Below are 56,849 nucleotides of genomic sequence, written 5' to 3' on the forward strand. Positions count from 1 at the left end.
CTGGCCGGCGCAACTACGGGCGTATCGGGTTGCGCGGCCAGTGCTAAGGGCGCGGCGCTGATCCCCAGGGCTACAGCCCCGGCGGCGGCGAGGCGCTTGGCGGCGGCGGTCACCTGCTTGAGCGGCCCGCCCTCGCCCGCCTGAAGGCCCTGCTCGAGGCCGGCCATGGTGTCACCACCAAGCCCGGCGAACACGCGCGACGGGGAATGGATGCCGAGCAGGCTCTTGAAGGTGCTGACCACGCTGTCAGCGGCGCCGGATATGGCGGAGGTGAGCTTGGGAAACATGCCCGTGACGCCGCTGATCAGCCCCTGGATCATGTTGCTGCCGAACTCGCTGAATTTGTTCGGCAGGTCCACGCCGAAGTAGCTCATCACGCCGGCGAAGGCGCGGTAGAGCAAGCCCAGCGGGCTGAAATTGAGCAGCAACGCGCCGATGCCGGCCAGGCCACCGGACACGCCCTCGCGGATCTCCGACCAGATGCCGAGGAAAAACGTCTTGATCGGTTCCCAGTTGCGGTAGATCAGATAGGCGCCGCCAGCGATCGCGGTGATCGCCAGGCCGATGGGGTTCATCAGCAGCGCCCGACCGATGAACAAAAGCCCCTTACCCACCAACGGCAACGCGGTCTTGCCCAGGTTCATCAGCGTGGTGGTCATGCCCAGGCCCTTGATGCCGAACAGCGTCATGCCGTAACGCACCATGGCGAACGGGCCGAGGATGCTGGCGATCGCCAGGGTGAGCCCGCCCATGCCGGCCATGAGGATGGCCACGCCTGCTGCTGTTTTGACGATGTTGGCGGCGAGCTTGGGGTTCTCGGCGATCCAGCCCTTCACGCCGCCGATGATGCCGGTGAGCGTCTGGGTGATCTCGCGCATGGGGCCGTTCTGCTGTTCCTGCAGTTGGATGCCCAGGTCTTCCCAGGCGCTGCCCATGGCGGAGAGGTCGCCGCGCAGGTTGTCGGCCATGGTCTTGGCCGTGGCGCTGGCTTCGCCCTCGGTGGCTTTGAGGGTGCTGACGAACTCCTGCAGCGCGCCGCTGCCGGCTTGCTTGACCAGCACCTGCAGGCCCGCCACGGCCTCTTCGCCGGCGATGGCCTTGAGTAGGCCGGCGCGGTCGGCGTCGCCCATGTGCTTGGTTGTCTTGTAGATCTCCTGCAGCACGGTGGGCAGGTCACGCAGGTTGCCCTGGGCGTCCACGGCGCTGATGCCGAGCTGGTCCAGTGCTTCGGCCGCTGATTTCGGCGGTGCGCTCAGGCGGTTGAGGATCGACCGAAGCGCGGTGCCGCCCATGCTGCCCTGAATGCCCGCATCGCCCAGCTTGCCCGCCATGGCGGCGACGGTCTCGATGTCCTGCCCTACTGAGGCGGCAACGGGCGCGGCGTACTTCATCGTCTCACCGAGCATCTGCAGGTTGACGTTGGAGCGGGTAAAGGTGCCGACCAGGACGTCACCCAGGCGCGCGGTTTCGCTCGCTTCCAGATTGAAGCCGGTGAGGATGTTGGAGGCGATGTCCGCCGTTTCAGCCAAGCCACTGTCGCCGGCTTTGGCCAGATCCAGCATGCCGGGCATCGCCGCCTGGATGGATTGCGCCTTGAAGCCGGCCATGGCCAGGAAGCCCTGGGCCTCAGCCGCCTGCCCCGCGGTGAATTGGGTGTTGGCACCCAGCTGGCGGGCCTGCTCGCGCAGCGCCGCCATGTCTTCGGATGCGGCATCGAGGCGGGTCAGCGACTGGACCTTGCTCATGGCGGCGTCGAACTCGAGCCCAGGCGCCATCAACCGCGCACCGGCGTAGAGGATGCCGCTGCCTGTGGCCAGCCCACCGGCGCCGGTGGCGGCCATGCTGCCGGCCAGCTGCTGGGTGCGCTCGTACTGCGCCTTGGCCTGGCCGAGGCGTTTCTGCTGGGTGGTGAGCTGCTTTAACCGCTGCTCCTGCTGAGCCAGCGTCTTGTTGGTGCCCTCTACGCGCTGGCGCAGCTCGCGCTCATGCTGGCCGAGGTTGTGGGTGCTGATGCCCGCCTCGCCCAGCTTGCCGCGCAGGCCCTGGAGCTCGCGCTGTTGTTCGCTGTGCTTTTGCTTGAGGGCGTGGCCCTGGCGGACCGCGCTCTGAAATTCTCGCGTCAGCGCTCGGGTGGGCGTGGCAGTGCTGGCCATTTCGCGCGAGAGCGCCTTGACGCGCTCGCGGTTGGCCTGCATGGCGCTGCCGGTTTGGTCAGCAGCGCCCTTGAGGTTACGGAATGAACTGATGTCCTTCTGCAGGGCCTGCAGGCCCTTGAGCTCGCCGCGGGTGTCCTTGAGTGCACGGCCCAGGCTGGTGGCGCCGCTGGCAATGGTGCGCAGCGGCCGCGTGGCGTTGTCCAGCGCTTTCAGGTTGACCTTGAGGTTCAGATCACGCGCCATGCGTGCGCTCCCATCGTTCGATGGCGCGCTCGCGCCAGTCCATCAGTTCATCCAGCGGCATGGCGTTCATCTGCTCCGGCCCCCAGTGGAACACCAGGGCGATGTCGGCCATGGCCTCGTCTACGCTTCGAGGGAGCCGGCCGTCTTCTGCAAAAAACCCGCGATGGCATCCGCGCAGCCCAGCAGATCGGCCACGTCCAGGGCGGCGACTTCCTGCTCGGTAAGGGTCGGCTGGCTGATGCGCGGCACCAGGCGAATGGTGGCGTTGACGTCGCCGTTGATCAGGTCGGCCAGCTTGAGGCCGCGCAGCTCGCCGGCAGCCGGCTTGCGCAGGGTGATTTCGGTGATGCTGTTCTTCTCGCCGCGCTGGATCGGCTGCTCGAGGACGATGGGGTCGCTTTGGGTTGGCTTGCTCATGGGGTTGCTCCTTGGATTGAGTCAGGAGCGCCGGCGCGTGCGCCGGGCGCCGGGCTTACAGGCCGATGGCCTTGCGGTGTTCGGCGAGGCGGTCGTCGCCGTTGACGATGAAGACGTAGTTGAGCAGGTCGATTTCGATCTCGACGTTGCCGTCCACGCTGAGCTTGTAGTAGCTGCAGGTGGTGGTGAAGGAATGCTCGGTGTCTTCACCGGGCTCGGCATCGCCGAAGTCGATTTCTTCATGCCGGCCGCGGACCACTACTTCGACGGCGGTGACCGCGCCGGTGTCGTCCTGCTGCACGGAGCCGGCCCAGCGCAGCATCACGCCGTCCGCCTGCACGGCGCCGAACTGGCGCAGGACGGTCAGGTCCCAGCCGCCGAGGGTCCATTCGAGCTGGATGCCATCGTCGGAATGGCCCATGTCGACCTTGACGGGGCCGTCCATGCCGGCGCCGCGCCAGGCTTCCAGCTTGCGGCTGAGGATGGGCAGGGTGACGGACTTGCACTGGCCAACGTAGCTGTTGCCGTCGTTGAACAGGTTCATGTGCTTGAGTTTCTTGGGCAGGGCCATGGCTGGGCGCTCCTACGGCGCGGCCGGGGCCGCGCAGGTGTATGGGGTTAGGCGTTGACGCGGTTGGCGAAGTCGACCAGGTAGCGGTCGGTGATGCGCTGGCGCAGCATCAGATTTTCCAGCGGCGGCACGGGCGTGTAGTCGTAGTCGAGATACAGCTTGCCGGCCTTGAGGGTGTCCTTGTCGTTGGCGGCCTCGTCGTACCAGCACTCGCCGCCGATCAGGTAGCCGTTGCGGATCAGCTCGCGGAACTTGGCGTTGATGCCTTCGACGATGTCGCGCACGAGGCTCGCGTGCATCGGTTTGTCCACCGCCCAGAAGTGCGCCTCGGCCATGGTGTCGGCCAGTACCTGGGCGGTGCGGGTGTAGTTCTCGAAGGCGAACAGCGGGTCGGCGCTGGTGGTGCGACTGCCCCAGAAGCGGAAGCCGTCACGGCGGATCAGGGTGGTGACCTCGTCGGCGTTGAGCAGGCCGGCATCGGTGGCCGGATTCTGCAGGTCGAAGTAGATGTCTTTCGAGAGGCCGGTGACGCCGTTGACCGGCACGTTGGAGAGCGTCTTGTGCCAGCCGATCTGCTCGTCCAGCTTGGCGCGCAGGCCCAGGGCGCGGGCGATGGCGCTGGCCGGCGCGTTGGCGTTCGCCACGGTGTCCCAGGAGACGAAGTCCGGCCAGATGAGCATCAGCTCACGGGCGCCGAAACCGGCGCGGTAGGCCAGGGCCTCGGATACGGTCTCGCAGCCGTAGGCGTTGGCGTAGGCGAAGCCGCGCAGCTGCTCGGCAATGCTGACCAGCTCGGCGGTGACCGGCAGCGAGTCGAGCCCCGGCACGCCGAGAATGCGCGGGCGCACGCCCAGCTGGGCCTCGGCGGCGAGCAGCGCCTTCATGCCCAGGTATTCGCCGGCGGGGCTTACGCCGCCGATGAGGTTGCTGGTTGTGGCGGCTTCGTCGATGCCTTCTTCCACGCGCACCACGACGGTGACGGGCGAGGCCTGGTCGGCGATGGCATCGAGGCTGCGGGCCAGGGTGCCCTGCTCGCCGGCGGAACCGGAGGCGGTGAGCACGTCAGTGAGCAGCACGGGTTTGTTCAGCGGGAACGTGACCGCATCGGCATCGGATGCGGTGCAGACCATGCCGACCACGGCGGTGGCCACGGTGCGGATCGGGCGCGTGCCCTCGTTGATTTCGACGACGCGCACGCCGTGATGGTAATCGGTGGCCATGGGTAAAAGGCTCCTGGGGCAAGTGCCAGATCAGTGAGCCTTGATCGTGACGCGCGCGCGGCGCGACCGCACCGTGCGGGCCGTGTAAGGGGTGGCGCTACAGCACGCCGAAGCCCGCCGCGGCGATGGCCGCTGCCGGGCGGGCGGTCAGGCATGGCCGGCGCCCTTCGAAAAGCGGAACTCGGACAAGATCTTCTCGCGCAGGCCAAGGGTGTCCGCATGGCTGGCATGGGCAATCCAGCTATGCACGACCGGGCGTATATGTTCGTGATCTATGCGGCCTTCAGCGTAATGGCGCTGTAGTCGTTTCAAGCTGGTCTTTATCCGCTTGATGCTGTCGCGACGAAGGCGGCGATGGGTCGGGTATATGCGATAACCCACGAAGTCGAGCGCCAGTCCGTTTTTGTTTGCGACTGGTGTTACTTGCGTCTTGTGGTTTGTTCGTAGCTGCAGGTTCTCTTGCAGCCAGTCTTCTATATGTGCGCGCGCAGAGTGCAGGTAGTTCTTGTCGTGGTGGATGATGCAAAAGTCATCCATGTAGCGAATGTACTGCTTGACCTGCATGTTCTGCTTAACTTCGACGTCCAGTTGGTGCAGGTAGATATTGGCCATCAACTGGCTTGTCAGGTTGCCAATCGGAATACCGTAATCAGTATCGGCGCCATCGGCGTAAATAACGGTGCGGATCAGATCAAGCGTGCGCGCGCAGGCGATGTTGCGCGCGAGGATATGCAGGATGGTGGGCCGGTGAATGCTGGCGAAGTATTTCGCGATATCGGCCTTCAGCGCGTAGACGCGGCCGTGGCCGCGCTGGGTCGCGCGCAGGTAGTGCTCAACACGATCGGCGCAGGCATGGGTGCCGCGCCCCGCCCTGCAGGCGTAGCTGTCGGCGATGAAGCGTGCCTCGAAAATGGGCTCGATGATGTTGTTGATGGCATGCTGCAGCACGCGGTCGCGGAACGGCAGCGCGGCGATTTGCCGGGGCTTGGGTGACAGAACGGTGAAGTAGCGGTAGGCGCCGGGGCTGTAGCACTGCCAGATCAGTTCGTTCTGCAGCGCGATCAGGTTGCCTTCCAGGTCCATTTCGAAACGCAGCACTTCGCGGTTGAGGCGCTTGCCTTTGCGTGCCTTTGTCCAGGCGTCGTACAGGTTCGCGAAGCTGTAAATCTGTTCGTACAAACCGCCATAGCTGGTAGGCATGGCTGTTCCTTAGCCGGTCGGCAGTAGTTCCACTCTGAGAGATAGTGCGGTCGGCCCAGCGTTCAATTCCGTTACTGGCTGGGGCCGGCCTGTTGATGTTTCGGTTTTCACCGAGGCTAGTGCGTCCTTTTGTGTGTGTACTGCCCAGCAGCCCGTAAGCGACTGGTTTCGGACTTAACACAAGAGCGGGACGGGCGCCGATGTTGCTGTTCGCGTTCGAGCGAGGGTTGTTCAAGTTGAGATAGCGCAACCCGGCATTGGCACCGTTGTTCCAATTGCCACCACGAAACGGCAGGCGAGTTAACGCATTAGCCCTGTTGCGATTTCATCCAGCCGCCGATCATTCGCCCCAGCTCATCATTCATTCTGGCCCAATGCTCATATTTCTTAAGGTCAATATATTGCAGGCTGAAAGCCGTGCGTACTTGTGACCGAAGAACATCAAGCTCTGCGTCAAGATCGGTGAGAGTGGTTTTCTTGTGATAGCGCTTGTTGCAGATGATGATCATGCGGAGCAACTTCCACACGGTTTCCCGTATTTCCGCTCCTAGCACATGCCGTTCGAACTTTGGGAAGTGTCGAATGGTGACATAGGCGTACTGGATCATTTCTTCACAGCGCTGGCGAATCAGTAGATCGGCATGCGACACAGAAGCTCCTTAAAGGCAGAGCGCGCTATCGCGCGCCCCGCAGATTGCCATTAGGCAGATTGTCAGAGCACAAAAGCGGGCCGGGCGCCGAAGTTGCTGCCGACGCTCGAGCGCGGGTTGAACAGGCCGAGATAGCGCAACCCGGCACCGGAGCCGCTGTCCCAGCCGCCACCACGGAGCGGCAGGCGCTCGCCGTAGTTGCGCATATAGATGGTGTCGCTGTCGGCGATATCGGCATGCCGGAACAGCCCCAGGGCACGCAGGATGGACGGCACGGTGACGCCAGCCGCAGTTGTGAGGGAGTTGAATACCCCGCTCATGCTGCCCGCGGCGTTGCTGCTATCACCGGCGGTGCCGTTGCGGTTGACGATGGTGTCGCTCAGGATCGGCGTGCCGCCGTTGCCGGTGGTGGTCGCGGTCGGCGAGTCGAACTTCGCTGTGCCGGCGGTACCAGGTGCAACCAGGGCGCCGTCGCTCAGGCGAATCGCCTTCCAAGCGGTGGAGCCGGAGGACAGATCAGCGAATGCCGCATCGTTGTTCGGGATGATCTGGATTTCGCCGTCAACCAGGCGCAGACCGCCCTGCCATTCCCACACGTTGCCAACCAGATCGGACACGCCGGCCGAGCTGTTGTCATGGCGCCACGATGCCGGGCCGGAGCCAGTCAGCACGCAGCCATCGCCGGATGACGCGCCAGGGCTGCCGCCATCGACGCGGCGGGCGGTCTCGAAGGTTGAATCGGAGCTGAGGCCGTAGTTGGTGTTGCCGCGCGGCGTGAAGCCGTTTTTGTGGCACCACAGCTGCAGCGCGGCCCATTCGGCGTTGGTCATAATGTGCCAGCCGGCGCCGTTGGCGCGGACGGTGCTGTTGAAGCTGTCGAAGTTTGTGCTGCGCGCAGGATCAACGCCGGGCAGGCTCAGCAGCTCGCCATTTTTGATGATGCCGGCGTAGCTGCCGAGGAACAGTTCGCTCTTCTGCGCGCCGTTGACGATGAATGCCGGGTGAATGCCGGTACCCAGGTCAGCAGAGGCGTCGGCGACGTCCTGCAGGTTGAACGCGGGGATGACGTTCATATAGGTCGGCTGACCCTTGGCGGTGCGCAGCACGGTCTGGCGGCCACCGGAGGCGGCCTCGACGGAGGCGCGCAGGTCGTCTTTGATGTGAATAGTTGGCATGTGCAGGCTTCCTTTCGGTTAGGCGGTGGGCCACAGGGTGATGACGAGGGTGTTGGGGTCCAGCGGCAGGCGCTCGGCGGGCATCAGCTCGTCGCCGGTTTCATCGTCTACCAGCGGCGCGCTGTACTGCGCGGGCGGGATGGCGATGTGGGCCAGGTACGCGCCGGCACCGCCGATCTGCGCGGTTGCGCCGTTCTGGCGGATTTCGACGGTCTCGGTCGAGTCGCCCTGGTGCGCGACGGCATCGACGACCACGCCGGCGACGGTGATGGACGTGCCGCTGACGGCGAAGTCCGCGACCGGCTGGCCGGGCTGAATCAGGTTGATCTGAGGCATGGGTGCGGCTCCTTAGTTGTTCAGTTTGCTGACGCGGTAGCGCAGGCGGATGTCATCGGCGGCGGACGCCAGTTCGAGGGTGAAACCGTTGGTGGCGCGGCTGGTGATGTTGACCGCCTCGTTGTCGCACGGCGCGCCAACCGCGCTGACCACGTCGAGATCGAGGCGGTAGTCGTTGGCCGACAGCGTGTTGATCGGCACGAAACGGGTCGCCGGGCTGTCCAGATAGATCGGGAAACCCGCCTCGACGCGGCGCACGCTGGTCAGCGTCACATTGGTCAGGTTGGGGTCGGTGGCGTCGGTGTTACCTGCCGGAATGGTGATGCTGTACAGGCGGATCGCACCGGCCGGCAGCGCTTCCCCGATGGCGGTAATGGCCATGCGCCAGCCCGCGGCGGAGTTGAACAGGTAGGCCTGCACGGTGGCGCTGCCGCTGCCGATGTTGCTCGGCACCGAGGCGACGTTCTCGCCGCTGTTGACGGAGAAGGCCCGACCCCTGGCAAAACACACGCCCGCCGCGAGGTTCAGGTTGCGCGCCGCGACGGTGGATTTGGTGGCCGTGCAACCGCGGACGATGCCGCGGTTCTCCAGCAGCAACTCCCCCTCCTGCTGGATCTGCTGCTTGAGCGCACGCACCGAGCGGTTAGCGACAGCCGCCTGCTCCAGCGCGTACATGGTCGAGACGGCCAGGGTGTCCTGGGAGTCGACGTCCACCTGCGCCAGGTCGCTCTCTATTTTCACCAGCCGGGCCGGCAGGCTCGGCGTGGCGCCTTTGGCCTGGTCCACCAGATCGGCGCGCGCCTTGAGGTAGGCGGTGCGGTTGGCCAGTTGCCGGGCCTGCACGTTGGCGATGCCGTTGGCGCCGCCGAGCACGGGGTCTGTCGTTTCGATCTGGTAAACGCCAGATTCCCACTGCGATGTTTCGTTTACGTTGGCCATAAGGGCTCCTCTTTTCAGAACAGGATGGTCCACGAGCCCGTCAGCGACAGGTCGGCATCTTTTTCAATGGGTGCGCGCGACTTGCGGGCGAACAGCGTGCCGTCCGCGCAGATCAGCCCGAACTCGGTGATGGCCCGGCCGTTGGCTTCGCCCGCGGACAGCGACCAGTCGAAGCGCACATGCCCCGGCTGCGGGTACGCGGTGGCGCTCAGCGGCTTGATGTGGGCGCCGGTCAGGGCGCTGTCTTGCGGTGAGGCCGGCGAGAGGCCTACGCCGAAACCGATGCGGTTGATGTGCCGATTCGCCGGGTCGCCGCCGATCAGCCGAGCCAGCTGGCTCTTGGCGCCGTTCACGATCATGTTTCGCTCGTCGATTTGCTCAATGAGCTGCGGGCCGTGCGGCGTGTTGCGCCAGACCTGCAGGCAGAAGTCGCCGCGTAGCGGCTGGGTGTCGGTGAGATTCATGCGGCCTCCGTTTGGTAATGGGTGTCGCCGGCATAGGTGGCGGCGCCGAGGTAGTGCTCGGCACCCGCGAAGCGCTGAGCGCCGTCGTAGGTGCGGTGCGCGGCAAACGGCCGCCGGCCGTTATAGCGGCGCAGACGGGTGATGGTGATCGGCATCGGCAGATCCTCGGCGACTGGGGCGCTGTGGCCATGGTCGAGGTGGCCGTCGTAACGGGCGCCGGCATCGTAGAGGGGGCCGCGCGATTGGCGGTCTGCCCAGGCGATGCTGCCGGCTATGGGGCAGCGCTCGATCTCGGCGTCATAACGTGCGCCCGAGGCGATGCTGCCGGCGTAGGCGAGGCTGGCGTCATGCGCGGCAGTGCCGTCGTAGCGGGCCGCGCGGCCCTGGTCATAGGCGAGGGCGCCGTCATGGCGATGGCGACCCCAGGGGTAGGCGTCGGCCTGCTGCACGGCGGCCGAAGCGACTGCATCGTCGGCGCTGGCGATGCGGTCGGTAGCGACATGCGCCGCCAGCATGGCGAGCGGCAGATCCTCGGCGACGGGGGCGCTGTGGCCATGGTCGAGGTGGCTGTCGTAACGGGCGCCGGCATCGTAGAGGGGGCCGCGCGATTGGCGGTCGCTGATCGTTAGGGTGCCCGACGCGCGGGCATCCTCGCGCGCCGAGTCGTAGCGGATGCCGGCCGCCGAGTAGCCGCGGTGATTGGCCGTGCCGTCATGGCGCAACGCGCCGTCATGGTGATGCAGCGTGCCTTGGTCGTGCCGCACGCTGCCGTCGTAGCGATAACGGCCCCAGGCTAGCGTGTCATCTGCGGTCAATTGCCCGGCGGTCAGCGGACGATCGGCGCTGGCCACCTGATCAGAGGTGCTCGCGCGGTACTGCAGGCCCACCAGGTGACTGCGCTGCGGTTTGAACTCTTCGATGATGTCGATGATTCGCCGGGTCTGCGCCCCGCTGATGCCCTGCGAGTCGCCAACATCGGCGACCGCCCGGAACTGCGCCCAGCCGTACGCGCTGTAGGTGTCGGCGCCGGTGTAGGCGATGGCCGCGTCGTAGCGGGCAACAGGCAGGCGCTCGTGCAGCTCCAGGTCGTTGAAGCCGCCCATCTTCATGGCCTCACGGATGCTCCAGGGGGTGCCTTTGCGGCGATGCAGGGCAATTGACCGGGCGATCAGTGCGCGCTGCTGGTCCGTGCTGACGGCCAGCGCCCAGCCCTCGGTCTCGCCCAGGTGCAGCGCCCAGGCCAGGTAGGGCAGCAGGTGCTCTGGGCAGCGCCATGGATTCCAGAGGCGGCCCAGCTCGACAGGCAGATCTGGGCGCACTGCATCGCTGATGGCGCGCTCCAGTGGCGTGCCGTTTGGCGGTAGCAGGCTCATGTATCCACCTCCCCCAGTTGCACATCGATACCTGTGCACAGCGCCGCCTGTTGCGGGCCGATCACGAGCGAGGCGGCAGGCTGCAGCAGGTCCACGCGCATGACGCCGGGCTGATGCAGCGCGGCATGGAGCCCGGAAACGGTTATGTCGTGGCCGAGTCGAAATTGGCTCGCAACGTACTGCTGGCAGGCGGCGAGCGCGGCGGCACGCACTAGCGCTCTGTCCGGCCCGGGCAACGTGGCGAGGCTGGCCTGGACGCTGAAGGTGACGACGGTGGCGGGCGCCGCGGTGACGTCGTCGCAGATGGGCCGGACGTGATCGGCGTTGAGTGCCTCGGCGACGGCGGCCAGCAGGGCCATCGAGGGCACGCCTGAGGGGTGCGCGGCTGACGGTTCAGCCAGCAGGGTGACGCGGACCGTTCCTGGGACGGGGCTATCGATGTACACGTCGCGGACGTCGACCGAGGCGCCGAGCGCGTGGTAGCGGTAGGCCAGCCGGGGCCCGGCGCCGGTGGTGCCTTCCGGCGCCAGTTGGGCGCGCGCGCGCAGGCGCGAATCCGACTCACCAGGCAGGCGCGCCGTCTCGAGGTTGGCGGCCAGGTTGTCCAGGTCCGCCCCTGTTGCATACGCCAGCATGCAGGCGCGCGCGGCGTCGTTGATGCGTTGACGCAGGATCAGTTCGCGGTAGGCATTTTCCTGCAGCAGTTTGGTGAGCGGCTCTGATTCCAGTTCGAGCAGTGCGGCCATGGCGGCCTGCTCGGCCTCTGGATAAAGGCTCAGCAGCCGCGCCTTGCGCTCGGCGAGGATCTGTTCGTAATCCAGTGGCTCGATGATGTCTGGCGGCGGCAGCAGGGAGAGGTCGATGGCGGTGGTCATGTGGCGGCTCCCAGTTGCAGCGGCACGCGCAGGCTCAGCGGTTCGTTGCGGTCGACGCGGGTGCCGTCGACGTCGAGCACGGCGCTGCCGCCTTTTTCAATGGCGAGGCTCACGCGGCTCAGGCGGATGCGCGGTTCCCAGCGCATGAGGGCGATGGCGACGGCGGCGTAGGCCTGCAGGCGGGTGGTGTCGTTGAGTGGGGCGTCGATCAGGTCGGGCAGCAGGCTGCCGTATTCGCGGCGCATGACGCGCGAGCCGAGCGGGGTGGTGAGGATGTCGCCGATCGATTGGGCCAGGTGCGCGGTGTCGCTCAGGGCGCGGCCGGTGGTGCGCGACATGCCGATCATTGCGGCGCTCCGGTGCTGCCCGGGCCCGTGTCTACGCCGCCGTGGGTGTGGTTGACCAGGCTGATGCCGGATGCGACCACGTCTTCGCTGACGGTCACGGTGCCGGTGATATCGACATCGCCGAGGACGCTGAGGCCGCCGGGCGCGTTGATCTGCGCCTTGCCTCCACTTGGCAGGGTGGCGGTGAGCGTGTGGCTGGCGTGGTCGTAATCGATCACAGCGCCGTCCGGGTAGGTCCGGCGGCGCACGGTGGCGCTGTTCGCCGGGGCCGGACGTTGCTGCGAGTAGAGCCCGACCAGGGCGACGCCCTGCGCCGGTTCGCCGCTAGGCGCGACGAGAATGCATTGTTCGCCGACGGTGGGCGGATCCCAGTCGAGGCTTGCGCCGGCGCGCAAGGCGAGCCAGGGCAGATTTGGGACGCTGAGGCCGCCGGTGGTGACCGTGCAGCGCGCAGCCTGATGGTCCACCGCGGCGATGGTGCCGAGGCGGATCAGGTTGTCGAGGCGGCGGATGAGGTCGGTAATGTTCATGGCCCCATGCTGGCGGTCGCGCGCGCGCTGCGCATTCGCTGGGCCGTGTAGCGGCTGCCGTTACAGGGTCAGCGCACCAGGTGCTCAACGAGCCGGTCGCGGATCAGTTCCAGGTCCGCTGCGCTGAAGCCCAATAGTTCGCGGCGGGCATATTGGGTATCCGGCGTTTGGCGACCGGGTTTGTCGCGTAGGCCGTACTGGTGAATGCGGGCAATGCGTGACACGCGGCCGGCGAAGCCGAGGGCGATGTTCGAGGCATCGCTCTGCAGGCGCAGGTAACGGGCGGTGCGCAGCTTGGCGAACATCTTGCGCTGCTTGATGCGCCCGGCCTTGGCACGTAGCGGCTGGCGGGGTTTGCGCGGGGCGTAGGCGGTGCCGTCCGGGTTTTTCTGGGTGGCGATGCGCTGCTGCTGGCTGCGGCGCAGGTCGCGGGCGATGGCACTGGTGACTTTGCGGCGCTCGGCGGGCTGCAGCTGGTTGAGCAGCGCGCCGGCCCAGTCCTCGAGGGCGCTCAGGTCGTCAGCCATTGCTGGGGCCTGGGTGCGGGCTGGCGATGTCGGTGCCCATGCCCTGGGTGCTGTCCCATTCGGCCAGCAGTTCGCCGTTGCCGAACAATTGCCATGGCCCGGCCGGGGAGAACTCGTCGAGCGGGGGCTCTGGCGGGTGGTCGACCTGCAGGGTGCCGTCATCCAGCCGCGTGACGATCACGCGCTCGGTGAGCGGCAGGGTGACGGCCAGGTCCACTTTGCTGTTGTCGAGGATGTCGGCCTCGAATTTTATGGCGTCCCTGCCCTTCTCAAGGTTCTCCATCAGTTCGCGCTGGTTGACCAGCACCCAGGCAAACAGCGGGATGGCGATGGCGTCCGGATGGCCGGCGTAGTCGGTGAGGATGAGGTTGAGCGTGTAGCTGTATTCGAAGGACAGGCCCGGCGCGGCGGTGCTGCGCAGGCTGCCGTTGTCGATGAAGGTGAGCAGCCGGTCGGGGTTGCGTTTGAGTTCGGGGATGGCGGCCACCAGGTGGGCGCGCAGGGATTCGGGTTTGTTCATGGCTGGGCGCTGCGCTGGTTGTGGTCCACCACCAGGTCGACCCGGGCGGCGCATTCGGCCCAGGCGCTCATGAGGTAGTCGCTGTCGTCGCTGAGCTCGCCGTTACTGGCCGGGGCTGCCGGGCTGAGCGTGCAGCGCGGCACGACTGGACAGCCACTGACGATAACCTGCGGCTCCGGTGATGGCGGGGCGGTGGTGCAGGCGGCGAGCAGCATCAGGCAGAGGCTGAGCAGCCCAAGTCGCATGGGTTGGGTCTTCACGGCGGCGTTCCTTCTTGTTGAGCTGGTCGATGGCGCGGGCCTGGTGCAGGTCGCTGAGCGTTTTTTGCAGGGCCTGCTGGTCGAGACGCTGGGTGGCGACCTCGCCGGTGAGGCGGGTGATGGTGGCGGCCTGCCGCTCGTTGCGCTGGTCGGCTTGCTGCTGGCGTTCGGTGGCCAGATCCGCGCGGGCGGTTTCGGCATCGATGCGTTGGGCCTGGTAGTTGAGGGCAACCGCCATGGCGATGAATGCGGCCGCGACAACGAGCCAGGCCTTGACGCTGGTCATCGGCGGTACCAGCCGGCGAGGTTCATGGCCTTTTCGTTCAGCTGGCGCACCTCGCCGATCAGCACCAGGCAGCGCACGCCCGGTACCGCGACGTGCAGGGCCTCGGCGAACTGCTCGGCCAGCGCTGGCGGCGTGTCCGCCGGCAGCTCGAACACGTCGCCATCCTGGGGGCGGTGCTGGCGGATCTGTGCGAGGTCGATCATGCGGCCTGCTCCTGGGCGTGCTCGGCGGCGAACTGGGCATAGGCGCGGGCGAGCTTGACGTCGTAGAGGTTTTTGGCGTAGGCCGGGCCGTTGTAGCCCTTGGCGAAGGCCTTCCAGTGGCGGGCCTTGAGGGCTTTGTGCAAGGCCGGGTCGGTCTCGATGAAACAGACGAAGGCGTCGAGCTGGGCGGCCTCGCTGAGCTGCATGCAGTCGGCGAAGTGCTGTGCGTCCAGGTAGCCGAGGCGCGCCCAGTGGTAGCCCATGATCTGGAACAGGCCCCAGCTGGCCGATTCCAGCGCCGACGCGGTGTGGATCTGCTTGGCTTGGGCCAGGCGCTGATGCTCGACGGTGCCGCCGGCGTAGCCACCGGGGCGGCGGTTGACCAGGGCGGGAAACTTGGCGGCCAGCGCGTCGGCTTCGGCTTCGGTCAGGCCGTTGGCCTGCAGGCGCTCGAACATGACGTGCCGCTCGAAGAGGATCACCGGACGGCCGTTGCTGGCGAAGCCCGCGCCCCTGCTCTCGACCTGGTTGACGGCCATGACGCTGGCCAGCGGCACGCCGAGACGCTCGGCGGCCTCGCGCAGGTCTTTTTGCTTGAGCAGGCGGGAGGTGTCGGCGCCGGCCAGTGCGGCGAGGGTTTTAGCCCCCGCCACGCCATCGGCCACCAGGCCGACCTTGCGTTGGTAGGCGCGCACGGCGGCTTCGGTGGCGGCGCCGAAATCGCCATCCACGTACAGGCCGGCGCCGTGGCCGTTGAGCTGGGTTTGCAGTTGACGCACGGCCAGGCCGCGCGAGCCGTTACGGAGTACGGTCATAGCTGGTCCGCCTTGCGCTCGAACACGCGCTTGGCGCCGGCGCGCACGCCTTCGGCACCGACCAGGCCAATGATGCCGCCGAAAAACGGTGCGGCGGACAGTGGAATTCCGAACAGGCTGAGCCCGTGGCTGGCGGCGAGCGTGATCAGCCCACATACCAGCGACTCGCAGCAGATGCGCCGCAGCGAGCCGCCGCCGAGCATGAGGCGAGACCCTGAGATAGCCGCGGCCAGGCCTGCGGCGTACAGGATCGGGTAGTTTTGCTCGAGCAGGGCGGCGAGCCACGCCCAGGTTTCAGGTCTGTCAGGCATGCGCTTCATTCCAGTGTCCATAGTTGTTCAGTCCCATAGGTTCACCATCTGCCGGCGCTCGGCCTGCGGCGCGGCGTCGGGCAGGGTGATCAGGGTGCCGTTGGGGATGACCGGGCCGTGATCGGCCAGGCCGGGGTTGGCGGCGAGCACCTGCTCGACGACGCCGGCGGTACGGCCGTAGTGCCGCCAGCAGAGGGCGTCGACGGTGTCGCCCTGCTGGGCGCGCAGGCTGGCCATCAGATCAGTTCCACGGTGGTGTGCACGCGCCCGAGGATGCTGCGGATGGCCCAGCGGACATCGCGGCGGTATTCGTCGGCGGTGGGCGTGAGGGCTTCGGCGCGCTCGGCACCGTCGCCGGTGGCGCTGTAGTCGCGGTAGCGCTCGGCCAGCTCGGCACCGGCGCTGCAGTAGATGGCGCGGCGGTAGAGGTGCAGCAGCTGGCTTTCGCCCTGGATCTGCTGGGCCGGCACGGTGGCCAGCGCGGCATGCCCTTCGGCTTGGCGCTGGGCCTGGTAGTCAGCGAGCTCGCGGTTGACTGCGATCACCGCGTTGACGGCGGCGACTTCCAGGCGGGCGTCGGTGATGCTGCCGTCCAGGCGCAGGGATTCGCGCAGGTGCTGGCCGTCCAGGTCGGGGAACCAGCCATCGTTGGTGATGGGGTGCGGCGCGGTGCTGCCCCCTGCTGCGATGAATGCGCTCATGTTCTTGCCCTTGGTTCGGCGGTGGTCGGGGCGTCACGACGAGGCAAGGAGTAAACCTGTCGATCAGCCCCGAGCCGCCGAGTGCGTGGGGGACGCTCAGTTAGCGGGTGGCGCGGCGGCCAGAGCCGGCGCGGTGTCCGCGTGTTTTTTAAGCAGGCGCTCGACGCGCTCCAGATCTTTTTTGCCGCCGCAGTTGCTGTGCAGGTCGATGGCGCTGACGAGGTGGGCGCGGGCTTGTTCGAGCCCTTCGGCGTTCGGGGCGGCTTCGTCCAGCTCGGCCAGGTAGGCCTTGCCCAGCGCCAGGTGCAATTTGGCGCGGGCCTGGTCCGGCATGTCGTGCGCGGCGGTGATATCCACAGCCAGCGTCAGGACGCAGCGGTCAAACGGCGCGCCGGCCTTCTGCTGCTTGAGTGCGGCATTGGCCACCTCCTCGGCCAGCAGGCAGCCGGTGGTGCGCTCGAAACGGTCAGGCATCTTGAGGTTGTGCTCGAGCACGTAGCGGCCGATGTTCAGCGCCGCGGCGTAGTCACCCGCGTCGATGTTCCAGACCATCAGCGTGGTGAGCACGTCGTCCTGGGCGCCGTTGCCGGCGGCCAGCACGCCTTCGATGTAGGGCTGATAGGCCGGGATGAGCGAACGCTTGAGCTCGGCCTTGCCCTGCTCCGACTGCACCTGCTTGAGGCGCAGCCGGTCCTGGTTGAGTTGCAGCAGCTGCTGTTCGTAGGCAGTGGCGCCGGCCATGGACCGCTCCGGCGCTACCTCAGCAGCCTGCAACGCCGCGCGTTTGCGCAGCTGGTTGCGTTGGGCTGGGCTGAGCATGGCTTACACCGCCTCGATGTTTTCGACCAGGGCGACCAGACCGAAGTCCTCGATCACGTAGGCATCGTTGCTCGACTGGTAGTCGGCGATGCGGTCGTACTCCGGCTCATCCTTCACATGGCGGCGGCGCGCGCCTTCCTGGAAGTAAATGGAGAGGTTCGACAGGGTCGTGACCAGCACGGTGCCAGCCGGGAAGAACGGTGCGTCGACGACCGGCAAGCCGCCGATGCGCGCGCGGGTCATGATTTCCTGCGCGGCGTTCTCTTCCTGGTTGGAGGCGGCGCCCTTCTCGACCGCGGCCAGCAGTTTGTCGTGCATCAGGTCGCGGGAAAGCATGACGACCAGGTCCGGACGGCTGCGGTGCCAGGGCTCGAGCATCTGCACGGCGTCGAATACCACGCCATCCAGGGTTTTGTAGTCGCCGGCGGAGCCGACGGTGACCTGGCCGGAGGCGGCGACCACTTCGTCCAGCACGCGATCAGGCGCGCCAACGCGGACCTTATGCAGCCAGCCGATGTTGACGTCTTCGAGCATGGGGCTGGTGGCGATGTCGGTGGCCGGCGCCGCTGCGGTGCCGTTGAAGCCGATCATGATGCGGTCCAGGGCCTGGCGCTGGGCGATGGCGGCGGTGAGGCGCGTCTGGAAGTCGGGGAATTTGGCCCAGGCGTCGATCAGTGCGTAGGGGAAGGCGCTGTCGAAGTTGGTCTGCTTGCAGGCGTAGCTGTCCTTGGCCAGGGTCTGGCGCTGCGCCGGGTTGCGGCGGTTGCCGGCGCCTGTGTTGGTGCGGCTGGCGATCGGGCCGTTGACGCCCAGCAGGATGGCCTCGCCTTCCTGCTCGGTGACGCCGATGATGTTGATCCGGCCGAGAAACGCGCTCGATTCCTGGATGGCGGTCTCCAGGCTCTGCTGCACGGACGGCAGGACGTTGAACTTGACGATGGCCGAGGTGATGCCGTTGAGCTTGGCGACCTGGTCCAGGTAGCCGTTGAATTTGAGGCGGGTTTCGTTGCGCATGGGTGTGCTCCAGTGGGCGGGTCGGGGGTCAGAACGCGGCCAGAATTTGGCCGTTGCCGCCCGATACCGGCGGACGCTTGAACTGTTGCGGGTCGGCGACCTTTTCGAGCTTGGCGGTCAGCTCGGTGACGGTCGCCTCGAGCTTGGTGACCTGCTCGTCCAGGTTTGTGGCCTTGGTGCTGTAGGCGTCCAGGGCTGCCTGCTGCTTTTCGGCAAACTCCACCAGGGCGGTGACGGCATCGCCGATCTCGGCGAACTGGCTGTCGGCCTCTTTGCCCTTGGTGAACAGAGCCTTGACGCGGTTGGCCAGATCCTTGAATGCGCTGGGCTGTTCGGTGACCTCGTCGAATTCGAGCGCGGCCTCTTCGGCGGCGGAGAACAGGTTGTCCTTGTCCTGCTTGCGGCTGGTCAGCGTGCCGTGCTGGGCGCTGAATTCAAGGGCTTCGGTGCCCAGGCTCGCCGGGCTGTCGGTGACGGCCAGGCCGACCAGGTAGGCCCGGCCGGTGTCGGAAAACTTGGGCTGGATCTCCATGGAGGTGTAGATCTTCTGGCCTTTCTTGTTCAGGGCCAGCAGCGAGTCGTTGGGCTGGATCTGGGCGAACAGGGCGAGCTTCTGCTCGCCGTTGACGTCGACCTCCTCGACTTTCAGCGCGAGCACGTCGCCATAGGCACCGAACTGCGAGTCAGGCGACAGGCCCTTGATGTGCTCGACGTTGAGGCGGGCGCCATAGGTGTCGCGGCTGTAACTGGCCGCCATCTCTTCGAGCCAGCTGCGTTCGATCTTGCGGCCGTCGGTGGTCGCGCCTTCGACGCCGATACGGAACCAACGGGAGCGGAATTTCTTCATGGGGGTCATGTCCTCAGGCTGGCCGCGGGGGCGGCGTTAGCGTTGAGGGCATGGTCGGCAGACGGCGCGGTCCGGGCAATCAGCACGCCGTGTAGGCGGCGCAGGTACAGGGCGCGCCACTAACGGGGCTCACGCGTGCGCGACACCATCGGCGCCATGAATGCACCCGCCGAACGCCCCGCACAACGCGACAACCGCCGCCAGGCCAAATTCTTGTACTGGACGGGCTGGCGCATCACCGATATCGCCGGCTATCTGGACGAGAAGGAAAAGACCGTCCACAGCTGGAAGACCCGGGACGAGTGGGACCGGGCCGACAACGTCGAGCGGATTGGCGGCGCGCTGGAGGCCCGCCTGGTGCAGCTGATCCTCAAGGACGGCAAGAGCGGCGGCGATTTCAAGGAGCTCGACCTGCTGCACCGCCAGCTTGAGCGGCAGGCGCGGATAGAACGGTTCAAGGGCGGCGGGACTGAGGCCGAGCTCAATCCGAATCTGGATAAGCGCAACGCCTGGCCAAAGGCGAAGCCCAAGCGCAACGAGTTCGCCGAGGAGCACATCGAGCAGCTGGAGGAAGCGTTCCGCGATGGCTGTTTCGGCTACCAGCTGGACTGGTACCGCGCGGGCAACCAGCGGACCCGGGCGATTCTCAAGAGCCGGCAGATCGGCGCGACGTTTTATTTTGCGCGGGAGGCGCTGCTCGATGCGCTGGTGACGGGGCGCAATCAGATATTTCTCAGCGCGTCGAAGAATCAGGCGCATATCTTCAAGGCGTATATCCAGGCGTTTTCCCGCGAGGTCTGCCAGGTGGAGCTGACCGGCGATCCGATCATCCTGGCCAATGGCGCCGAGCTGCACTTCCTCGGTACCAACGCGCGCACCGCCCAGGGCTATCACGGCAATTTCTACTTCGACGAATTCTTCTGGACGTTCAAGTTCAACGAGCTGAACAAGGTCGCCAGCGGCATGGCGATGCAGAAGCAATACCGCCGCACCTATTTCTCGACGCCCTCCTCGATGGCGCATGAGGCCTATTCGTTCTGGACGGGTGAGCGCTTCAACAAGGGCAAGCCGGCGGCGCAGCGGATCCAGCTGGATGTGTCGCACGATGCGCTGCAGCAGGGCCGGCTGTGCGAGGACCGGATCTGGCGCCAGATCGTAACCATCCTGGACGCCGAGCAGCGCGGCTGCGATCTGTTCGACATCGAGGAGCTGCGCCAGGAGTACAGCGCGGAGGCCTACGCCAACCTGCTGATGTGTCAGTTCGTCGATGACGGCGCGTCGATCTTCCCGCTCAACATCCTGCAGCCCTGCATGGTGGATAGCTGGATCGAGTGGAACGAGGACTACAAGCCGTTTGCCGATCGGCCGTTCGGTGATCGCCAGGTGTGGGTGGGCTATGACCCGGCCGAGACCGGCGACAGTGCCGGCCTGGTTGTGGTGGCGCCGCCGCTGGTACCGGGCGGCAAGTTCCGCGGGCTCGAGCGGCATCAGTTCCGCGGGATGGACTTCGCCGCCCAGGCCGAGGCGATCCGCCGGGTGACGCTGCGCTATTGGGTGACCTACATCGGCATCGACATGACCGGCATGGGCTCGGGCGTGGCGCAGCTGGTGAAGCAGTTCTTCCCGAACCTGACCACCTTCAGCTACTCGCCGGAGGTGAAGACCCGCCTGGTGCTGAAGGCCTATGACGTGATCCACAAGGGCCGGCTCGAATTCGACGCCGGCTGGACGGACCTCGCCTCCTCGCTGATGGCGATCCGCAAAACCACAACGGCCAGCGGCCGGCAGATGACGTACACCGCCGGGCGCACCGATGACACCGGACACGCCGATCTGGCCTGGGCGCTGTTCCATGCCCTGCACAACGAGCCCCTCGAGGGCATGACCGCTCAGAACACCAGTTTTATGGAGATTTATTGATGAACACCGACATTGCCGCCGCACCCACCCAGGGCTTCGAGGCCTTCACCTTCGGCGACCCGATGCCGGTGCTCGATGGCCGCGAGCTGCTGGACTATCTGGAATGCTGGCTGAATGGCCGCTGGTACGAGCCGCCGCTGTCGCTCGATGGGCTGGCGAAGTCGACCAGGGCGAGCGTGTTCCTGCAGTCGGGGCTCAACTTCAAGCGCAACATGCTCGAGCGGACGTTCATTCCGCACAAGCTGCTGAGCCGGCAGGCGTTCGGGCAGTTCGCCCTGGACTGGTTGTGGTGTGGCAATGCGTACCTGGAGCGGCGGCAGAACATGCTCGGCCAAGCGCTGAGCCTGCAGCCGACACTGGCAAAGTACATGCGCCGCGGTGCCGACCTCGAAACCTACTACCAGGTGCGCGGCTGGAAGGATGAGCATATGTTCGCCGCGGGCACGATATGCCATTTGCGCGAAGCGGATATCAACCAAGAGGTTTACGGGTTGCCGGAATGGTTGTCGGCGCTGCAGTCGGCGTTGCTCAACGAGTCCGCCACCCTCTTCCGCCGGCGCTACTACCAGAACGGCAGCCATGCCGGCTTCATCATGTACATGACCGACGCGGCGCAAAAGGAAGAAGACGTCGACGCCCTGCGCACCGCGCTGAAGTCCGCCAAGGGACCGGGAAATTTCCGCAACCTGTTCATGTACGCGCCGGGCGGAAAGAAAGATGGCATCCAGCTGCTGCCGGTGAGTGAAGTGGCGGCGAGGGACGAGTTCGGTTCGATCAAGAACATCAGCCGCGACGATCTACTCGCCGCGCTGCGGATCCCGCCTCAGCTGATGGGCATAGTGCCGCAGAACGCCGGCGGGTTTGGCTCGCTGCGCGAGGCCGCTGAGGTGTGGGCGGTCAACGAGCTCGAACCTATCCAGGCAAGGCTAGCTCAGGTGAATGAGTGGCTGGGGGAGGAGGTGGTGCGGTTCAGGGAGTTTGAGTTGCCCACCAGGAACTGATCAGCAGTCGTCACCCCAACAAGCCGCCTCCGGGCGGTTTTTTTGTGCCGGCGCGACCAGATCGCGGCGCTCTACAAGCAAGCAAAAACCCATCACAACATAGCAAAAAGGGCTTTGCGCGTCCATCTAAAAACACTATGAACGCCAGTATTCATGCGGGTTTCAGCGGTTACCACCGTCTTGCGGCACCGGCCTTGGCGACGCATGAGGAGCGGCTTGCCAGTGGCGTACTGCCAAGCGTCCGCGACCCGTTCCGGAACAGCTGCAGCAGCCTGCCAAACCCGATCATCACCCGGCGCGCGCCGTTGTCCCCCCACCTCACCTGCGGGCTAAAGAGGCCTCTTTTTCTGCACTCCTGCAACGTGCCCTGCCCGCCCCGCTGCTGCAGCTGGCGGGGCGTTCGACGATCAATGAATGCCTGCGGATCCCGGCGAAGGTTCGGGCTGCACATGAGCCCGTAAGCGCCCCGATTTCTAAATCAATTTCCAAAACGGGTAATTTTGGTTAGGAGGCAGTTTCGGACGGCTGAAAGCCACGTATTTGCTGGGCTGGAGCACTTACCTCGAAAGGTAATTTTAGGTAAGGCAAAAGGTAATTTTTTTGCAAACGCCTGATTTTAAAGGAGTTAGTAAATCGATCACCTAACCACTACTTGAGGTAATTCGATTACCTATTTATTACCCTATTATTACCTTTAACGAATTTCGACAAAGCATTGAATTCACTACTATTTTCTCCGCTTCAAAATAGTCCTTACCAAAATTACCCGTTTTTTTTGGGTCAGGCGAAATCGCGGCAACAGCTAGGGAAGCGGGGATTTTGACCCGACGCGCTCACTTTCATGGGAACGCACTGGGAACACTCACCCGCGCACAAACGCCCTGCAGCCCAGCAAATACGTCGATTCAGGCCGCCAAAGCATGTGCCGCAGGCAACTTCAAAGAATGCGTCGCGAATCACGCTCAGCCGCCGAGCATGGGCCGTGCCATTCATCCAGGCTGAACGCAGCGCTGAACGGCCCCTCCGCTACCTTAGTGTTTCGATTCCACCCGCATTTGAAGCTGCAAAGAAGTCAGTCGTTTCCAATCGCGCCATGCGGCATTTGGGGATAACGATGCGGTAAACGCACACGCCGAGCGGCTTCTGACAGGCCATGGAGCACAAGCCTCGTCTTGCGGACGGCTCCCCACAAAACCAGCGCCAGCGGTTGACCAGGGCACCAGGGTGCAAAACCAGACCGCCCCGACAGGCGGCCTGCTCCGCGGCGAAACCAGGCCACCAGCGCGCTCGCACTCGAAGCGTTACCCAAATGACAAACTCCGGTAGATTCTGTTCATGTTGCATGGCCTGCATATTGCTTTGTTGCAGCTGAAGTCGAGACCAGAACTCGCCAAGCTACCGCCCGCTCTGGAATAGCCAAGTTGCTCCGCCAGAACAACCAGAAAATCAAAAGGCCGCCCATCATGTTAAAACACAAAAAGCTCAGGCAGGCTACGATGATCCTGCTCGCCACCGCGGTTATTCTGATCCTGCCGAACCTCACTCGACTGATCAGCTAAGACTGCAGGAATGAGGGAACCGATGAAGACCCTGTACCCACCGTTGATTTCAATAATGGCAACGGTAGCGACCACTGCAGCCATTGCTGCCCCGGTCGATCAGTCAGCCGCGCTGAAAGCCTTGCAGCGCACCAACGCCGTCCTGATCGACGTGCGCACCGAACTGGAGTTCGCCGAAGGTGCCCTACCCGGCGCGACACGTATCGAGACAGAGAATCTTGCTGGCCGCATCGCCGCGATTGCCTCGGACAAAGATGCTCCCGTAGTCCTCTACTGCCGTAGCGGCCGCCGAGCGTCAGCCGCGCAGGATCTGCTTCAGGACCTGGGCTATAGCCAAGTGATCAACGCTGGCGGTTATCAGGAACTGATCGGGCTCGTGCCACTTCGCTGAGAGCGTGCCCGTCGCGCGCCCTTCCTCGTTTCGCTTATCGTGGGAACTAATGCGCTGCATTGGCTACTGAAAAAGGAGCCACTGCTTAAGCGCTTGGTCGCGCATACCCGGAGGAAACCACTTGATGAATTGGGACGTGGTGTTGGACGAAGGCCTTTGGGTCAACCTCGGCGTAATTGCTGGCATCACGATCGCCAGCTATCTCATCCTGCAGACCGTCCTGCGGATCATCACCAACCGCCTTCGCAAGATGGCGAAGGGCTCCAGAAGCGGTTTCGTTGGCATTGCCGCGGAGATGCTCAGCCGCACCAGCCACATCCTGCTGATTGCCCTATCGCTACTGATCGCTCTGAAGGTCGTTGAGCTGCCAGCGCGGTGGGAAACGGCGATGTCCCACGGCTGGTTCATTGCGCTGGCGTTCCAGTTTGCACTGTGGATGGATACGGCCGTTCGCCTGTGGATGGAAAGCCTGACTCACGTCGGCAAGACGCGAAACCCGGTCACCACGACGATCATCGGGATCATGATCCGGATTGTGATCTGGACGATGATGCTGCTCTCGATCCTGGCGAACCTCGGCGTCGACATCACGGCGATGGTCGCCAGTCTTGGCGTAGGCGGTATTGCCATTGCTCTGGCAATACAGACGCTGCTCAGCGATATCTTCGCTTCGCTGTCGATCGGCGTCGACAAGCCCTTCGAGATCGGCGACTTCGTCGTCTTTGGTGCAGTCGCGGGGAACATCGAACACATCGGCCTTAAAACCACACGGATTCGCGCCCTCAGCGGCGAACAGGTCATCTGTGCCAATGCCGATCTGCTCAAGCAGATCCTGCACAACTACAAGCGCATGAACACGCGCCGTATCGTGTTCAAGTTCGGCATTACCTACAACACGCCGTCGGACAAGGTGCGTGAAGTCTCGGCGCTGGTGAGGCGGATCGTTGATGGTGTGGAGAACGCGAATTTTGACCGGGCGCATTTCCTTGCCTTCGATGACAGCCAGCTGACGTTCGAAGTCGTGTACATCATGCAGGTCTCGGACTACAACGCCTACATGGACGCCCAGCAGGAGATCAACCTGCAGTTGCTCGACGGCATCCGCGAAATGGGTGTGCAATTTGCTTTCCCGACCCGCAGTGTCGAGTTCATCGGCGGCAGTTTTCCAGAGCTGACTGTGGCCGGTGTTCCGCAGGAACAACCCGCCGCCAACCAGGAGTCACAGCGCTCGCTGTCAAACGGGGGGTGACGGTTGGCAGCGGTGACCGGCCGAGAGCCGAGAGCTGATCGCCGCTCAACTCATCGGCCGCATTTGCTTGTGGGTTTCGATCAGCTGCGGCACCACGCCAGGATCAGCCAAGGTCGTAATATCCCCCAATGCGTCGTATTCACCTGTGGCGATCTTGCGCAGGATACGGCGCATGATCTTGCCTGAACGCGTCTTGGGCAAGCCTGGCGCCCATTGGATGACATCAGGCACCGCAATCGGCCCGATTTCCTTACGGACCCACTGTTGTAGTTCCTGGCGCAACTGATCGGAGGGTTCCTCGCCCGCCAGCAGCGTCACGTAAACATAGATCCCCTGGCCCTTGAGCGGATGCGGCACACCCACCACCGCCGCTTCGGCCACCTTGCAGTGGGCGACCATGGCGCTTTCGATTTCCGCCGTGCCCATGCGGTGCCCGGAAACGTTCAGCACGTCGTCCACCCGACCGGTGATCCAGTAGTAGCCGTCCTCGTCGCGACGGGCGCCATCGCCCGTGAAATACATGCCGCGAAAGGTCTTGAAGTAGGTATCGACGAAGCGATCGTGGTCTCGATAGAGGCTGCGCATCTGCCCAGGCCAGGAATCGAGGATGACCAGATTGCCCTCGGCTGCCCCTTCAAGCAGGTTGCCGAGGTTGTCCACCAGCCCAGGCACCACGCCGAAGAAGGGCCGAGTTGCGGAGCCTGGCTTCAGTGCGGTCGCGCCTGGCAACGGGCTGATCAGAATGCCGCCCGTCTCGGTTTGCCACCAGGTGTCGACAATCGGGCAACGCGATCTACCGACCGTCTCGTAATACCAATGCCAGGCCTCGGGGTTGATCGGTTCCCCCACAGTACCGAGCAAGCGCAGACTCGACCCATCAGCCCCCTCCATCGCAGCCGGGCCTTCGGCCATCATCGAACGAATCGCAGTCGGCGCGGTGTAGAGGATATTCACCCGATGCTTGTCGATGATCCTGGCGATCCGCGTGACATCCGGATAGTTGGGTACACCTTCATAGATCAGGGTGGTGGCGCCATTGGCCAGCGGACCGTAGACGATGTAGCTGTGCCCGGTGATCCACCCGACGTCGGCGGTACACCAATAGACCTCACCAGGGCGGTAATCGAATACCCGCTCGTGGGTCAGGGCCGCGTAGAGCAAATAACCACCGGAGGTATGCAGTACGCCCTTCGGCTTACCGGTGGAGCCCGAGGTGTACAGGATGAACAGGGGTTCTTCCGCGCCCATTTCCTTCGGCGCACAAACATCCCCAGCCACGCGCATCAGGTCCTCGTACCAAATGTCGCGATGCGGGTGCCAGCGGATGTCGCCACCAGTGCGCCGCACCACAATGATCTTCTGCACGCAGCGCGTCTGCGGATTGGTCAACGCCTCATCCACATTGGCCTTCAACGGCACCTTTTTCCCACCACGGAGCCCCTCATCGGCCGTGATCACTACTTTGGAATTGCCGTCGATGATTCTCCCGGCCAAGGCTTCCGGCGAGAAACCACCGAACACCACCGAGTGGATGGCGCCGATGCGCGCGCAAGCCAGCATCGCCACGGCCACCTCGGGAACCATCGGCATGTAGAGCGTGACCACGTCGCCCCGATGCACGTCCTGTCCGCGCAACGCGTTGGCAAACTTGCTCACCTCCTGATGCAACTCGCGGTAGGTGACTTCGCGGTGATCTGCCGGATCGTCGCCCTCCCAGATGATCGCAATCTCATCGCCCCGGGTTGCGAGATGGCGGTCCAGGCAATTGGCCGAAACGTTCAGGGTGCCGTCGGCGAACCATTTGATATCGACATGGTGGTCGTCAAAGGACGTCTGTTTGACGCGCGTAAACGGCTTGATCCAGTCGATGCGCTCGGCCTGCTCGCGCCAGAATCCGTCAGGATTGACCACCGACTGTTGATACATGGCTTTGTAGGTGGCTTCATCGGTCAACGACCGGGCCGCTACCTCTGGACTTACCGGATACAGGGACACAGCACTCATGGCGAATACCTCATTCGTCGGTCTTGTTATCGTCTCGAACCCTGCCCCACAGGCGAACCATATGAATCAAACCAAGCGCCTGAGCGACTTCACGTTCGAGTTACACGGGCCTCACAGCGTTCCCAACACATTAGCCGCCGCGGAACACATCGTTGCCTATAGAGCATAGACGCTTCGGCCAGGGCGTACTTGCTCGCGCCCCGCGGTCATATGCCTGCCAGGGCCAAACGCCCGTCACGCCAGGTCTCAGTCATGTCTGCGCCAGCTAATATGTTCTTTCGTGTGGTCAAACGCATAACCGAAAGCATCGCCTTTTACCCGGTCCTGATTCCCGCCGCTTATGCGCTGCTGGCCGGGCTGGTCCTGGCGTTCGAATCGACCAGCCTTGCGCCCGTCCTGCGCGACAGGCTGCCACCCGGGCTGGTCGATGCAGACAACAGCCGGGAGATTCTAAGCACGCTCATTACCGGCATCATTTCCCTCACCGTCTTCAGCTTCTCCATGGTGATGGTCGTGCTCAACGGTGCCGCGGCGCGCCTGTCACCGCGGGTGCTGCCCGGCCTCGTTAGCGATCGGCGCAACCAGGTGATACTGGGCATCTACCTAGGCACCATTGTCTATTGCCTGATGATGATCGGCACGCTGAACGGCAAGGCTCCAGCAAGCGTGCCTGCCCTCGGGCTGCTGTTGGCGCTGGTGTTCGGCATGTTCTGCATGGCGCTATTCGTCGTATTCATCCGCTCGGTATCGCAATCGATTCAAGTCGATTGGATCCTTAGTCAGCTTTACGAAGGCGCATCGGCCAATCTGGACAAGCGGAAAAGGCGCATTGCCGACGTTGCCGGGCTTCCCGACGCCACCGACTGGTGGTGCCTGCCCGCCGCCCGACCGGGTTATCTTCGCGAGGTCAACGAACAGCGGCTGGGCAAGATATTGCGCACACGGAACTTGGCGGCCGTGATCCAGGTCGAACCGGGCTTTTTCCTGATCGAGGGTCATCCACTGATCAAGTTCAGCGAGCCGTTGAGCGAGCAAGATGCGGACGACGCACTCGACTGCTTCGATTTTCACGACAACGAATTCGCCGGCGCCAACGTTTCTTACGGCATGCGGCAGATCTCGGAGATTGCGGTCAAAGCCATCAGCCCAGCGATCAACGATCCGGGCACGGCGATGCGGGCGATCAATCTGCTCGGAGTACTGTTGAAGCGGCTCGGCGGCGTGCCGCCTTATGACATTGGCTGCGTCGACCACCAACCGCGCCTCTTCTATCCGCAAATGGGCATGCAGCGCATCCTGCAGACCGTGATCGCCCCGATCCGCATCTATGGTGGCCACGACCCGCAGGTCTTGATCACGCTGTTGCAATGCCTGAAGAACGCCCTGCATGGCAGCCCGGGAGAAGCGCAGCTGGAGGCACTTCACGAGGAGATCCGCGCCGTGCGTGGTGTCGCCGATGCCAAGGTGGAGAGCCCACGCGACCGTCGCGCGATAAACGAGGTGCTCGAGCGCTTCGCGCAATTCCAGAGCACCCAGGCTGCCGTAACGCTTCTGCCAATCGAGCCGGAGGATCGGGTCCAAGGCCAAAGGTGAGTTCAGCCTGCTGGGCGGCGGGTCGCACCACCCACCAGGCAGTGCGAGGGGCTTATCGCTTGAAATGGAAGGCCCGCGCTTTCTCGCTCCCGCCGCAGCTGACGGACGGTGTCGTAACCGTGTTCCCGCGCGAAGCATGGGCACAATCGGTTGCGCCTGGGCAGGGCCGGCGTGGACTTACTCCGCCTGGTTCGCCGCCTCGGCCGCTTTGATCAGATCGGCACCCCTTCACCGCGCCCGAGGCCATCCCCAATCTGCGCGATGCCGAAGAGGGGATGGGCGGCATCCGCCGCATCCCCGGCGTGGCGTACACCGTGCTGGTGCCGAACGTGAAGGGCTGCGAGCGGGCGCTGGCCTGCGGCGTCGACGAGATCAACCTGGTGATGTCGGCCAGCGCCACCCACGGCCTGCGAACCTGCGCATGACGCCCGCGGCAGCGACCTGTTCATCAACGCCTCGCTGTCGACCACCTTCGGCTGCCCCTTCGAAGGCGAGGTGCCGGTGGCACGCGTGCCGAACTGGTTCAGCGCCTGCTCGACCTCGGCCTGCAGGGCGTGGCCCTCTGCGACACCACCGGCATGGCGGACCCGGCACAGGTCGGGCGCCCCTGTCGCGAGGTGCTCGAGCGCCATCGGCAGGCCGTGTTCACCCGCGCATTTCCACGATACCCGCGGCATGGGCCTGGCCAACGCGCTGGCCGCGTTGAACGCCGGCATCGACCGCTTCGACGCCTCGCTCGGCGGCCTCGGCGGCTGCCCCTACGCATCGGGTGCCAGCGGCAACATCTGCATCGAGGACCTGGTGCATATGTTCCAGCACATGGGGCGCGACACGGGGGTCGACCTGGATCGCCTGCTCGCCTGAGCGGCCCGCCTGCCGGCGCTGATCGGCCACGACGTGCCGGGTACCATCCTCAAGGCCGACAAGGCCGACCGTCGCTATCCGAAGCAGAAGTGGATCGACACCAGGCCGGCCCGAACCGACCCGCAACACAGCCCTGACCTCTCGCGCCGGCAACGAGGCGACCCGTCTATAATGCCCGTTTGGAGTGCATGCATAGCGACCAAAGCAGTGCGGCGCTCGAATATCGGTCACGCTCGTTCAAGGATCGCCAGGTGCCCATGGCAGCTCTGCAAGCAGGGCTCAAGGTTACTAACTGAAGTCGACGTCCGTCCGCACTCTGCCCATCCCTGCTGCAAGCCTCGTCAGCCGGGCGGTCCGAACTGCCTGTGCTACGTCACATGAAGACCACCAATCATGCCTCGGAAATATTTTTTGGCCGCACCTGATTTCTGGCACAGATATCTCATACACATCGGACTTCAGCTACACCTCACCGAGCCTAAGCCGTCTATCAACGGCAGTGCCCGGGCGAAGATACGCAGCGCCAAAAGCGTTGCCCACGTTTGAGGAGCAAAAATGTTCGATGCGTTCGAATCTCTGAAGGCGCGCGTCAGCGCCCTTCGCAGCGAAGCGGATTTCTGGTCGCTGCGTCACGTCAAAAGCCAGACCGTCAATCTCGGCGTCACCAAGTCAACACCCCTCCCCTTGCAGACCGTCTTCGACGAAGGCGTCATGCTCACCGCGCAGGTCGGCGGTTTCGAAGCCTACGCGGCCACTTCCGACCTCAGTTCGGAAGGCCTTCAACGAACATTGGCGCAAGCTGAACGGCTCGCCAACGCCGCCGCAACCCATGCCCTGTCTTTCCCTGCCCAAATACGGAGCCGTGACGGCGAGCAGGCCGACTACATATCACTTGCCCACGACGAGGCTTTTCCACCGGTCAACCAGTGCCTGGAAATGCTGCTCGAGGAGTGCAACGCGGTACCGTCGGACGCAAGGATCGTCAATCGAGAAGCTTGTCTGAGCTGGGAAAATCGCGAGCAGCTGTTTTTCGACAGTGTCGGTTCGCAGCTAAGATTTGCTCAGCGCTTCGTCTACCCGGACATGCGGATTACCGCATACGACGGGCACGACAGCCAAATTCGCAGCCTCAGCGGCGGACATTTCGGCCAGCAGGGCGGCATCAGTGTGCTGGGCAACAGCGGATTTTTCGGCTCCGGTCCACGGCTGGCGGACGAGGCATTGCAACTGCTGATGGCACCGAACGCACCGAGTGGCCGGCGCCACCTGTTGCTGATGCCCGACCAGATGATCCTGCAGATTCACGAATCCATTGGTCATCCGCTGGAAATGGACCGCATTCTCGGCGACGAGCGCAACTATGCCGGCACCAGCTTCGTGAAACTGGAGGATTTCGGTCACTACCGCTATGGCTCGCCCCTGCTGAACGTCAGCTTCGATCCGCGTGTTCCGGAAGAATTGGCGAGCTACTCGCACGATGATGAAGGGACGCCGGCCGAAACAGCGTTGCTGATCGAAGGCGGCATTCTCAAGCGCCCGCTCGGCAGCTCACTTTCCACCCGCCGCAGCGGCGTCGAAGGCGTAGCCAACAGCCGTGCCTGCAGCTGGAACCGGCCCGCCATCGACCGGATGGCCAACCTCAACGTTGAACCCGGCGACCAAGGCCTGGAGCAGCTGATCGCGGGGATCCAGGACGGAATCCTCATGGCAGCGAATCGATCATGGTCGATCGACGATGCGCGCAACAAATTCCAGTTCGGTTGTGAATGGGGCCAGCTGATCGAGAACGGCGAACTGCGTGGGGTGGTCAAGAACCCGAACTATCGGGGTATCTCTTCGCAGTTCTGGCGCAATCTGGTTGCCGTCGGCAATCGCTCCACACGCCAGGTGCTGGGTACCGCAAACTGTGGCAAAGGAGAGCCGAACCAGGCCGTCCGGGTAGGGCACGCCTCGCCCGCCTGTGTATTCGCCGACATCGACATCTTTGGAGGCGCCCAATGATCGCGCTATCGAACACCACGCTGGCACGGGAGCACTTCCAGGGCATTCGCGAAACCTTGCGGCACCTGCTTTCGAGCAGCGAACACTTCAGCCTCTGGTACGTTGCCGAGGCATCGGATTTCGTGCGATTCAATCACGGCCGGGTCCGGCAGGCGGGTCAGGTCGGCCAGATCGAGGCCACCCTTTCGTTGGCCAACGACGGTCGGCACGCAAATGTACGATTGACGCTCCAGGGCGACTTGCTCCAGGACAAACCCAAGATAACGACCGCCGTTACCCGATTGCGAAGCATCATCGGTGGACTGCAGCCAGACCCTTACCTGCAGCTCAACAGCCATGGCTGGACCAACGAGTCCTCCAGCCTCCAACCGCTGCTGGAGCCCGGACAGGCTATCGATCAGATCGCCGCGGTCGTGGCGGGACGCGATCTGGTCGGGTTTTATGCCAGCGGACCGATCTATTACGGGTATGCCGACTCTGCCGATGCCTTCGGCTGGCATGCGGTCAGCCAGTCGACGTTTGAATGGAGCCTGTTCGATACCGCCGGACGAGCCGTGCGGGCCGAGGTAACAGGCCCCACCTGGGACCCCGCCGCATTCGAGACGCGCATGCAGCAGGCCGATCGCCATCTGCAAATGCTGGGCAAGCCGGTGCGCGTACTGCAACCGGGTGCCTATCGTGCCTACCTGGCACCTGCCGCCCTGGGCGAACTCCTGGGGTTGATCAGCAGGAGCGCGTTTTCCGCTAACGCCTTGCGAACTGCGAGCAGTCCACTGCAACAACTGTTCGTCGGGCAGCGATCGTTGAGCCCTCGGATGGGGTTGAGCGAACAGGTCAGCGGTTCGTTGTCGCCGGCATTCACTTGCGACGGGCGAATTCGCGACGATCTCCGCCTGATCGAGCACGGCAAGCTCGTCGGCGAGCTGGTCAGCGCACGCAGTGCCCGCGAATACGGCCTCATTGAAAACGGTAGCGAGCCGCGAGAAGTTCCCCGTTCGCTTTCCATGGATGCCGGCACCGTCAAGACCGGACAGGTGTTGACCGAGCTCGACACCGGCCTGTACATCGGCAACCTGTGGTACGTGAATCACTCCGACCTCTCCTCCGCCCGGCTCACGGGCATGACTCGCTATGCCACCTTCTGGGTCGAACAGGGGCGAATCGTGGCGCCCGTCGACACCATGCGCTTTGATGACAGCCTCTATCACTTTCTCGGCCAGCACCTACTGGGGCTGACCGAGGCGCGCGAGCTCCTTCCCAGCAATTCGACCTACGGGCGACGTAGCACCGAGTCGATGCTACTGCCCGGAGCGCTGACAGACCGGTTCGTCCTGACGCTCTGACGTTGCCGAACAAACATGATCTCCAATTAGCATGTACTAACCCTGGGCAATCGAAGCGGACGGGGTGCATCTCCCCCTTCTCAGTCAGCGAGAGCTTGCGCCAAAGTTATGTAAAAAGTGATCGCCATTACCCCAAAAGAGTAACTAGCAGCGGAGCGAGCTGGTTAACATACATAATTAAAAAGATCCGTTAATCGCATAAAGCACCATTATCGCTCACCGACATGACACCATGATCAATTTTTGCGCAAAGGTGCTTTACCAATTAATCTTTAAACGGAATCAAGGATCCTGCAATGACCGAACCGAGAATGTAACAAGCTGATTTTGTTGGTAAACGTACCTATAAATATCACGTAAGAAAATGGCATAAGGATTGCTTAGTTCGAAACGTCGTGTTTTGCAAATATTAATGCCATAACATCTGACATATCGATTTCAAACTGCATTCTGAGTTCAGCTTATATGGTCTATTGGGATTCCACCTGTAACCAGTATCGATTAGCCGCCGCGATCGGCGACTCAACCAGATCGGCCCGTGAGCCAAACGGCATTCCTTTTCCAAAAAAGGGGAGAGCCCTCAATGCGTAATGCAGTATTCAACAGTTTCAACATCAAGGGAGAGATACTGTCGACGCCTACTCATTCCAAATTCCGGCTCAATGAATCGTCACCGGCCATTCTCAACAAACGCAACATATGTCTGCTGGTTGGTGTCTCGCTAATCCTGCACGCTGGTGTCGCCTGGTTTCTGCTATCGGACCAACCGATCGAGGTACAGCCGCCGAAAGTGCCCGAGATGGTCATCGAGCTGAGCAGTCCCACGCCGCCAGCGCCCGACCCATCCGCACCGGAGCCACCTGCGCTTCCCGAGCCGCCACCTCCGCTTCCCGAGCCGCCGCCACCGGAGCCCGAGCCGGAACCCGAGCCCGAGCCGGAACCCGAACCTCCCGTACAGGAGGAGGCGGTCAAACCGCCTCCGAAGCCTGAGCCGCCGAAACCGAAACCGAAGCCGGCGGTTCCCAAGCTGGTATCCAAACCTGCGCCCAAGCCGGAGCCAAAAACGCAGCCCAAGCCACAGCCCGCGCCTGCTCCGCAACCGGCACCACCGGCACCACCGGCACCGCCCAGGGAAACGCCGGCGGTCTCGGGGCTGGCGAGCCTGGGCAACCCGCCGCCGGAATACCCATCACTGGCGCTGCGCAGGGGTTGGGAGGGAAGCGTAACGCTGCGCATCCGGGTACTGCCCAACGGCCGCGCGGGCAGCGTTGAGGTGACCAAATCCAGCGGCCGCAAGCAGCTCGACGAGGCTGCTGTGGCAACGGTCAAGGGGTGGAAATTCGTCCCGGCCAAGCGCGGCGATGTTGCCATCGAAGGCTTCGCCACCCAGACGATTGATTTCAAGTTGCCGCAATAAGGCGGGCAACCTCATTTGCTTAACTTAACGAGAGGGATACATCATGAACGAAACCGTTAATTCGTTGATTGTCCCAGGCGTCCTCTGGGGTCTGGTGCTCTTTTCCGTAGTGACCTGGGCCATCTGTTTGGTGAAACTGGCCCAGTCCATGAAAGCCGGGCGCCAGGACAAGCATTTTCGCGAGGCATTCTGGGGCGCTCCGGACCTACTGACCGCCGCCGAGCACGCGACCCAGTACCCCGGCCCGCTGGCGCGCATCGCCAACACCGGGTTCCTGGCCATGGCACCGGAAGAAAACCCCCGCAATACCATGCAGCTGGCGCAAAGCATCGACCGTGGCAACCGTCTCGAGCGCAACCTGCGCCAGCAAATACAGAAGGAGCGGCGCGCGCTCGAAGCCGGCCTGGCGGTGCTTGCCAGTATTGGCAGCACCTCTCCGTTCATCGGCCTGTTCGGCACCGTGTGGGGCATCATGGATGCGCTCACGATGATCGGCGTGACTGGCAATGCAGGCCTCGACACCGTCGCAGGCCCCATCGGCCATGCATTGGTCGCCACCGGTGTCGGTATCGCCGTCGCGGTCCCCGCGGTGCTGATCTACAACTATTTCCTACGCCGCTTGAAGCTGGCCGTCGCGCGCATGGACGACTTCGCCCATGACTTCGACAGCCTGGCGCAGCGCAGCGATTTCCTGCTGAGCCGCAAGCCAATTGCCCAAGCGAACAACGCCATGCGCGAGGCGAGCTGACATGTCCTTTTCGACTCAAGACAGCGACGAAGTTCTCAGCGAAATGAACGTCACCCCACTGGTTGACGTGATGCTCGTACTTCTCGTGGTGTTCATCGTGACCACTCCATTGATGACCAATGCAATCAAGGTCAACCTCCCCAAGACGGACGCGGTGGCGCCCGCGGAAATGAAAGATCCGCTGGTGGTCAGCGTCGATGCCGACGGCAGGCTCTATCTCGATGAAACAGAGATCGAACCCGACCAGCTGGAAGTGAATCTGCAGCAGGTCAAGGCGGGCGACCCTGAAGTCAAGGTGCAGTTGCGGGCCGACGAGAATGTCAATTACGGCCAGGTTGCGAAAGCCATGGCCTCCATCGAACGATCGGGAATCACCCGCATAGCGGTCATGACTTCCCGCTGAATTCCTGACGACAACCGTACCGCCGAGGCCTGAAACCCCCGGTGGAGGTGAAGTGTTGCCAGGTGAAAGGCCCGGGAAGGCAAAACCAGACCGGAGCAAATTGCAACTCAAAAGCCACGCCCAACGCATGAGATGGGGGAATGAGAAGATGACAAAGCACTGTAATAGTTTTGCTCGCAAATCCCTGGAGACAGCGATCACCCGTTACCGGTTCGTGCCTTTCTGGCTGCTGGCCTTCGCTGGCGCGCCGCAGGTCGGTGCCCAGGAGGTCAGCGAGGATATCGAACAACCGCAGGCCGCTGCCGTCGTACCGTCTGTGACCGAGCTGGAACGCATCGAGGTGACCGGCTCGGCCATCCGCCGAGCCGATGCCGAAACCGCCGTTCCGGTCACGATTCTGCGCACCGAGCAGTTGAGGGAGCAGGGTGTCACCACCACCCAGGAGCTGGTTAGCCGGATCGTCGGCAGTCAGACGACCACGACCGCAGCACAATCGGTGGGTTCAGGTACCGGCGGTGCCTCCTTCGCCGACATGCGCGGCATCGGCGCCAACAAGACGCTGGTGCTGCTCAACGGACGGCGCCTGGCGAACAATGCAATCGACGGCTCCGCGGTAGACCTCAACACCATTCCCTTTGCCGCGATCGACCGGGTGGAAATCCTACGCGACGGCGCTTCCGCGCTGTACGGCACCGATGCCATCGGCGGGGTCATCAACTTCATCACCAAGAAAAGCGTGACCGATGGCCAGCTCAGCTTCGGCTACAACTACCCCACCGAATCGGGCGGCGGTGAAAATCGCAACTACAGCGGCAGCTGGGGTTTCGGTGATCTCCAACAAGATCGCTTCAACGTCTTCGGCGTCGTGAACTATGACAAGCAAGCCAACCTCACCTCGATCGACCGCGACTTCGCAGAAGAATATGCGCCGGGCCGTGGTCTGAACGGCACTTCGGGCACAGCCTATCCGGGCAATTACACGCAGGGCCCGAATGCCACCAACCCCTTGGCAAACACGGGCTGCAACGGCCCGAACCTCGTCGCCAGCAATGGCCTGTGCCGGTTCACCACGCGCGAATACATCGACCTGATACCGGAAACCGAAAAGACCTCGGTCTTTTCCATGGCCACCTACCAACTGGCCGAGGATCACGACGTGAGCCTCGACTATTTCTGGGCACGCAACAACAACACTACGACGATCGCACCTTCGCTGTTGACCGGCGTGAACGTAGGGCCCGATACGCCTTTCTATCCCGGCAACGGCTCGACACCACTACCCACCAGCTTCGACCTGATCACTACCGAACCGGTCACCGTCGGCTGGCGCGAGACGGAAGCGGGCGGTCGTTTGCAGAAGGACCAGAACACAGGGCAACGCCTGCAAGTGGTGTTCGACGGCAACCTGGCCGGCGTCTGGGATTACAACGTCGGTGTCTCGTATAACGAGAACAAGGTAATCAGCTCGCTGCGCGGTGGTTACCTCAACGACATAGCGGTCGAGCAAGGCATCGAAAACGGCATCATCAACCCGTTCGGCCCGCAGACCCAGGAAGGGCTCGACCTGATCAACAGCATCGGCGTGAGCGGCGACTACATGACGGCGGTGGGCCGGGTAAAGACCGTCGATGGCCGCGTGGGCCGCGAAATCGGCGACTGGTTCGGTGCCGGCCCGGCAGCAATAGCCGTTGGCGGCGAGTTCAGGAAGGAGGATTTCCACGCCGCCTATGACACTGACATTACCTCGCTGGTGGGCAGTCTCGGTGTCTCCGGCGACCCGACCGTCAGCGGCGACCGCGACGTGGAGGGCCAGTACGCCGAGCTGAACGTGCCGGTGTTCGACAGCCTGGAACTGACCGCCGCGATTCGCCACGACAAATACAGCGATGTCGGCAGTACCACCAATCCTAAATACTCGTTCCGCTACCAACCACTGCGAGCATTGGTGATTCGTGGCGCTTACAGCGAAGGTTTCCGGGCACCCTCCCTGTATGAACTCCACGATCCCACCTACATCACCTACAGCGCCGGCAGCTACAACGATCCGGTCCTCTGCCCGGGCGGCACGCCGAGCAACGGCGGCGTGGCCAACCGTGACTGCGACCAGCAGGTGCTCAATGAAACCGGCGGCAACACCGAACTGGAACCCGAGACAGCGCGCAACACGACCTTTGGCTTCGTCTATCAGCCGCTTAGAAACCTGTCGGTGGCCGTCGACCTGTGGTGGATTGACATTTCCGGGCAAATCGCCGAGTTCCCGGAAACCACGATCTTCCAGAACCAGGACCTCTACTCCGACCGCATCGTGCGGGGACCCAATGGCTCTATCGATCACATCGTCACCGGCCTGTCGAACCAGGGCAACGTGAAGACCAGCGGCGTCGATCTCTCCTTCGACTACCTGTTCCCGACCAGTGCCTATGGCCAGTTCGGACTGTCCATGCAGGGCACCTACGTGACCCGCTACGACTACCAACAGGAAGCCGACGGCCCGTACATCGACAACGTCGGCGATTTCCAGGGCAATGGCGTCATCTTCCGATGGAAGCATAACCTCGTCGGCACCTGGAACTACGGGCCGTACCGCGCCGCGGTGACCAACCGCTACATGTCCGGCTATAACGATTACGATACCGAGGGAAACCCGGACGTTTCGTCATACATGCTATGGGACCTCTCGACGGGCTATAACTGGCGCGACATGCTCGACCTGGATCTCGGCATTAAAAACCTGTTCGATCGCGACCCGCCGTTCACCAACCAGGCGGTGACCTTCCAGAGCGGTTACGACCCTCGCTATACCGACCCGCTGGGAAGGACGCTCTACACCCGCATGACCTATCGCTTCTGAGTGAACCGGCCTCCGCCTGGATGCGGGGCCGGCTTTGACTGACACAAGGCATGACTCCGGACTACGCCACCGATCGCCTGACGAGAAGATGCCCTTGAACGTTTCATGCTTGCTCCACGACTGCTTTCCCGGGCGCCGCCTGCTATGCCCGCTGGTGCTCATCTTGCTGGCCGGCATCACCGACCTGGCCCTCGCAGAGCCCGCGGTCTCCATGACGGTCTATGGCGAGCCGCCAAAGTACGCGGCGGACTTCCAGCACTTCGACTATGTGAACCCGGACGCCCCGAAAGGCGGCAGCCTGCATCGCTCATCGCAGGAAACCGACCTGTTCACATACCTGCTGCCCTATGTCGACAAGGCCACAGGGGTCTCGCAGCTCGATACCTGGGTCTTCGAGCCGCTGGCCTACCGTTCGCTGGACGAGCCCTACAGCATTTACGCACTGGTGGCGGAAACGATGGAGCGCGATCCGGACAACGGCTGGGTACGCTTCTTCATCAACCCCAAGGCACGCTTCCATGACGGTCAGCCGATCACCGCGGCGGACGTCAAGTTCACCTTCGAGACGCTGATGAGCAAGGGCTCGCTGAGCTATCGCCTGTTCTACGGATACGTCGATCGGGCGGTCATCGAAGGCCCGCTCACAATCCGCTTCGATTTCAAGGAAGGCGCCAATCGCACATTACCGCTGGACCTGGCGAGCATGCGGATACTGCCCGAACACTGGTGGAAGGACCGCGACTTCGCCAACGGCAGCGGTTACGAGCCGCCGCTGGGCAGTGGCCCCTACCGGGTCAGCAAGGTCGAACCCGGGCGCAGCGTCACCTTCCAGCGCGTCAAAGACTGGTGGGCCAAAGACCTGCCGGTCAACCGCGGCCTCTATAACTTCGATGAGCTCAGGGTGAATTTTTACGCCGACACCGACGTCGCCCGACAATTGCTGATCGCCGGTGCCTACGATTACAACCGCGAATATTCCGCGACTGGATTCGCCATCCGCTACGACAGCCCGGCGTTGCGCGACGGACGACTGCAAAAGGTCATTCTGGCCAAGGGCAAACCCACCGCTCCCCAAGGCTTCGCCTTCAACTTGCTCAATCCGATATTCCAGGACCGCCGTGTGCGCCAGGCACTGACCTTGCTCTGGGACTTCGAATGGACTAACCGGCAGATGATGCGCAGTTTCTACACGCGCCAGCACAGTTACTTCCCCAATAGCGAAATGGCCGCCACGCAACTGCCGACGCCGGAAGAACTGGCGATTCTGGAACCACTGCGCGGGCAGATCCCGGACGAAGTCTTCAGCCGGGTCTACCGGGCTCCGACCACCGACGGCAGCGGATTCATCCGCGACAAGCAGCTCGAGGCCTTGAAGCTGCTGCAGGCCGCTGGCTGGCGGCCGAAAGGTGACAGGTTGGTCAACGCGGACGAAGAACCTCTGGAATTCACTTTCCTGGATGGTCAAGGGTTCGATCGCATGCTGCTACCCTACAAGCGCACCCTGGCACAGATCGGCATCACTTTGAATCTGCGCCGCGTGGACACCTCGCAGTACATCAGCCGGGTCAACGGCCGCGATTACGACATGATCGTCAGCGGCTTCCCGCGCAGCGGCATCCCCAACCCTTCGCCCGGCAGCGACCTCTACGACATGTACGGATCAAGCAGCGCCACCGCCGTGGGCAGCTCCAACGCCATGGCCCTGCAGGACCCCGCCGTGGACAGGCTGATCGCCGGTGTGGTCGATGCCACTAGCCGCGAGGACATGATCTTGCAAGCCCGCGCGCTGGACCGTGTGCTGCAATGGAGCTACCTGATGATTCCAAACTACTACTCCGACGGAACGCCCATCGTGCACTGGAACCGCTTCGGCCGGCCGAAAACCCAGCCCCGCTATGACGTAGGCCTGGAAACCTGGTGGGAAGTGAGCCCCACGGCACTTACCAACGAGCAGATGACCAAACGCCTGAAGGATTCCGCGCCATGATCAGCTATCTACTGCGACGGTTGCTGCTGGTCGTGCCGACGCTGCTATGCATCATCGTGATCAATTTCATTATCGTGCAAGCGGCGCCGGGCGGCCCAGTCGAGCAGGCCATGGCCCGCATGCAGGGTTTCGGGGGCGCGGGCGTCGGCCAGGCGGCCCGCGAAACCGGCGCCGTCGCCTCTGGGGGCAGCCGCGCCAGCCGTGGGCTGGACCCCGAGCTGATAAAAGAGCTGGAGCGCCAGTACGGCTTCGACAAGCCGCCGGAGGAACGGCTTTGGATCATGCTGAAAAACTACGCAACCCTAGATTTCGGCAACAGCTTCTTCCGCGGCGCTAAGGTCACCGACCTAATTCTGGAAAAGCTGCCGGTATCCCTCTCGCTGGGCCTCTGCGCCACGCTCATCACCTATCTGCTGTCCATTCCGCTGGGCATCCGCAAGGCCGTTCGGCATGGCAGCGCCTTTGATGTCTGGAGCAGCACCTTGGTCATCGTGGGGCATGCGGTGCCTGCCTTCCTGTTCGCCATGCTGCTGCTGATGATTTTTGCCGGCGGCCAGTATCTCAGCTGGTTCCCGGCCGTCGGCCTGACCTCCGAGCACTTCGACGAGCTGACCCTCGCGGGCAAGCTCATCGACTACCTATGGCACCTCGTATTGCCGGTGACGGCCCTGGTGATCGGCGGCTTCGCTACGCTGACCATCCTCACCAAGAACAGCTTTCTCAATGAGATCAGCCGCCAGTACGTGGTCACCGCCAGAGCCAAGGGGCTCACCGAGCGGGCGGTTCTCTACCGCCACGTGTTTCGCAACGCGATCCTGCTCGTCGTAGCCGGCCTGCCTACGGCGCTGATCGAAGTGTTCTTCGCCGGCTCGCTGTTGATCGAGGTGATCTTCTCGCTCGATGGGCTGGGCCGAATGAGTTACGAAGCCGCGCTGTACCGCGACTATCCCGTGGTGTTCGGGGCGCTGTTCATCTTCACCCTGTTCGGGCTGCTGGTGAAAATCCTCGGCGATCTCAGCTACACCCTCATCGATCCACGTATCGCCTTTTCGGCGAGGACTGTCTGATGCTCGCCCTCTCCCCCATCAATCGCCGCCGACTGCAGCGCTTCAAAGCCAACCGCCGCGGCTGGTGGTCGCTCTGGCTGTTCATCGCGTTACTTAACGTCTGCCTATGCGGCGAGCTGATCGCCAACGACAAACCGCTGATCGTCAGTCACCAGGGCAACCTTTATTTCCCGGTCTTCAAGCAATATCCGGAGACCGAGTTCGGCGGTCAGTTTCCCTTTCCGCCGGACTACCGCAGCGAGTACGTTCGCCATCTCATCGAGGATGACGGCGGCTGGATGCTGTTCCCGCCGATCCCGTTCAACTTCGACACGGTGAACTACGACCTCACGGCGCCCTCGCCGAGTCCGCCCTCGCCGGAGAACTGGCTAGGCACCGATGAGCAGGCTCGCGATGTACTTGCTCGCCTGCTTTACGGCGCGCGCGTATCGATCCTTTTCGCCCTCGCGCTGACCTTCATCAGCGTCATCATCGGCGTGACCGCTGGCGCGCTACAGGGCTACTACGGCGGCAAGATCGATCTGTTCGGCCAACGCTTGCTGGAAATCTGGTCGGGTTTGCCGGTGCTCTATCTGCTGATCATCCTCTCCGGCTTCGTCGAACCCGGCTTCTGGTGGCTGCTGGGCATCATGGCGCTGTTCTCCTGGATAGTGCTGGTGGATGTAGTGCGTGCCGAATTCCTCCGCGGGCGAACCCTGGAATACGTGAAGGCGGCACGGGCCTTGGGGCTTTCCGACCGGATGGTCATGTGGCGGCATATCCTGCCCAATGCGATGACTTCCACCATGACCTTCATCCCCTTCATCGTCACCGGGGCCATCACAACCCTGACGGCGCTGGATTTCCTGGGCTTCGGCATGCCGCCGGGCACGGCCTCGCTGGGCGAGCTCATCGCCCAGGCCAAACGCAATCTGCAAGCCGCCTGGCTGGGCCTGACCGCCTTCGCCGCGCTGGCAATCATCCTCAGCCTGCTGGTGTTCATCGGCGAGGCCGCGCGCGACGCCCTTGATCCGAGGTCCGCATGAACCGTGACAGTTTCGTTGAAATTCGCAACCTGAGGATTGCCTTCTCCGGCCAGGAAGTGGTGCACGGCATCGACCTTGACATCCGGCGCGGCGAATGCCTCGCGCTGGTCGGCGAGTCGGGCTCCGGCAAGTCGGTCACCGCCCATTCGCTGCTGCGCCTGTTGCCCGCCGGCGTCACCCAGACCTCCGGAACGATCCGCTATGCCGGGGAAAACCTGCTCAGCGCGCCAGAAAAACGCCTGCGCGAGCTGCGCGGCAACCGCATCGCGATGATCTTTCAGGAACCCATGACGTCGCTGAATCCGCTCCACACCGTCGAGCGGCAGATCGGCGAAATCCTGTCACTGCACAAGGGTCTGACCGGGAAGGTCGCACGGGCGCGCACCCTGGAACTGCTGGAACTGGTAGGCATTCGCGAGCCGATGTCGCGGCTGAAGGCCTATCCCCACCAGCTCTCTGGCGGCCAGCGTCAGCGGGTGATGATCGCCATGGCGCTGGCCAACGAGCCGGAGCTGCTGATCGCCGACGAACCGACGACGGCGCTGGACGTTACCGTGCAGGAGACCATTCTGCTGTTGCTCAAGGAATTGCAGGCGCGCCTGGGGATGTCGCTGCTGCTAATTAGCCACGATCTGAATCTGGTCAGCAGGATCGCTCAGCGTGTCTGTGTGATGCGCCACGGCAGCCTGGTCGAGGAAAACGATTGCAGCAGCCTGTTCGCCTCGCCGCGACACCCCTATACCCGGCTATTGCTCGACGCCGAACCGTCCGGCGACCCGCTGCCTTCGTGCAGTGATGAAACCTTGATCCGGAGCCGCGACCTGCGTGTCTGGTTTCCATTGCCCAGGCCGCTGCTCAGCCGTCAACGACACTACGTTAAGGCGGTTGACGGCATCAGCTTCGAACTCAAGCGCGGACGCACCCTGGGCATCGTCGGCGAATCCGGGTCGGGCAAATCGACCTTTGGCCAGGCATTGCTGCGTCTGGTGAACTCCGAGGGGGAAATCCGCTTCGGCGGCCACCGGCTCGACGGGCTCGACGCAAAGGCCATGCGTCCCCACCGCCGGCATTTGCAAGCGGTGTTCCAGGATCCCTTCGGCAGCCTCAGCCCACGAATGACCGTCGAGCAGATCATCCGCGAGGGTCTGGACGTTCACCGCATCGGAACCCCGATCGAGCGAGAGGCCGCCGTCATCCGCGTGATGCAGGAGGTCGGCGTCGATCCGGAGACGCGTCACCGCTATCCCCATGAATTCTCCGGAGGACAACGCCAGCGGATTTCCATTGCCCGCGCGCTGGTGCTTCAGCCCGAAGTGATCCTGCTCGACGAACCCACTTCGGCGCTCGACCGTACCGTGCAAAAGCAGATCGTCGATCTGTTGCGCAACCTACAGGCCGTGCATGGGCTGACCTATCTGTTCATCAGCCACGACCTGGCGGTGGTCCGAGCGCTGGCGCACGACCTGATGGTCATCAAGGATGGACAGATCGTGGAGCAGGGCGAGGCAGGACAGATCTTCCGCAGGCCAGAGCACCCCTACACGCAGGAACTGTTGCGCGCCTCCGGATTCGCCCAATCGGAACGACGCCAGGCACTCAGCAGGGCAGCCATTTGAAACACGGGCGCGGCGATACAGACACGGGAGATGCCCGGAACGGCAGCCCTAACGGGTCGCGGCCGGCAGCAGCCTGATCACCGCGCGGGTACTGCTCACTCGCGGGCCAGTCGACTCCCGGCACCACGAGCAAGCCTGGTTGCCCAGCACCTGCTACTGCTGGCCGGGCACCGATCCCCATACCGGTATGAATCATGCGGCAGATGGCCTCGAAGCTACGCCCTTGAATGCGCAAACGCAGCGGCGTGCCCATTTGCTGTGTTGACTGCTGTAACAACGCATACAGCGAAGCATCCTGCTGCAAGCCGATGAAGTCGAAGCCGGCAGCATGGCGTAGGGCGATGCGCTTCAACGTTGCCAGTGGATGTTCCCGCGGCGTGACCAGCACCAGGCTGTCTCCGCGATAGCTGAACACCTGGAGTCGTCGGCCGGTATATGCCCGACGAAAATGCCGATATCGGTAAGGCCTTCACGCAACGCACGCAACCTATCCACACTGACGCGCTCCTCCCAGGTCGATCTTCACCTCCGGATGCAGACGAGCGAATGCGCTAAGGTCTTCCGGCAAGGGAACAGGGTAACGAAATCGACACGCCGCATGGCTGGCTCTCGTATTCGCTAGTGACGAAGCGATTACGATAAACCGGCATGCATAGGAAGACATCCCATCATTTGCCTTCGCGCTCTACGAAACCAGCCTTGGCTATTCGATAATTGTTCACGACCAGGTGCTCGGTGCATCCCGCACACCTGAATCGACCCGGCACAGGTGTTGTGATGAACGAACAGAATGGAAACCGCTTGCCGTTGCAGGGCATCAAAGTCATCGAGATGGGCCAACTGATCGCCGGCCCCTTCGCCAGCAAGATGCTTGGCGAGTTTGGCGCCGAGGTGATAAAGATCGAGCCGCCGGGTGTCGGTGATCCACTACGCAAGTGGCGCAAGCTCAAAGAGGGCACCTCGCTCTGGTGGCACGTTCAGTCGCGCAACAAACAGTCCGTCACGCTTGATTTGAAAGCTGCCGAAGGCCAGCAGATCGTTCGCCAACTGGTGGCTGAAGCCGATGTGCTGGTCGAAAACTTCCGGCCGGGCACGCTCGAAGCCTGGGGCCTGGGCTGGGACGAACTGTCGACGCTCAACCCGCGCCTGATCATGCTGCGCATCTCCGGCTACGGTCAGACCGGCCCCTACCGTGACTTACCCGGCTTTGGCGTGATCGGCGAAGCCATGGGCGGGTTGCGCCACCTGTCGGGCTATCCGGGTCAGCCGCCGGTACGGGTGGGCGTGAGCATTGGTGACTCGCTTTCCTCGCTATATGGCGTCATCGGTGTGCTGCTCGCCTTGCAGGAGCGCAACCGCAGCGGCAAGGGCCAGGAAATCGATGTGGCGTTGTACGAATCGGTGTTCGCCATGATGGAAAGCCTGGTGCCCGAATACGATGCCTTTGGCTACATCCGCGAGCCGGCCGGCAGCGCACTGCCCGGTATTACGCCGTCCAACTCCTATCTGTGCAGCGACGGCGCCTATGTGCTGATCGCCGGCAATGGCGACAGCATTTACAAACGGCTGATGAGGCTGATGGGCCGCCAGGACCTCGCCGATGATCCACGTTTCGCGCATAACGACGGCCGTGCCCAGCATGCCGAGCTGATCGACGCCGCCATCGGGGCATGGACCGTTCAGCACAGTCGCGACGAGGTCATCGAGGTGTTGAAGGAGGCGCGCGTCCCGGCCGGCTATCCGTACACCGCCGCGGATATCGTAAAAGACCCACATTATCTGGCCCGGCAAATGATCGAGCAGGTCCAGACGTCTGCCGGACCGCTCAAGGTTCCGGGCGTACTCCCCAAACTCAGCCGCACCCCGGGCCGCATTGGCGCCGGCGGCCCCCAGCTGGGCGAGCACACTGAAGACGTCCTGGCCGGGCTTGGCCTGACCGAAGCACAGGTCCGGGGGCTGAAAGTGGCGTTATTTGATTGGCTGCGGCCATCATAGATATCTGTCGACTTGGGTGACATCCGCCACGCCGACCGCCGTGACCACTACGCTGTATACCAAGCCCGACTCATCGTCGACGCCGATGCGCGCCTTGACGCCGAGGCAATACTGGTTGCCCTTCCTGGTCTGGTGCATCTCCGGATCGCGCTTGCCGTCCTTGTTCTTGACGGAGCTCGGCGGATTAATCAGCGTGGCGTCGACAATCGTGCCCTGACGCAACGACAGGCCGCGGTCACCTGGATAGCCGTTGATCACCGCCAGCATGCCAGCAGCCAACTCGTGTTTCTCCAGCAGGTGCCGAAAGTCGAGGACGGTCGTTTCGTCAGCTATGCGCTCCAGACTCAGCCCTGCAAACTGGCGAAGGATCGTGGCCTCTTACAGCGCCTCTTCCATGGCCGGGTCGCTATAGCCAGCCGAACCAGTTCTGCATCAGATGACCCGCAGCCTCGTCATCAGCGGATAAGCCGGACGGTCACCCTTGGGGGTAATGGGGCTCGATCAACGCAATCGAACCCTTCCACGGCACCAGCTGATCCCCGCCGATCAGGAACAACTCCTTGTGGGTCTGCTTGCGCTTGCCGGCGTACTCGGCGTCGGCGCAGGTGATCTGCTTCATTTGGAAACCGGCGGGTGGGGTCAGGCTATTTTGCCAGCTCGGGAAGTCTTCTTCAGTTTCCTTAAGGGTAATGGTGTTCGCGGTTTTTTAAGATGTGGCAGCAGCGAAGCCGTGCCTGAACGTTTGCGGCAGGATGCCCGAGCTATCGAAAGCGCTCAGCAGGGCGACTTGCACCAGTTCGGTGCCTGCACGTCCGCGTCGAGCCCCGCTTTAGCGCGAGCGAGACCAGGCATCGTCACGAATACCCGCCAACAATCGCCCGATGGATTTTGTGCACGGTTATTGCTTTGGACAAAAAAGCTGCATGACCGGGGGAAGAAATCGTAAGCTGAGTTAAGCTTGCCCGCGCCAGTTTACCCAGCTACACAGTAATTCTCGGAAGTACATTCCAGGCTCGCTGCAGGTCACGACCCGCCAGACAAACGAAGGACTCAATTGAGCTTGTATACCGAAAATAAAGATGCCTCTTTCCGGCGCACCTAGACACGCAGGAAAGCAAGCACCAATTTGAAACCAAAGGAGCAATCACGATGAAAGTGATGAAGTGGAGCGCTATCGCCATGGCCGTTGCGGCCGGTACCTCGCAGTTGGCATTCGCCAGTGCCCAATCAGAATCGAACGGGTTCGTGGAAGATGCCAGCCTGGATCTGTTGCTGCGTAATACCTACTGGAACCGCGACCATGCGGATGGTGCGGATGACGTGGACACGTGGGCCCAGGGGTTCATTCTGACCTTTGACTCCGGCTTTACTCAGGGCCCGGTAGGCTTCGGTGTTGACGCTTTCGGATTGCTGGGCGTGAGACTTGACGGTGGCCAAGGTGACATGTTCCCCCGAGACGGCGACAAGTGGGCAGACGATCTTTCCCAAGCCGGCGCAGCCGTCAAGGCCCGCTTCTCCAACACCGTAGTCAAGTATGGCAACCAATTCACATCCCTACCGGTATTGGCATCGGATGACTCCCGCCTGCTGCCGGAGTCATTTACCGGCACCATGATTACCAGTAGCGAGATCGAAGGACTCGAACTCAACGCCGGCCACTTCACCGCCGACAGCCCGATGGGCTCGGCCGCGCACGATGACGTTGAGCTGAAAAGTATTGACGTCATTGGCGGTACCTATGCTCTCAATGACAACCTGAGCGCCTCCCTGTATTTCTCCGACGTGGAAGACACATACGAAAAGAAATACGCCAACGTCAATTACGTGATGCCGCTGACTGAGGATCAGTCTCTGACTTTCGATCTCAACTACTACAAAACGGACGATATCGACCAAAGCTTCAGCGAAGACGGATCAGAAGTAGATGACAACACCATCTGGAGTCTCTCGGCTAAATATGCCATCGGTAGCCACGCATTTATCCTGGCCACCAGCGAGTCAGCGGTGACACCGGTTACCTGTACGACAATGGCGATGGCGGCGGCAGCATCTGGGTAGCCAACTCCTTCCTCTCCGATTTCAACTTCAAGGACGAGCGCTCTTGGCAGGCCAGCTATGAGCTGGACTTCACCGGTTATGGCGTTCCCGGTCTGGCATGGAAAACCGCTTACCTTCGTGGCGATAACATCGACGCGGAATACTATGGCGGCGAAGGCGAAGCTACCGAGCGCGAAATCTTCAACCAGGTTTCCTATACCTTCCAGGATGGCGCAGCCAAGGACTTGACTCTCAGAGCTCGTAACTCGATCCTGAGAACGAACAACCCTGCCTGGAACGACATTAATGAATGGCGTCTCTACGCTATCTACCCGCTGAGCATCCTGTAACGCTTCGCGGTTACGTGTGAAAGAAACCCGGTCTTCAGCCGGGTTTCTTTTTTGAGCGTTTGAATAGCTGAAACCACAGCATTTCCTTATCGGCCGGTTGGCCGTGCCCGCAACCTGTACGCAACTTCACCGCAGCCGTACAATGCCGAGCCATATCATCGCTCTGCAAGGACACAACGGCCCACATGCGCACCAGTCAGTTCCTGCTCTCGACCCTCAAAGAAACGCCTTCCGATGCGGTAGTCATCAGCCACCAGCTGATGCTGCGTGCCGGGATGATCCGCAAGCTGGCTTCTGGCCTATATACCTGGTTGCCGATGGGCCTTCGGGCCCTGCGCAAGGCCGAAGCGATCGTTCGCGACGAGATGAACAAGGCTGGCGCGCTGGAAGTCCTGATGCCCGCGATTCAGCCTGCCGAGCTCTGGCAGGAGTCGGGACGCTGGGAGCAATACGGCCCCGAACTGCTGCGCCTGAAGGACCGCCATGACCGCGAATTCTGCGTCGGCCCGACCCATGAGGAAGTCATTACCGACCTGGCGCGCAACGAGCTCAACAGCTACAAGCAGTTGCCGATCAACTTCTTCCAGATCCAGACCAAATTCCGTGACGAGATCCGTCCGCGTTTCGGCCTGATGCGCGGGCGCGAGTTCACCATGAAGGACGCCTACTCCTTTCATGTGGACCAGCAGTCGCTGCAGCAAACCTACGACCGCATGCACCAGGCGTACTGCAACATCTTTACCCGCCTGGGGCTGAATTTCCGCCCGGTTCAGGCCGACACCGGGTCGATCGGTGGTACCGGCTCACACGAGTTCCACGTGCTTGCCGAGTCCGGCGAAGATGATATCGCCTTCAGTGACAGTTCCGACTACGCCGCTAACATCGAGAAAGCAGAGGCCATTCCGCGTGAAACCGAGCGCGGCGCCCCCAGCGAAGAGCTGCGACTGATCGACACGCCGAACTGCAAGACGATTGCCGCACTGGTCGAGCAGTTCCAGCTACCTATCGAGAAAACAATCAAGACGCTGGTCGTGCGCGGCACAGAAAAAGGTCAACTGGTCGCGCTGGTCATACGCGGGGATCACGAGCTCAATGAGATCAAGGCGGCCAATCTGGCCCAGGTCGAGAGCCCGCTGATGTTCGCCAGCGACGAAGAAATACGTTCAGCCATCGGCGCAGGCCCCGGCTCCCTGGGTCCGTTGAATTTGCCTATCACCTGTGTGATTGATCGTTCGGTCGCGCTGATGAGCGACTTCGCTGCCGGCGCCAACCAGGATGGCAAGCACTACTTCGGCATCAACTGGGAGCGCGATGTGCCGCTTGCGCAAGTATCCGACTTGCGCAATGTTGTCGCGGGTGACCCAAGCCCAGATGGCGTCGGCAGGCTGATCATCAAGCGCGGCATCGAAGTCGGGCACATCTTCCAGCTGGGTACCAAGTACAGCCAGGCGATGAACTGCAGCGTGATGGGTGAAAATGGCAAGCCTGTTATCCTGGCCATGGGCTGCTACGGCATCGGCGTGTCACGTGTCGTCGCAGCCGCCATCGAGCAGAACTACGATGAGCGCGGCATTCTCTGGCCCGAGGCGCTCGCCCCGTTCCAGATCGCGCTGGTCCCGATGAAGTACGAAAACCAGGCCGTCCGCGATGCAACCGATAAGCTCTACGCGGAACTCACCGCTGCCGGCTACGACGTTCTCCTCGACGACCGTGACAAAAAGACCAGTCCAGGCGTCAAATTTGCCGATATGGAGTTGGTGGGCATACCGCATCGCATCGTTGTAGGCGACCGCGGGCTCGCCGATGGCACGCTGGAATACAAGCATCGCCGCGATGCCGAAAGCCAGGCCATCCCTGCTGCCGACATCCTCGAATTCATCAATTCCCGCGCCAGCCGCTGACAGAAATCATGCTCAACCGAAGTGCTTCAACTTGCGCCATGCTCTGCATGGCGCTTTTTGTGGGTGGCTGCGCCAATCAGCTGCCTCAACGTAGCGAACAAGAAGCCCGTACCGAACGCAGACTGCTCGACCACAGTCTGCGCATCGAGGTGGGCGCGCCATTGCTCGAGCTGCCGCAGCGGCGTATCCGCATACTCGACCAGAAGACCTTCGAAGTCACCGACTTCGAGGTGACCCGCCGCTATGATCGCTATACACCCTATCAGCCCTGGCGCGAGCTATACGAGATTCCGCTGGGCGCTGTTGCGGTGGTCGCAGGTATTGGCGCCAATGTGCTCAACGTCGTGTTGCTCGGCAACCTGCCGGAAAGCGCCACTCGCGACTGGATCAGCTATGGTTTTGCGGGCCTCAATCCGTTCGTCAATGTTGAGTCCAACGGCCGTTCGCAGCAGAACCTTGCCAGCCTCGACGAACAGCGACGCGACGCCCGGCTCGAGTACTCCAGCCTGCCTTGGGCTGAGCGCTCGGTGGAGGTCGTTGCGGCCAACGAGACGCACGAACTGAGCACCGATCGCAACGGCGTGCTGCGCCTGAATCTACTTGATGGCCCCTTCGCCGATCAGGACATCAGCCAGGTAGGCAAGCTTCAGCTACGGGTCGAAGACCCGCAGGACGGTACCCGGGCTGACGCCACGCTTCTTGTCAGTCGCGCCTTGCGTGGCAAGCTTCTCGAAGCGCACGACCTGATCTTCGATGACCTCGAAGGTGACGATGTCAATCAATGGGTGCATCGCGTCAAGCGGCTTTCAGAGCTTGGTCTCGAGGAGGAAGCCAGCGAGCTTGAACAGAGCTTGATTGAGCTGACCCGCAACGACCCGGATTTGCAGCAGGCGTTTCTCCGGAGCCTGATGCAGGATGCCGGTCGCCAGGCACACGATCCAGGCGAAGGCGACTAGGCCGCGTCATGAGGCCGCTCCGACTCCTGTGGCTGTTAATGCTGGTCGTTGCCTGGCCAGTCCCTGCGACTGTTCGCCAGGCACCGGAGCCGGAGCTTCGCGAACTGATGCAGCGCACCGTGGCAGAAGCTGAGAGCTTTCAGGATCGCTTTGACGCAGAAGTCTGGCTGCTCGACATGTCGACCCGCCTCAAGCGCTACGTTCCCGACCCGCAGGCGCGGCTGACATTACTGCGGTTGGTTCATCAGGAGGCCAGCAAAGCAGGGCTCAAGCCAGACATTGTGCTGGCATTGATCCATGCGGAAAGTCACTTCGATCGTTTCGCCATCTCCAGCGTCGGCGCGCAAGGCATGATGCAGGTGATGCCCTTCTGGAAAGCCGAACTGGGCCGGCCGCAAGACAATCTGACCGACAACGCCACCAACCTTCGCTACGGCTGCACCATCCTCAGCTACTACCTGAAGAAGGAAAACGGTGACATCAACCGAGCGCTGGCACGCTATAACGGCAGCCTCGGCAAACAGCACTATCCAGCAAGGGTCATCGGCTTCTGGCAGGATTTCTGGTACGTCAAGCCTTGACGACGGGCGCCAGCGCCCGCATTGCCGCTACCCTCCGCTGCGTAGTTTATCCAGCCTGGCGAGCAGCCCTTCCGCCGTTTGCTCGCCCACCAGACTTTCGCGGACCACGCCGCCAGCATCGACGATATAGGTCACCGGCAAGACTGCACTGCGCGGCAGGCCCAACCGCTCCGCCGGATCGACGCTGAGTACCCTGAAATTGATGTTCAACTGCTTGGCCGCAGCGACCAGCTCGTCGCCTTGCAGCCCGTCGAAATTCACGCCCAGCACCGTGATGTCGTCCCGCGATTGGTCCAGTGCGTTCAGTTCGGGAATTTCGGTTCGGCAAGGGCCGCACCATTCGGCCCAGTAATTGATCAGCAGCCACTGCCCGTCGAGCTGCTGCGCCGTGACATTCGCACCGTGCTGGTCCGCCCCCCAATCCTCACCACAGCCCACCAGCATCAGGCAGGCGAAGGCACCGAGCAATCCGCTGAGTCCTCTGTTCATTTTCGTTTTCCTTGCGCTGCTGAGTATCGGCTCGATCAGACCCGCTGCGACTGCAGCCAGTCTGCGACGCTACCACCAAAGAGATTGGCCTGCTCTCGCTGTAGTAGCTCCAGGGATTGACGCAGCGTCGGGTACCAGGGCTCATCCAGATGCTCCGGTAGCGCCTGCTTACCCGAGAGAGGCCAGGGGTTGGAACGCAACAGCTGATCGAAGCTGTAGCTGTTGAGGTCGCGACAGAGCACCCAACCGGAAGAGCCGGTCCGACAAACAAGCTGCTCCCGCTCGAAGAACTCGAGGATCTCATCCCATTCGTCTTCCGGCAGCTTCCAGCCGCTTCGGTGGGCATCGCGTAAACGCACCTCTCGCCCGGCCTGCTGACTTTCGTAAAGCACCCGCAACAGCCCGAGCATGACCAGCAGCCGTGGTATCGAGCGACGCCGCCATTGCTGTGACGATGACAACCCGCAGACCAGCTCCGCGCCGAACAACACGATCATCCAGGACAGGTAGAGCCACAACAGAAACAGCGGCACTGCGGCAAACGCCCCGTAGATCAGCTGATAGCTGGGGAAATAGCTGACATACAAGCCGAACAATTGCTTCGCCGTTTCGAAAAGCACAGCGGTAAAGGTCCCCCCTATCAATGCATGCCGCAGCGGTACTCGAGTGTTCGGCACCGCTGCATAGATCAAGGTGAATGCCGCGACACTGAACAACAAGGGCATCGCCTTTAAAACGGTGCGCGCACCGACCAGCGCATTCGGGCCCGAGATCAGCGACAACGAGGTGACATAGGTGCTCATGGCAAACCCCGCACCCAGCAGCAACGGGCCGAGGCTAAGGATCGCCCAGTACAGCAGAAAGCTTGAAATCCCGCGGCGCGGTTGGCGCACCCGCCAGATCACGTTGAACGCCTTTTCGATGGTCAAAAGCATCATCAGCGCCGTTGCCATCAGAAATCCCACGCCGAACCAGGTCAGCTGCCTCGCCTGATCCGTGAAAGCGACCAGATAGTCCTGAATGGTAGCGCCTGTGGAAGGAATGAAATTGCTGAAGATATATAACTGGATTTGCTCACCGATCCCTTGAAACGCAGGAATGGCGGAAAGCATGGCGAACGTCACCGTCATCATCGGCACCACCGCGAACAGGGTGGTATAGGTCAATGCGGCAGCGCTGTGTGGGCCGCGATCGGTGAGGAAGCGCTGCACCAGGAAACGACTGAATTCTACGAAATCCTTGATTCGTTGCTGCATTCCATCTCCTTGGTGCCAATCGCGATCCTCGGACTCGCTTGTTCACAGGCTTGTGACAACCGAAAGCCTATTTTGGCAGACAGTTGCCTGCGACTGGCGTTTCAGGCCTCGCCATATTGAAGGTTACAATGACTGCCTACACTGGCGCGAAGCGATTACAAATGACCGAACTGACCCTTTATCACAATCCACGCTGCTCAAAATCACGCAGCGCGCTGGAGCTACTCGAACAGCGCGGCCTGAACCCTACCGTCATCCGATACCTGGAAACACCCCCTTCCGCCACAGAACTCAAGCAGATTCTAGCTCGTCTGGGCATCGGACCCCGGCAACTGCTGCGTAGCGGTGAAGAGGAATACAAGACTTTCAACCTGGCGGACCCCGCCCTTGCCGACGCCGAGCTCATCGACCTGATGGTCGCGCATCCAAAACTGATCGAGCGGCCGATACTGGTAGCCGGTGATGTGGCGGTGATCGGACGGCCCCCAGAGAAGGTGCTGGAGATCCTGCCATGAATGCGCCGTATATTCTGGTGCTGTACTACAGCCGCCACGGCGCCACTGCCGAGATGGCGCGGCAGATCGCCCGCGGCATCGAGCAGACCGGCCTCGAGGCGCGGCTGCGCACCGTGCCGGCAGTGTCCGCCGAATGCGAAGCGGTAGCGCCTGCGATACCGGAGCAAGGCGCGATCTACGCGACACTGGACGACCTGAAGAGCTGTTCCGGATTGGCGCTTGGCAGCCCGACCCGCTTCGGCAACATGGCCGCCCCGCTGAAATACTTCCTCGACGGCACCGGCGGACTCTGGCTGACCGGCGAACTGGTCGGCAAACCTGCTGGCGTGTTTACCTCGACTTCCAGCTTGCATGGCGGTCAGGAATCGACCTTGCTGTCCATGCTGTTACCCCTGCTGCACCACGGCATGTTGCTGCTGGGCCTGCCGTACAGCGAACATGCCTTGCTTGAAACTCGTGGTGGCGGCACCCCCTACGGCCCAAGCCACCATGCCGGAACAGATGGCAAGCGTGCGTTGGATGAGCATGAAATCAGTCTTTGCCGCGCACTGGGCCAACGCCTCGCGGAAACCGCCAAGCGTCTGGAGAACAACCGTGGCTAGAAAGCCGAAACCCCTGCCGTCACTCGAATGGCTGACGCCACGGGTAAAACTCAGCCGCGCGATCAGCCTGGCCAGTTTCATTGGACTGGCCGTGCTATTGGTGGTCTGGAATCTGGCATTTGCCGACCTGCACGGCGCGCGCACCTGGGTGGTGGTCAGCATCCAGCTGATTCCGCTCCTCCTGGTGGCCCCTGGCATGATCTCCGGAAGCCCGCGCGCCCATGCCTGGACCTGTTTTATCGTCAACCTCTACTTCATTCAAGGCGTGCTTGCCGCGATCAACCCGACCCGCATGGTTTACGGCTGGATGGAAGCAACGATCAGCCTGACGCTCTTTATCAGTGCGTTGCTCTATACCCGCTGGGCTTATCAGTACGGTCGCAAAGCGGCAGGTGAAAACTGAGACGAGCCGCAAGCGCAGCAGGAAGCAGCTACGGTTTCGGTCCGACGTGAGAAAACCTTCGCCAATTCAAGTGCCGGGTGGGAGCCCATCCCGCACAAGGGCTTTACCAGCCGAGCGTTTCCTTGAGAAACGGGATGGTCAGTTTGCGTTGCGCCTGGAGGGAGGCCTGATCGAGCCGGTCGAGCAACTCGAACAATGCGCTCATGCTGCGGGCACCGCGAGTGAGGATGAAACGGCCGACGTCGTCCGGCAGGTTCAGACCGCGACGCGAGGCTCGAAGCTGCAAGGCGCGCAGCTTGTCCTCATCCGAGAGTTCCTGCAGTTGAAACACCAGCGACAGACTCAAACGGGACTTGAGGTCTGGAAGCTGTACAGCGATTTCTCGCGGAGAGGCATCGGCGGCGAGCAACAGGCGCCGACCGCTGTCGCGAAGCCGATTGAACAGATGGAACAAGGCTTCTTCCCACACCGGATCGCCCGCTATGGCACCCAGATCATCCAGACAGACCAGCTCGCTCTGCTCCAGATCATCCAGAAGCGCCGGGCCGTATTCCGCGACTTCCGCCAATGGCAGATACACCGCCAGTTCACCACGTTGCTCGACGCGCAAGCAGGCGGCCTGAAGCAAATGACTGCGCCCGACGCCAGTGCCGCCCCACAGGTAGATCAATTCATCGGACCAACCAGCCGCAGGCGAACAGACTCGCTCGACATAGCCCAGCGCGGCCGCATTGGCGCCCGGGTAGAAGTTGGCAAAGGTGGCATCGTCACGAAGACGAATGCCCAGGGGAAGCTGAATGGGTTTCATGGTTGGCGGGGTGGGTCGACCGGCGGCTCTGCATAAAGATCCGACAGTTTATAGAGATCATGCACATGGCGCAGCAGGACCATGATCACTGCCGCAACTGGCAATGCCAGGAGCACGCCGGTAAAACCAAACAGTTGCCCCCCAGCCAGCACCGCGAAAATCACCGCAACGGGGTGCAGGCCGATACGGTCACCCACCAACAGCGGGGTTAGAAGTACGCCTTCCATCATCTGCCCGACCGTAAACACCGCCGCAACGCCAAGCAATGGATAGGGCTCCAGACCAAACTGGAACAGCACGGCAATCACTGCCGCGCCTATGCCCACCACGAAGCCCATGTACGGCACGATGCTGGCGAGGCCAGCCAGGACGCCGATCAACAATCCCAATTCGACACCGACCAACATGAGACCGGCGGAATAGACCACAGCCAGCGCCAACATAACCAGCAACTGTCCACGCAGAAAGGCGCCGATGACCTCATGGCATTCACGCACCAGTGCCATGACAGCATCTTCGCGCCGCCGCGGCAGAAGCGTGCGCAGTTTGGCCATGATCAGATCCCAGTCCCGCAGTAAATAGAAACACACCACCGGCACCAGCAGGAGATTCGCCAACCAGGCCAGCAAAGCGATGCTCGACGCCGTAGCCTGACTGAGGATGATCGCCAGCACGTCCTTGGTGCTGCCGAGATTGGCGGAAAACGCGCTCTTGAGCTGATCGACGCGCCAGAAATCCTCGTCGAGGCCAAACTGCGCTTGCACCCAGGGCAGCGCCGTCAGTTGCAGCCAGTCCAGGCCCAGCGGTGCAAGCTGATAGAGATGCATCAGCTGCTTGCCGAGCATCGGAACCAGCACCAGCAGCAGCAACAGACACAGCAGGGTGAACAGTGAGAAAACCAGAATCACGCCCCAGGTTCGGGACAGCTTCCAACGCTCCAGCCGGTCTACCAGTGGGTCGCCCAGATAAGCCAGCAGGATGCCGACCAGAAAAGGCGAAAGGATGGGTGACAGCTGATAGATCAACCAGCCAATCAAAAACAGCGCCACCAGCCATAGCCAGCGGTTGTTGTGGGTGAGGGTCATGTTCTGAACGTCTTGTCTGGATGATCTGAGGCC

At 62.7% G+C, this 56,849-nt stretch carries 53 protein-coding genes and 4 pseudogenes; 24 read left to right on the forward strand and 33 right to left on the reverse strand.

Features of this window, described 5'->3' with window-relative positions; all coding sequences use genetic code 11:
• The 26 genes from NA637_RS05695 to NA637_RS05825 form a co-directional block, all read right to left on the reverse strand.
• The coding region (locus tag NA637_RS05695; RefSeq protein ID WP_256071364.1) for a phage tail tape measure protein at positions 1 to 2,399 on the reverse strand (2,399 nt) is incomplete at its 3' end.
• Entirely contained in the window at positions 2,389 to 2,511 is a 123-nt protein-coding gene (locus NA637_RS05700; protein WP_256071365.1) for a GpE family phage tail protein, read from the reverse strand. The genes NA637_RS05695 and NA637_RS05700, both read right to left, overlap by 11 nt.
• Before the next feature lie 8 nt (positions 2,512 to 2,519).
• Positions 2,520 to 2,816, reverse strand: coding sequence for a phage tail assembly protein (locus NA637_RS05705; RefSeq protein WP_256071366.1), 297 nt, complete (start codon positions 2,814 to 2,816; stop codon positions 2,520 to 2,522).
• A gap of 55 nt (positions 2,817 to 2,871) precedes the next feature.
• Positions 2,872 to 3,387, reverse strand: coding sequence for a phage major tail tube protein (locus NA637_RS05710; RefSeq protein WP_256071367.1), 516 nt, complete (start codon positions 3,385 to 3,387; stop codon positions 2,872 to 2,874).
• 47 nt (positions 3,388 to 3,434) lie between these two features.
• Positions 3,435 to 4,607 carry a phage tail sheath protein gene (locus tag NA637_RS05715; protein WP_256071368.1) on the reverse strand — a complete coding sequence of 391 codons (1,173 nt, stop codon included), beginning with the start codon at positions 4,605 to 4,607 and terminating at the stop codon, positions 3,435 to 3,437.
• A gap of 147 nt (positions 4,608 to 4,754) precedes the next feature.
• Positions 4,755 to 5,807 (reverse strand): reverse transcriptase/maturase family protein, encoded by a 1,053-nt coding sequence (locus tag NA637_RS05720; protein ID WP_256071369.1) that lies wholly within the window; start codon positions 5,805 to 5,807, stop codon positions 4,755 to 4,757.
• A 308-nt stretch (positions 5,808 to 6,115) separates the two neighbouring features.
• Entirely contained in the window at positions 6,116 to 6,457 is a 342-nt protein-coding gene (gene avd / locus NA637_RS05725; protein WP_256071370.1) for a diversity-generating retroelement protein Avd, read from the reverse strand.
• A gap of 62 nt (positions 6,458 to 6,519) precedes the next feature.
• Entirely contained in the window at positions 6,520 to 7,632 is a 1,113-nt protein-coding gene (locus tag NA637_RS05730; RefSeq protein ID WP_256071371.1) for a hypothetical protein, read from the reverse strand.
• Between the two features lie 18 nt (positions 7,633 to 7,650).
• The gene (locus NA637_RS05735; protein WP_256071372.1) at positions 7,651 to 7,968 is read right to left on the reverse strand and encodes a hypothetical protein; all 318 of its coding nucleotides are present in this window, start codon (positions 7,966 to 7,968) and stop codon (positions 7,651 to 7,653) included.
• 12 nt (positions 7,969 to 7,980) lie between these two features.
• A complete protein-coding gene (locus NA637_RS05740; RefSeq protein WP_256071373.1) occupies positions 7,981 to 8,907 on the reverse strand; it encodes a hypothetical protein in 927 nt (308 codons plus the stop codon).
• Between the two features lie 14 nt (positions 8,908 to 8,921).
• Positions 8,922 to 9,371: a hypothetical protein gene (locus tag NA637_RS05745; protein WP_256071374.1), complete on the reverse strand. Its 450-nt coding sequence runs from the start codon at positions 9,369 to 9,371 to the stop codon at positions 8,922 to 8,924.
• Positions 9,368 to 10,783: a phage tail protein I gene (locus NA637_RS05750; RefSeq protein WP_256071375.1), complete on the reverse strand. Its 1,416-nt coding sequence runs from the start codon at positions 10,781 to 10,783 to the stop codon at positions 9,368 to 9,370. Before NA637_RS05750 ends, NA637_RS05745 begins: the two co-directional genes overlap by 4 nt.
• Positions 10,741 to 11,619: a baseplate assembly protein gene (locus NA637_RS05755; RefSeq protein WP_256071376.1), complete on the reverse strand. Its 879-nt coding sequence runs from the start codon at positions 11,617 to 11,619 to the stop codon at positions 10,741 to 10,743. The genes NA637_RS05750 and NA637_RS05755 overlap by 43 nt, the downstream gene beginning before the upstream one ends.
• Positions 11,616 to 11,966 carry a GPW/gp25 family protein gene (locus tag NA637_RS05760; protein WP_256071377.1) on the reverse strand — a complete coding sequence of 117 codons (351 nt, stop codon included), beginning with the start codon at positions 11,964 to 11,966 and terminating at the stop codon, positions 11,616 to 11,618. Before NA637_RS05760 ends, NA637_RS05755 begins: the two co-directional genes overlap by 4 nt.
• Positions 11,963 to 12,496: a phage baseplate assembly protein V gene (locus NA637_RS05765; protein ID WP_256071378.1), complete on the reverse strand. Its 534-nt coding sequence runs from the start codon at positions 12,494 to 12,496 to the stop codon at positions 11,963 to 11,965. The genes NA637_RS05760 and NA637_RS05765 overlap by 4 nt, the downstream gene beginning before the upstream one ends.
• A gap of 68 nt (positions 12,497 to 12,564) precedes the next feature.
• Entirely contained in the window at positions 12,565 to 13,023 is a 459-nt protein-coding gene (locus NA637_RS05770; protein ID WP_256071379.1) for a phage virion morphogenesis protein, read from the reverse strand.
• Positions 13,016 to 13,543 (reverse strand): phage tail protein, encoded by a 528-nt coding sequence (locus NA637_RS05775; RefSeq protein WP_256071380.1) that lies wholly within the window; start codon positions 13,541 to 13,543, stop codon positions 13,016 to 13,018. Before NA637_RS05775 ends, NA637_RS05770 begins: the two co-directional genes overlap by 8 nt.
• A complete protein-coding gene (lysC, locus tag NA637_RS05780; protein WP_336605492.1) occupies positions 13,540 to 13,803 on the reverse strand; it encodes an Rz1-like lysis system protein LysC in 264 nt (87 codons plus the stop codon). The genes NA637_RS05775 and lysC overlap by 4 nt, the downstream gene beginning before the upstream one ends.
• Positions 13,804 to 14,085: 282 nt before the next feature.
• Entirely contained in the window at positions 14,086 to 14,292 is a 207-nt protein-coding gene (locus NA637_RS05790) for a hypothetical protein (protein ID WP_256071382.1), read from the reverse strand.
• Positions 14,289 to 15,107, reverse strand: a complete 819-nt coding sequence (locus NA637_RS05795; RefSeq protein WP_256071383.1) for an N-acetylmuramidase domain-containing protein — start codon at positions 15,105 to 15,107, stop codon at positions 14,289 to 14,291. Before NA637_RS05795 ends, NA637_RS05790 begins: the two co-directional genes overlap by 4 nt.
• A complete protein-coding gene (locus NA637_RS05800; protein ID WP_256071384.1) occupies positions 15,104 to 15,427 on the reverse strand; it encodes a phage holin, lambda family in 324 nt (107 codons plus the stop codon). Before NA637_RS05800 ends, NA637_RS05795 begins: the two co-directional genes overlap by 4 nt.
• Before the next feature lie 18 nt (positions 15,428 to 15,445).
• Positions 15,446 to 15,655, reverse strand: a complete 210-nt coding sequence (locus tag NA637_RS05805; RefSeq protein WP_256071385.1) for a tail protein X — start codon at positions 15,653 to 15,655, stop codon at positions 15,446 to 15,448.
• Complete coding sequence (locus NA637_RS05810; protein ID WP_256071386.1) at positions 15,655 to 16,119, reverse strand: head completion/stabilization protein; 465 nt, start codon at positions 16,117 to 16,119, stop codon at positions 15,655 to 15,657. The genes NA637_RS05805 and NA637_RS05810 overlap by 1 nt, the downstream gene beginning before the upstream one ends.
• A gap of 96 nt (positions 16,120 to 16,215) precedes the next feature.
• Positions 16,216 to 16,938: a phage terminase small subunit gene (gpM, locus tag NA637_RS05815; RefSeq protein ID WP_256071387.1), complete on the reverse strand. Its 723-nt coding sequence runs from the start codon at positions 16,936 to 16,938 to the stop codon at positions 16,216 to 16,218.
• A 3-nt stretch (positions 16,939 to 16,941) separates the two neighbouring features.
• Positions 16,942 to 17,952: a phage major capsid protein, P2 family gene (locus tag NA637_RS05820; RefSeq protein ID WP_256071388.1), complete on the reverse strand. Its 1,011-nt coding sequence runs from the start codon at positions 17,950 to 17,952 to the stop codon at positions 16,942 to 16,944.
• Positions 17,953 to 17,980: 28 nt separating this feature from the next.
• Positions 17,981 to 18,799 (reverse strand): GPO family capsid scaffolding protein, encoded by an 819-nt coding sequence (locus NA637_RS05825; RefSeq protein WP_256071389.1) that lies wholly within the window; start codon positions 18,797 to 18,799, stop codon positions 17,981 to 17,983.
• A 156-nt stretch (positions 18,800 to 18,955) separates the two neighbouring features.
• Here NA637_RS05825 and NA637_RS05830 point away from each other — a divergent pair, with 156 nt between their 5' ends.
• From NA637_RS05830 to NA637_RS05845, 4 genes are all read left to right on the forward strand, one after another.
• Positions 18,956 to 20,719 carry a terminase ATPase subunit family protein gene (locus NA637_RS05830; protein ID WP_256071437.1) on the forward strand — a complete coding sequence of 588 codons (1,764 nt, stop codon included), beginning with the start codon at positions 18,956 to 18,958 and terminating at the stop codon, positions 20,717 to 20,719.
• On the forward strand, positions 20,719 to 21,720 hold the full coding sequence (locus tag NA637_RS05835) for a phage portal protein (protein WP_256071390.1): 1,002 nt from the start codon (positions 20,719 to 20,721) through the stop codon (positions 21,718 to 21,720). The genes NA637_RS05830 and NA637_RS05835 overlap by 1 nt, the downstream gene beginning before the upstream one ends.
• A 1,581-nt stretch (positions 21,721 to 23,301) precedes the next feature.
• The gene (locus NA637_RS05840) at positions 23,302 to 23,670 is read left to right on the forward strand and encodes a rhodanese-like domain-containing protein (protein WP_423836701.1); all 369 of its coding nucleotides are present in this window, start codon (positions 23,302 to 23,304) and stop codon (positions 23,668 to 23,670) included.
• Positions 23,671 to 23,794: 124 nt separating this feature from the next.
• Positions 23,795 to 24,919, forward strand: a complete 1,125-nt coding sequence (locus NA637_RS05845) for a mechanosensitive ion channel family protein (RefSeq protein ID WP_256071391.1) — start codon at positions 23,795 to 23,797, stop codon at positions 24,917 to 24,919.
• 45 nt (positions 24,920 to 24,964) lie between these two features.
• On the opposite strand, the gene acs is transcribed toward NA637_RS05845, so the two are convergent.
• Entirely contained in the window at positions 24,965 to 26,923 is a 1,959-nt protein-coding gene (gene acs, locus NA637_RS05850) for an acetate--CoA ligase (RefSeq protein WP_256071392.1), read from the reverse strand.
• 252 nt (positions 26,924 to 27,175) lie between these two features.
• On the opposite strand from acs, the gene NA637_RS05855 reads away from it, so the two are divergent.
• The 12 genes and pseudogenes from NA637_RS05855 (at position 27,176) to NA637_RS05910 (ending at position 43,838) form a co-directional block, all read left to right on the forward strand.
• Entirely contained in the window at positions 27,176 to 28,516 is a 1,341-nt protein-coding gene (locus NA637_RS05855) for a DUF2254 domain-containing protein (RefSeq protein WP_256071393.1), read from the forward strand.
• 227 nt (positions 28,517 to 28,743) lie between these two features.
• A pseudogene (locus tag NA637_RS05860) lies at positions 28,744 to 29,479 on the forward strand (hydroxymethylglutaryl-CoA lyase); the annotation flags it as partial.
• 456 nt (positions 29,480 to 29,935) lie between these two features.
• On the forward strand, positions 29,936 to 31,381 hold the full coding sequence (locus NA637_RS05865) for a TldD/PmbA family protein (protein ID WP_256071394.1): 1,446 nt from the start codon (positions 29,936 to 29,938) through the stop codon (positions 31,379 to 31,381).
• Complete coding sequence (locus tag NA637_RS05870; RefSeq protein ID WP_256071395.1) at positions 31,378 to 32,724, forward strand: metallopeptidase TldD-related protein; 1,347 nt, start codon at positions 31,378 to 31,380, stop codon at positions 32,722 to 32,724. The genes NA637_RS05865 and NA637_RS05870 overlap by 4 nt, the downstream gene beginning before the upstream one ends.
• Before the next feature lie 583 nt (positions 32,725 to 33,307).
• Complete coding sequence (locus NA637_RS05875) at positions 33,308 to 34,141, forward strand: energy transducer TonB (RefSeq protein ID WP_256071396.1); 834 nt, start codon at positions 33,308 to 33,310, stop codon at positions 34,139 to 34,141.
• A 43-nt stretch (positions 34,142 to 34,184) separates the two neighbouring features.
• Positions 34,185 to 34,889 (forward strand): MotA/TolQ/ExbB proton channel family protein, encoded by a 705-nt coding sequence (locus NA637_RS05880; protein WP_256071397.1) that lies wholly within the window; start codon positions 34,185 to 34,187, stop codon positions 34,887 to 34,889.
• Between the two features lies 1 nt (position 34,890).
• Positions 34,891 to 35,292 (forward strand): ExbD/TolR family protein, encoded by a 402-nt coding sequence (locus tag NA637_RS05885; protein WP_256071398.1) that lies wholly within the window; start codon positions 34,891 to 34,893, stop codon positions 35,290 to 35,292.
• Positions 35,293 to 35,440: 148 nt separating this feature from the next.
• Complete coding sequence (locus tag NA637_RS05890; RefSeq protein ID WP_256071399.1) at positions 35,441 to 38,143, forward strand: TonB-dependent receptor; 2,703 nt, start codon at positions 35,441 to 35,443, stop codon at positions 38,141 to 38,143.
• Positions 38,144 to 38,231: 88 nt separating this feature from the next.
• On the forward strand, positions 38,232 to 40,130 hold the full coding sequence (locus NA637_RS05895; protein ID WP_256071400.1) for an extracellular solute-binding protein: 1,899 nt from the start codon (positions 38,232 to 38,234) through the stop codon (positions 40,128 to 40,130).
• Entirely contained in the window at positions 40,127 to 41,197 is a 1,071-nt protein-coding gene (locus tag NA637_RS05900; RefSeq protein WP_256071401.1) for a microcin C ABC transporter permease YejB, read from the forward strand. Before NA637_RS05895 ends, NA637_RS05900 begins: the two co-directional genes overlap by 4 nt.
• Entirely contained in the window at positions 41,197 to 42,222 is a 1,026-nt protein-coding gene (locus NA637_RS05905; RefSeq protein WP_256071402.1) for an ABC transporter permease, read from the forward strand. Before NA637_RS05900 ends, NA637_RS05905 begins: the two co-directional genes overlap by 1 nt.
• Positions 42,219 to 43,838: an ABC transporter ATP-binding protein gene (locus NA637_RS05910; protein ID WP_256071403.1), complete on the forward strand. Its 1,620-nt coding sequence runs from the start codon at positions 42,219 to 42,221 to the stop codon at positions 43,836 to 43,838. Before NA637_RS05905 ends, NA637_RS05910 begins: the two co-directional genes overlap by 4 nt.
• On the opposite strand, the pseudogene NA637_RS05915 reads toward NA637_RS05910, so the two are convergent.
• Positions 43,819 to 44,406, reverse strand: a pseudogene (locus NA637_RS05915) (LysR substrate-binding domain-containing protein); the annotation flags it as partial. The gene NA637_RS05910 and the pseudogene NA637_RS05915 sit on opposite strands and share 20 nt — an antisense overlap.
• Positions 44,407 to 44,615: 209 nt before the next feature.
• On the opposite strand from NA637_RS05915, the gene NA637_RS05920 reads away from it, so the two are divergent.
• Positions 44,616 to 45,833 carry a CaiB/BaiF CoA transferase family protein gene (locus NA637_RS05920; protein ID WP_256071404.1) on the forward strand — a complete coding sequence of 406 codons (1,218 nt, stop codon included), beginning with the start codon at positions 44,616 to 44,618 and terminating at the stop codon, positions 45,831 to 45,833.
• Here the strand turns inward: NA637_RS05920 and NA637_RS05925 are convergent.
• Positions 45,831 to 46,452 (reverse strand): annotated as a pseudogene (locus NA637_RS05925) (IS5 family transposase); the annotation flags it as partial. The gene NA637_RS05920 and the pseudogene NA637_RS05925 sit on opposite strands and share 3 nt — an antisense overlap.
• A 530-nt stretch (positions 46,453 to 46,982) precedes the next feature.
• Here NA637_RS05925 and NA637_RS05930 point away from each other — a divergent pair.
• From NA637_RS05930 to NA637_RS05945, 4 genes and pseudogenes are all read left to right on the forward strand, one after another.
• Positions 46,983 to 48,220 (forward strand): annotated as a pseudogene (locus NA637_RS05930) (OprD family porin).
• Positions 48,221 to 48,405: 185 nt separating this feature from the next.
• Entirely contained in the window at positions 48,406 to 50,121 is a 1,716-nt protein-coding gene (locus NA637_RS05935) for a proline--tRNA ligase (RefSeq protein WP_256071405.1), read from the forward strand.
• Between the two features lie 8 nt (positions 50,122 to 50,129).
• Positions 50,130 to 51,077: a hypothetical protein gene (locus tag NA637_RS05940; RefSeq protein WP_256071406.1), complete on the forward strand. Its 948-nt coding sequence runs from the start codon at positions 50,130 to 50,132 to the stop codon at positions 51,075 to 51,077.
• Positions 51,078 to 51,085: 8 nt separating this feature from the next.
• A complete protein-coding gene (locus NA637_RS05945) occupies positions 51,086 to 51,658 on the forward strand; it encodes a lytic transglycosylase domain-containing protein (protein ID WP_256071407.1) in 573 nt (190 codons plus the stop codon).
• A gap of 27 nt (positions 51,659 to 51,685) precedes the next feature.
• Here NA637_RS05945 and NA637_RS05950 read toward each other — a convergent pair whose 3' ends face one another.
• Together NA637_RS05950 and NA637_RS05955 are read right to left on the reverse strand one after the other, a co-directional pair.
• Positions 51,686 to 52,147, reverse strand: a complete 462-nt coding sequence (locus NA637_RS05950; RefSeq protein ID WP_256071408.1) for a TlpA family protein disulfide reductase — start codon at positions 52,145 to 52,147, stop codon at positions 51,686 to 51,688.
• A 35-nt stretch (positions 52,148 to 52,182) separates the two neighbouring features.
• Entirely contained in the window at positions 52,183 to 53,403 is a 1,221-nt protein-coding gene (locus tag NA637_RS05955) for a virulence factor BrkB family protein (protein WP_256071409.1), read from the reverse strand.
• A 161-nt stretch (positions 53,404 to 53,564) separates the two neighbouring features.
• Between NA637_RS05955 and arsC the strand changes: the two genes are divergently transcribed.
• The 3 genes from arsC to NA637_RS05970 are packed head-to-tail and all read left to right on the forward strand — an operon-like array spanning position 53,565 to position 54,923.
• Positions 53,565 to 53,918: an arsenate reductase (glutaredoxin) gene (gene arsC / locus NA637_RS05960; RefSeq protein WP_256071410.1), complete on the forward strand. Its 354-nt coding sequence runs from the start codon at positions 53,565 to 53,567 to the stop codon at positions 53,916 to 53,918.
• On the forward strand, positions 53,915 to 54,520 hold the full coding sequence (wrbA, locus tag NA637_RS05965; protein ID WP_256071411.1) for an NAD(P)H:quinone oxidoreductase: 606 nt from the start codon (positions 53,915 to 53,917) through the stop codon (positions 54,518 to 54,520). Before arsC ends, wrbA begins: the two co-directional genes overlap by 4 nt.
• On the forward strand, positions 54,513 to 54,923 hold the full coding sequence (locus NA637_RS05970; protein WP_256071412.1) for a DUF2069 domain-containing protein: 411 nt from the start codon (positions 54,513 to 54,515) through the stop codon (positions 54,921 to 54,923). Before wrbA ends, NA637_RS05970 begins: the two co-directional genes overlap by 8 nt.
• A gap of 103 nt (positions 54,924 to 55,026) precedes the next feature.
• Here NA637_RS05970 and hda read toward each other — a convergent pair whose 3' ends face one another.
• Both hda and NA637_RS05980 read right to left on the reverse strand, forming a co-directional pair.
• Positions 55,027 to 55,731: a DnaA regulatory inactivator Hda gene (gene hda, locus NA637_RS05975; RefSeq protein WP_256071413.1), complete on the reverse strand. Its 705-nt coding sequence runs from the start codon at positions 55,729 to 55,731 to the stop codon at positions 55,027 to 55,029.
• Positions 55,728 to 56,816 (reverse strand): AI-2E family transporter, encoded by a 1,089-nt coding sequence (locus tag NA637_RS05980; RefSeq protein ID WP_256071414.1) that lies wholly within the window; start codon positions 56,814 to 56,816, stop codon positions 55,728 to 55,730. Before NA637_RS05980 ends, hda begins: the two co-directional genes overlap by 4 nt.
• Positions 56,817 to 56,849 lie beyond the last annotated feature (33 nt).

It is taken from the genome of Stutzerimonas stutzeri (assembly GCF_024448935.1).
Taxonomy (GTDB): Bacteria; Pseudomonadota; Gammaproteobacteria; order Pseudomonadales; family Pseudomonadaceae; genus Stutzerimonas; species Stutzerimonas stutzeri_AO.

Coding starts and splice junctions, on each gene's coding strand:
- NA637_RS05700 (WP_256071365.1), bottom strand. CDS start 2,511: ATGGCCGACATCGCCCTGGTGTTCCACTGGGGGCCGGAGCAGATGAAC.
- NA637_RS05705 (WP_256071366.1), bottom strand. CDS start 2,816: ATGAGCAAGCCAACCCAAAGCGACCCCATCGTCCTCGAGCAGCCGATC.
- NA637_RS05710 (WP_256071367.1), bottom strand. CDS start 3,387: ATGGCCCTGCCCAAGAAACTCAAGCACATGAACCTGTTCAACGACGGC.
- NA637_RS05715 (WP_256071368.1), bottom strand. CDS start 4,607: ATGGCCACCGATTACCATCACGGCGTGCGCGTCGTCGAAATCAACGAG.
- NA637_RS05720 (WP_256071369.1), bottom strand. CDS start 5,807: ATGCCTACCAGCTATGGCGGTTTGTACGAACAGATTTACAGCTTCGCG.
- NA637_RS05730 (WP_256071371.1), bottom strand. CDS start 7,632: ATGCCAACTATTCACATCAAAGACGACCTGCGCGCCTCCGTCGAGGCC.
- NA637_RS05735 (WP_256071372.1), bottom strand. CDS start 7,968: ATGCCTCAGATCAACCTGATTCAGCCCGGCCAGCCGGTCGCGGACTTC.
- NA637_RS05740 (WP_256071373.1), bottom strand. CDS start 8,907: ATGGCCAACGTAAACGAAACATCGCAGTGGGAATCTGGCGTTTACCAG.
- NA637_RS05745 (WP_256071374.1), bottom strand. CDS start 9,371: ATGAATCTCACCGACACCCAGCCGCTACGCGGCGACTTCTGCCTGCAG.
- NA637_RS05755 (WP_256071376.1), bottom strand. CDS start 11,619: ATGACCACCGCCATCGACCTCTCCCTGCTGCCGCCGCCAGACATCATC.
- NA637_RS05760 (WP_256071377.1), bottom strand. CDS start 11,966: ATGATCGGCATGTCGCGCACCACCGGCCGCGCCCTGAGCGACACCGCG.
- NA637_RS05765 (WP_256071378.1), bottom strand. CDS start 12,496: ATGAACATTACCGACCTCATCCGCCGCCTCGACAACCTGATCCGCCTC.
- NA637_RS05770 (WP_256071379.1), bottom strand. CDS start 13,023: ATGGCTGACGACCTGAGCGCCCTCGAGGACTGGGCCGGCGCGCTGCTC.
- NA637_RS05775 (WP_256071380.1), bottom strand. CDS start 13,543: ATGAACAAACCCGAATCCCTGCGCGCCCACCTGGTGGCCGCCATCCCC.
- NA637_RS05790 (WP_256071382.1), bottom strand. CDS start 14,292: ATGATCGACCTCGCACAGATCCGCCAGCACCGCCCCCAGGATGGCGAC.
- NA637_RS05795 (WP_256071383.1), bottom strand. CDS start 15,107: ATGACCGTACTCCGTAACGGCTCGCGCGGCCTGGCCGTGCGTCAACTG.
- NA637_RS05800 (WP_256071384.1), bottom strand. CDS start 15,427: ATGAAGCGCATGCCTGACAGACCTGAAACCTGGGCGTGGCTCGCCGCC.
- NA637_RS05805 (WP_256071385.1), bottom strand. CDS start 15,655: ATGGCCAGCCTGCGCGCCCAGCAGGGCGACACCGTCGACGCCCTCTGC.
- NA637_RS05810 (WP_256071386.1), bottom strand. CDS start 16,119: ATGAGCGCATTCATCGCAGCAGGGGGCAGCACCGCGCCGCACCCCATC.
- gpM (WP_256071387.1), bottom strand. CDS start 16,938: ATGCTCAGCCCAGCCCAACGCAACCAGCTGCGCAAACGCGCGGCGTTG.
- NA637_RS05820 (WP_256071388.1), bottom strand. CDS start 17,952: ATGCGCAACGAAACCCGCCTCAAATTCAACGGCTACCTGGACCAGGTC.
- NA637_RS05825 (WP_256071389.1), bottom strand. CDS start 18,799: ATGAAGAAATTCCGCTCCCGTTGGTTCCGTATCGGCGTCGAAGGCGCG.
- NA637_RS05830 (WP_256071437.1), top strand. CDS start 18,956: ATGAATGCACCCGCCGAACGCCCCGCACAACGCGACAACCGCCGCCAG.
- NA637_RS05835 (WP_256071390.1), top strand. CDS start 20,719: ATGAACACCGACATTGCCGCCGCACCCACCCAGGGCTTCGAGGCCTTC.
- NA637_RS05840 (WP_423836701.1), top strand. CDS start 23,302: ATGAAGACCCTGTACCCACCGTTGATTTCAATAATGGCAACGGTAGCG.
- NA637_RS05845 (WP_256071391.1), top strand. CDS start 23,795: ATGAATTGGGACGTGGTGTTGGACGAAGGCCTTTGGGTCAACCTCGGC.
- acs (WP_256071392.1), bottom strand. CDS start 26,923: ATGAGTGCTGTGTCCCTGTATCCGGTAAGTCCAGAGGTAGCGGCCCGG.
- NA637_RS05855 (WP_256071393.1), top strand. CDS start 27,176: ATGTCTGCGCCAGCTAATATGTTCTTTCGTGTGGTCAAACGCATAACC.
- NA637_RS05865 (WP_256071394.1), top strand. CDS start 29,936: ATGTTCGATGCGTTCGAATCTCTGAAGGCGCGCGTCAGCGCCCTTCGC.
- NA637_RS05870 (WP_256071395.1), top strand. CDS start 31,378: ATGATCGCGCTATCGAACACCACGCTGGCACGGGAGCACTTCCAGGGC.
- NA637_RS05875 (WP_256071396.1), top strand. CDS start 33,308: ATGCGTAATGCAGTATTCAACAGTTTCAACATCAAGGGAGAGATACTG.
- NA637_RS05880 (WP_256071397.1), top strand. CDS start 34,185: ATGAACGAAACCGTTAATTCGTTGATTGTCCCAGGCGTCCTCTGGGGT.
- NA637_RS05885 (WP_256071398.1), top strand. CDS start 34,891: ATGTCCTTTTCGACTCAAGACAGCGACGAAGTTCTCAGCGAAATGAAC.
- NA637_RS05890 (WP_256071399.1), top strand. CDS start 35,441: ATGACAAAGCACTGTAATAGTTTTGCTCGCAAATCCCTGGAGACAGCG.
- NA637_RS05895 (WP_256071400.1), top strand. CDS start 38,232: ATGCCCTTGAACGTTTCATGCTTGCTCCACGACTGCTTTCCCGGGCGC.
- NA637_RS05900 (WP_256071401.1), top strand. CDS start 40,127: ATGATCAGCTATCTACTGCGACGGTTGCTGCTGGTCGTGCCGACGCTG.
- NA637_RS05905 (WP_256071402.1), top strand. CDS start 41,197: ATGCTCGCCCTCTCCCCCATCAATCGCCGCCGACTGCAGCGCTTCAAA.
- NA637_RS05910 (WP_256071403.1), top strand. CDS start 42,219: ATGAACCGTGACAGTTTCGTTGAAATTCGCAACCTGAGGATTGCCTTC.
- NA637_RS05920 (WP_256071404.1), top strand. CDS start 44,616: ATGAACGAACAGAATGGAAACCGCTTGCCGTTGCAGGGCATCAAAGTC.
- NA637_RS05935 (WP_256071405.1), top strand. CDS start 48,406: ATGCGCACCAGTCAGTTCCTGCTCTCGACCCTCAAAGAAACGCCTTCC.
- NA637_RS05940 (WP_256071406.1), top strand. CDS start 50,130: ATGCTCAACCGAAGTGCTTCAACTTGCGCCATGCTCTGCATGGCGCTT.
- NA637_RS05945 (WP_256071407.1), top strand. CDS start 51,086: ATGAGGCCGCTCCGACTCCTGTGGCTGTTAATGCTGGTCGTTGCCTGG.
- NA637_RS05950 (WP_256071408.1), bottom strand. CDS start 52,147: ATGAACAGAGGACTCAGCGGATTGCTCGGTGCCTTCGCCTGCCTGATG.
- NA637_RS05955 (WP_256071409.1), bottom strand. CDS start 53,403: ATGCAGCAACGAATCAAGGATTTCGTAGAATTCAGTCGTTTCCTGGTG.
- arsC (WP_256071410.1), top strand. CDS start 53,565: ATGACCGAACTGACCCTTTATCACAATCCACGCTGCTCAAAATCACGC.
- wrbA (WP_256071411.1), top strand. CDS start 53,915: ATGAATGCGCCGTATATTCTGGTGCTGTACTACAGCCGCCACGGCGCC.
- hda (WP_256071413.1), bottom strand. CDS start 55,731: ATGAAACCCATTCAGCTTCCCCTGGGCATTCGTCTTCGTGACGATGCC.
- NA637_RS05980 (WP_256071414.1), bottom strand. CDS start 56,816: ATGACCCTCACCCACAACAACCGCTGGCTATGGCTGGTGGCGCTGTTT.